Below are 56,713 nucleotides of genomic sequence, written 5' to 3'. Positions count from 1 at the left end.
CGCGGCGCGAGCCAGTGATGCCGTCACGTTGCCGGGCCCGCTGCCGACGTCGAGGGCGACGCCACCGGCCGGGATGTCCAGCCAGTCGATCGGCAGCTGCCAGGCGCTCACCAGCTTGCGCGCGAAGGCCTGTGCGTTGTCGTAGAGCATCGAACCGAGCCCGGACGCCCAGGCCGCCTGGATGACACCGGTGTTCTTCGGGGTGACGTCCGTTTCGGGGACGTCGGCGAGCAGGTCGAGGTAGCCCTTGGTGACGTCGGGGTCGGCGGGCGGGTCGGCGAGCAGGTCGATGGCCCTGCTCAGCGCGGGTGGCATGGTAGTCATTTGATCGGTCACCCCTTAACGCTACGCCGAATGTTCAGACGCCAAGCTGGCCGGCGAGGTCGATAAAATCCGTTGCCGTGAAGTCGAATTCGCCGTCTCGATACCTCTGAGGCGGCTGATTGGGCCCGTTTTCCAGCGGCCGCGCGACGTAGCCGGTCTTCAGGCCGACGTCCCGCGCGGCACGCAGATCGCCGGGATGGGCGGCGACCAGCATCAGCTCATCCGGTCGCACACCGAGCAGGTCGGCGCAGCCGAGATACGCCTCAGGGTCGGGCTTGTAGTGGCCGAACAGCTCGGCGGAGATCACGCAGTCCCACGGCAGCCCCGCGCGCTTGGCCATGTTGGTGAGCAGCGAGACGTTCCCGTTCGACAGTGTCGTGATGACGAACCGCTTCTTGAGCCGCGTGAGGCCGGCCACGCTGTCTGGCCACGGGTCGAGCCGGTGCCACGCGCGGTTGAGGCGGTCGACGTCGTCGTCGGCGATCGACGTGATGCCCGCCGCCGCGAGCAGCTCGTCCAGGATCATCCGGTGCAGGTCGTCGATGCGCGTCCACGGCAGCTCCCCGCGACGCACCCGGTCCATCGCGGGGGCGTAACCGGAGCGCCAGCCGTCGGCCATCGCCGACCAGTCCGCGTCCACGCCGTGCACGCTGCCGAACTCCTCGAGCTCGGCAATGATGCTGGAGCGCCAGTCGACGACGGTGCCGAACACGTCGAACGCGAGCGCTTTCGGACTCATTTCGGCTCCAGCACGACCTTGCCAAGCACGCCCCCGTCAGCGAGGCTCTGCAACGCCGCCCCGCCCTCGGCGAGCGGATACCTGATCGGTGGCGGCGGCCGCAGCCCCGCTTTGACCAGTTGGGCGACCCCGAACTCGAACACCGACTGCGATCCCGGCTTGCGGTTGACGTACTCGCCGTATCCGACGCCGATGACGCTGACGTTGCGCAGCAGCAGCCGGTTCACCTTGACCGTCGGAATGCCGCCTGCCGCAAAGCCGATCACCAGCAACCGGCCCTCGGTGTCGAGCGCGCGGACCGCGTCATCGAAGGCGTCGCCGCCGATGGGGTCGACGACGAGGTCGACGCCGCGGCCGTCGGTGTGATCCTTCACCGCCTGTAGCCAGCCGTCGGTCAGCGGCAGCACGACGTCGGCGCCCAACGACTCCACGAACGCGCGGGCCTTCGGCCGGTGCACCATGGCGATCACCTTGGCGCCCAAAGCCTTTGCGATCTGCACGGCCGCCGTCCCGACGCCACCGGCTGACCCGAGCACCAGCACGGTCTCGCCATGGCGAAGGGCGCCGCGTTTGGCCAGCGCGAAATACATGGTCTGGTAGTTGCCCAGCAGCGCGACGGCCTCGGCGTCGTCGAGGCCGTCCGGGGTGAGCGTCAGGTTGCCCGGCGGCACCGCCACCTGTTCGGCCCAGCCGCCGAGCATCGACAGCGCCGTGACCCGTTGTCCCGGCTTGAATTCGGACTCGTATGGCGCCGACCGAACCACCCCGGCGACTTCCATGCCGGGGACGAACGGCGGCTCGAGCCGCATCTGGTATTCGCCGCGCAGAAGCAGCAGGTCGGGGAAGCTGACCCCGGCCGCGCCGACGTCGACGACGACCGCGTCGTCACCGCCCACATCGTCGACCTCGGTGTAGTCCAGCCCTGCCGGGCCGGAAAGCTCCCGTGCGACAAGTGCTTTCATGCGACGGCGATCAGCCGAGGCTGAACGTGGCCCGCTGCGCCGCCGACAGGTCGGTGATCTCGCCCCACTTGGCGGCGATGTCGTCGACCGAAGGCACACCGTCGGAGAACGTCGCGCCCTCGTTCTGGAACAGCGCCGCGCGCTGCACCTTGCCCCCGCCGACGATGAAAACCGCTGCGCTTTCCTGGTTTTCCTCGCTCATCAGATAGGCCACCACAGGTGCGACGTACTCCGGGGTGAGCTTCTCGAACACCTCGGGCGGCAGGATGTCCTGCGTCATCCTGGTGGCCGCGATCGGCGCGACGGCGTTGGTCTTGATGTTGTACTTGGCGCCCTCTTGGGCCAGCGTGTTGATCAGGCCGACCAGACCGAGCTTTGCGGCGCCGTAGTTGGCCTGCCCGAAGTTGCCGAACAGCCCGCTGGTCGACGTCGCGACGACGACCCGCCCGTAGCTCTGCTCGCGAAAGTGCGGCCACGCGGCGCGGATCACGTTGTAGCCGCCGTACAGGTGCACCTTCAGCACCGCGTCCCACGACGCGAACTCCATCTTGTGGAACGTGCCGTCGCGCAGGATGCCCGCGTTGCTCACCACGCCGTCGACCTTGCCGAACTCGTCGACGGCGGTCTTGATGATGTTGGCGGCGCCATCGGCTTCGGCCACGGAGTCGTAGTTGGCCACGGCACGACCGCCCGCGGCCTTGATCTCGTTGACCACCTCGTCGGCCATGTTGTGACCGGCGCCCGTCCCGTCGCGCGCACCACCGAGGTCGTTCACGACGACGCTGGCACCCTCCTTGGCGAGCGTCAGCGCGTACTCGCGCCCCAGTCCGCCGCCGGCTCCGGTGACGACGATGACGCGATCCTGAACTCCTGGCACTGGTGTTCCTCTCGTTGTTTAGCGCGGGCGCGGTGTCAGATCAGCTTGCGCGCCAGCTTCTTCGCCGTCTCTGTATACGGGGGATACATGAAGCTCATCGCGTCGGGTCGGGTCGGCTTGGTCATCACCGACTTCTTGTGGCTGAACTCCTCGAAGCCGAACTTGCCGTGATAGGCACCCATGCCGGACGGGCCGACGCCGCCGAACGGCAGCTTGTTGCTCGCGAATTGGAACAGCAGATGGTTGACGACCATGCCGCCCGCCGAGACTTCCTTGATCACGCGTTCCCGGATGCTCTTGGCCTTGGTGAACAGATAGGCCGCCAGCGGCTTCGGCCGTGCGTTGACGAAATCGATTGCACCGTCGAGGTTTTCGACGGTCACGATCGGCAGGATCGGCCCGAAGATCTCGTCGGTCATCAATGGCTCGTTCGGATCGGGGTCGACGACAACCGTCGGCTGGATGGAGATGGATGCCGCGTCCGAGCCGCCGCCGATCGCGATGGTGCCCTTCGTCGCGGCGATCGCGGCGGTCAGCCGGTCGAAGTGGCGCTGATTGACGATGCGCTTACCGCCAGGGTTGTCGGCCTCGAATGCCGTGACGGCGTCTTTGATCTTGTCCACGAACTGGTCGCGGACCTTCGCGTCGACGAGGGCGTAGTCCGGCGCGATGCAGATCTGTCCCGAGTTGATCAGCTTGGTCCATACGATCCGCTTGGCTGCCACGTTGATGTCGGCGTCCTCGGCGACGATGACCGGGCTCTTACCGCCCAGCTCCAAGGTCACCGGCGTCAGATGGCTGGCCGCGCCCTCGTACACCCGGCGGCCGACCTCGGTGCCGCCGGTGAACAAAAGCCGGTCGAAGCCCTGCGCGATCAGCTCCTGGCTCACTGCGCCGTCACCCTCGATCACCGCGATCGCGTCGTTGTCCAGATACTTACCCACCAGCTCGGCCATCACCGCCGACGACGCCGGCGCGACCTCGGACGGTTTGAGCACCACGGTGTTCCCCGCTGCGATGGCGGCGACGGCGGGTCCCAGCGTCAACACGATGGGGAAATTCCACGCGCCGATGACGAGAACGGTGCCGTACGGCTCGTATTCGATCCAGCCACGGCCGGGTAGCTGCGACATCTCGAGAAGGCGGTATTTGCGTCGCATCCACTTACGGACGTTGCGCTGTGCATCCTTGGCCTCGCCGACCGTCGGGGCGATGTCGGCAAGCCACGCCTCAAACGGTTTGCGGCCGAGGTCCTGCTCCAGCGCGGCGGCGATGGCGGCCTCGTTCTCGCTGACCATCGCTCCCAGCGCCTTGAGCTGCTGCTTACGCCACTCGACGCTGCGGGTGCGGCCGCTGGCGAAGGTCGCGCGCAGCCGGGCGACGGTCTCGGGGATGTTGGGCGCCACCGGCGCGGGTACTGCCGGCGTGGCTTGGGAAATCGAATCGGTGGTCATGGTGGAGGTCCTTCCTGACCGAGGGCAAGAGATGCCTTACCCTCACTGCGCCCGATCCTAACCAACCGGTTGGGCCGTCAAGAAGGGCGTAGCTCCTCCACCGCGAGCGTGCACAGTTGCACGTCATTAGGCGGCGTGTCGTGTGCAGACACGCTCGCGGTGCGAGGGTCAGAGCCGCTCGGCGGTGGTGAAGGTGGCGAAGGCGTCGTCGTCGGCATTCTGCAGATCGACCAACCGGCCGAGCCGCCGCATTTCGTCCTGCGAGGGCACGCTATCGGCACGCCAGCCGTGCGCATTCAGCCAGTCGGCCACGTTCGCGCGGTCCGGGTCGTTGTACATCAACTCCGCCACGTCGAACTCGCGCTCGATGCCGAGTTCGTCGGCGATCTTCTCGAACCGCTCCTGCATCTCCGCGCGCCGCTCGTCGGACCGGACACCGACGGCCTCGGCGGCGACCCGGCTCCCCGGCGCACTGAGCTCGGTGATGAGCTCGAAGAGCCGGTCCTGCGCGTCGGCAGGCAGATACATCAGCAGGCCCTCGGCCAGCCACGCGGTGGGTTGGTCGGGATCAAAGCCGTTCTCGCGCAGCGCCGTCGGCCAGTCATACCGCAGATCCACCGGCACCTGGTGCAGCGTCACCCTGGGCTTCACGTCGTTGTCCGCCAGCGTCTCGGCCTTGTACTGCAGCACCTTGGGCTGGTCGATTTCGAACACCGTGGTGCCCTCGGGCCACTCGATGCGGTACGCCCGCGAATCCAGGCCGGAGGCCAGGATGACGATTTGCCGGATACCGGCCGCCGCGGCCTTGGCGAAATGCTCGTCGAAGAAATGCGTCCGCACCGCCTGGTAGTTGCGCATGTGCCGGAAGATGGCGGCGACCTCGGGGTCGATGGCCGCCGCTTTCTCGACGACCTTCTCGTCGAGCATCGTCGTCCATGGACCGGTGCCCGCCCCCTCGACGAGCACCGCGGCGTACGGATCGGTGATCAGCGCGTCGTCGCGCGCGGTCTCGGCGGCGCGCGCGGACGCCACCATCACCGCTGTGGTGCCGACGCTGCTGGCGATGTCCCAGGTGTCGTCGTGGGTGCGCAGCGAGCTCATCGGGTCTCCTCGGCCAGTTCGGCGTTCAACAGCACGCTCGAGGCGATTTCTTCGGCCTCGTAGTCCGGCGCCGGCCTGCCCAGCCGGGTCATGTCGACCTCGCTTGGCACGGCGTCGACACGCCAGCCGTGGTCGGCCAGCCAGCTGCCTGCGTCCGCCCTGTTGCCATCGGCGTAGGTCAACGTGTCGACGTCGATGTCTATCCCGGATCGTTTCCGCATCCGCGCGGTGCGCTCACGGCGGGCGATCCTGTGCTCCTCGGCTTGCTCCGACAGATCCATGCTGAACGACTCGACGGCGATCCGGCTGCCTGCGGCGCTGTGCGCGGTGACGAGGTCGAAGAGCCGATCCTGCGCGTCGGGCGGCAGATACGGCAGCAGCCCTTCGGCCAGCCATGCGGTCGGCTGCGAGGCGTCGAAGCCCGCATCGGCCAGCGCCGCGGGCCAGTCGTCGCGCAGATCGACCGCCACCGGGATCCGGTGCGCCCGCGGCTGCGCCCCGTGCGCGTCCAGCGTCGACGTCTTGTACTCCAGCACCTTGGGCTGGTCGATCTCGAACACCGTCGTGCCCGCAGGCCAGTCCAGCCGATAGGCGCGGGAGTCCAGGCCAGCGGCCAGGATCACCACCTGCCGGATGCCTGCCCGCATCGCGGCAAGGAAATAGTCATCGAAGTAGTGGGTGCGCACGGCCTGGTAGTCGCGAGACATCTCGTGCAACGCGCGGAACTCGTCGTCGTTGGCGATCCAGGCGGGGTCGCTGCTGGCCATCTGGGCCCATTGCGGACCGGCCGACGCGACGAGCAGATAGGCGTAGTCGTCGCGGATCAGGGCGTCTTCACGTGCGGTCTCGACGGCACGGGCTGCGGCGACGCCGAGTGCGGTCGCCCCAACGCTTTCGGTGATGTCCCAGCTGTCGCCGTCGGCGCGAATCGAGGGTGCTTCATGCAAATCAGTCATTTCGTAAGCCATGCTACTAAACAACTTAGCTTATCTATATGCCTAGTGGCAGATGTCACCCCAGGTCACACAGCAGATTGTCAGAAAGAGACTTACTCGGCCAGCTTCCACAGCTTGTTGGCCAGCAGCAATTCCAGCTTCTCGACGATGGATTCGAGCTGATTGTGCGAGCCGACATAACCCGCGTAGAAGCCCATTCCCCACATCACCGCGACGAGCATCTCGACGAGTTGCGGAACGTCGGTGTCCGTCGTCAGCTCGCCCTTCTCGATCGCGTCGTTGACAGCCCAGGAGACGAAGCCACGTGAGTTGCGCATCGAGTCCTGCTCGTCGCTGCGCAGTTCGGGGTGGCGCTGACCCTCCAGCACCGAGGTCACCAGAAACGCTGCCGCCGAACGGTCCTCGCTGTCGGCCTGCATCGCCGCGGAGAAGAACGCCGACAGCCGGCCGAGCAAGCTGGTCTGGCCCTGGGCCTTCGCCATGCCCGTGCTAACCACCAAAGCATTTGTCTGCTCGACTACTTCCCGGTACAGCAACCGTTTGCTCGCAAAATAATGGTTGATCGCCGGGCGCGTCAGATCCGCACGGATGGCGATCGCCTGAAAAGTGGCAGCGTCATAGCCGAGTTCGCTGAACACTTCGCGAGCGGCACGCAAAATGCGCTCACGCGTTTCGGCGGCCTTCGCTGCTGGTGGACGCCCCGGCCCCCTGCTCGCGGTATGCGGCATGGTCAATATCTTGCCATACGACATCAAGAGGCTTAACAAAACACGAGGATTGAATGCTAGTTCAGCAAACTGTGCGGAAACGGGTCTGATTTCTCGGCGTTGCTACCGATCTACGAACCAGATCGCGGACCGGGCTCCGTAATCCTCCATAGACGCTAGGGTTCCCACCCATGGCGGGCGTCGTTTCGCGCGAGGCGTACTTCGAGACCGGCCTCGAAGTGCTCTCCGACCTCGGCTACGGCGGCCTCAAGCTGGCCGAGGTGTGCAACCGCCTCGGCGTCACGACCGGGTCCTTCTATCACTACTTCTCCAGCTGGCCCGCCTATACCCGCAAGCTCGTCGAGAACTGGATGAAACAGCGAACCGTTCTGGTCATCGAATTCGCCAAAAGCGAGCCCGACCCGCGCCGCCGGATCGACAGCCTGATCCAGATCGGGCTCGAGCTTCCGCACGGCGCCGAGGCCGCCATCCGGGTGTGGAGTTCGATCGATCCCGAGGTGTATGAGCTCCAGCTACAGGTCGACCAGCTGCGGTTCGACGTCATGTACTCCTCGGCGATGGAGCTCCTGAACGATCGGCACCAGGCGCAGATGTTCGCCCGCTGGGCCATCTACCTGCTCGTCGGACACGAACAGGCAACTCTTCCGCGGGACACCACCGCGCTCGCGTGGATCGCCAAGCAGCTCACCGACGCACTCGACAGCGGCCGATTCGCTTCCGTACCCACAGATGGCTGACGCGCCGGCCGGTCTCCTACGCCGGGCGGTCAACCGGATTCGCGAGCGCGATCCCGAGTTCGACGCGCTGCGGCGCGCGCTGCGCGCGGCGATCGTCGTGCCGTTGGCGGCCGCGCTGAGCTTCGCCGTCGCAGGTAACACCCAGACGCCGCTGTACACGCTCTTCGGCTCGTTCGCATTGCTGGTGCTGGCGAATTTCCCTGGCAACCGCCAGACCCGCGCCGTGGCATACGCCGGGCTCGGCATCAACGGCGCGGTCCTCATCACGCTGGGCACCTTGGTGTCGCCGCACGCGTGGCTCGCCGTCGTGCTGATGTTCGTGATCGGCGTGGCCGTCATGTTCTCCGGTGTGCTCAGCGAGACGATCGCGGCCGGTCAGCGGCCCACGCTGCTGACCTTTGTGCTGCCGGCGTGCACCCCGCCGGGCCCGATCGACGAGCGCCTGACGGGCTGGGCGATCGCGCTCGCGTTGTGCGTGCCAGCCGCACTGTTCCTGCTGCCGCCGCGCCATCACGGCGAGCTGCGCAGACACGCTGCCAGCGCGGTGACCGCATTGGCGGACCGGCTCGAGGGCAAAGCCACCCGCACCGAAGTGGTGCACGCGATGCTGGCCCTGCGGGAGAACTTCCTCGGCGCGGACTTCCGGCCGGTCGGGTTGTCGGCAGGCAGCCGCGCACTCGTGCGGGTGGTCGAGGACCTGGAATGGCTCGCCGATCGCGTCAGCGACGAGGCGGGCCCGGCGCTGCGCGACATGCAGGCTCCCGGCATCCGGGTGCTGCGGTGTTCTGCCGCGGTCCTTCGGGAGACCAGGGCGGCCGATCGCACCACCGACCGCGCCGATCTAGAGGCCGCGCTCATCCACCTGCGGTCGGTGGCGCGAGGCCGCTACCGACAGGACGTCGAACGGATCCTCGCCGCCCCCGACGACGCCGCCGCGGTCACGATCGGCCGCGCGCTGCTGAACCGCAGGACCATCGCGGCCACCATCGGGGCGACCGGGCGGGTGATCGCCGCGGCGGCCGCCGCCGACGCGCGGCCGGTGTGGGCACGAGCGCTGGGGCTTCGGCTGCCACCGACGACCGCGACGGACCGGCTGATTCCGGCGACGACGTCGGTCACGTCGACGACGTCGGGCTTCCTCGGCACCCGGTCAGTGGCGATGCGCAACGCGCTGCGCACCGGCCTCGGGTTGGCGCTTGCGGTCGCGGTGACCCACGCGTTTCCCGTCGAGCACGGATTCTGGGTGGTGCTCGGTGCGTTGTCGGTGCTGCGCAGCAGTGCGCTCACCACCGGCACGAAGACGTTGCGCGCCGTGGTCGGCACCACCATCGGGTTCGTCCTTGGCGCGGTGTTGATCAGCGTGGTCGGCATCGACCCCGCGGTGTTGTGGATTCTGCTGCCGGTGGTGGTGTTCGGTTCGGCGTTCGTGCCGGAGATCGCATCCTTCACCGCGGGCCAGGCCGCCTTCACGATGATGGTGCTGATCTTTTTCAACCTGATCGTGCCGACCGGATGGAGCGTCGGTCTGGTCCGGGTCGAGGACGTCGTCGTCGGCGCGCTGGTCGGCATGATGGTGTCGCTGCTGCTGTGGCCGCGCGGCGCGACGGCGTCGGCGGAGGCGGCGGTCGAGTCGGCCCGCAACGTCTTCGCGAAGTATCTGGCGGCGGCGGTGCTGCGGATCACCCGCGGCTCGTCGGAGCAGATGTCCGACCAGCTCGCCATCCTGAGCCACGACGCGATCGCGGCGTCGAGGGTCGCTGATGACGCTGTACGGCAATATCTTTCCGAGGGTGGCGGCAAGACCGATTTCCGTGGGCCGATCGTGCGTGCCTTCAACCGGGCGATCCGGGTGCGCGCGACGGCGGACCTGATCATGGACATCCCAACGCCGCCACCTCTTGGCACCTACCCGAGGGTTCGTGAAGTGATCGAGTTCCACGCCAACGCTATCCGCGACCGGCTGTCGGGCAAGTTGGGCACCGGTCAGAATTGGACGCCGATCGGTGAGGAGTTCGTGATGGCGCTGCGGGCCGAGGCGAGCGGGGTGGGTGAAATGGCGATCGCGGCCGCGATGCCGTTGGTGACGGTCGCGGCCGCGATCGGAGAGCTGGAACTGGTCTATCCGCACCCGGTGGAACTCGACCCGGCCCACCGGTAGTTCATCAGCGAACCCTGTGCGGCATCAACGCATTCGGCGGGATGGTGCCGAACTTGCCTGCGTTGTAATCCTCGAGCGCCGCCACCAGTTCGGCCTTGGAGTTCATCACGAACGGACCGTAGGCGACGACGGGCTCGCGAATCGGCTTGCCGCCCAGGATGAGTACCTCCATCGTCGGCCTGCGGGACTCCTGGGTTTGCTCGGCGGCCACGGTGATCCGGTCGCCTGGACCGAACACCGCGAGCTGGCCCTCGTGAATCGGGTGCCCGACGGGGCCGACGGTGCCTCGCCCGGACAGCACGTACACCAGCGCGTTGAAGTCTCGGTTCCACGGCAGGCTCAGCCTGGCGCCTGGCTCGATCGTGCTGTGCGCCAAGGTGATCGGCGTGTGAGTGGCGCCGGGGCCGCCATGTCCGTCGACGTCACCGGCGATGACGCGCACCAGCGCGCCGCCGTCCTCGGACGACAGCAGCTTCACTTCGTTGCCCTCGATGGCCTGGTAGCGCGGCGTTGCGAACTTGTCTGCGCTTGGCAGGTTCACCCACAGCTGGATGCCGTGGAACATTCCGCCGCTCTCGACGAGCTCGGCGGGTGGGGTCTCGATGTGCAGGATCCCCGACCCGGCGGTCATCCATTGCGTGGCGCCGTCGGTGATCAGTCCACCGCCGCCGTGGCTGTCCTGATGGGCGAAGCGGCCGTCGATCATGTAGGTCACGGTTTCGAAGCCGCGGTGCGGGTGCCAGTCGGTGCCCTTCGGTTCGCCGGGCTGGTATTCGACCTCACCCATCTGGTCCATGTGCACGAACGGGTCGAGGTCGGCGGAGCTCACGCCGGCGAACGCGCGCACGACGGGAAAGCCTTCGCCTTCGTAGCCGCGCGGGCCGGTGGTGATGGAGCGGACAGGCCGCTCGGTGTCGGATGTCGCGGGTGCTTCCAGCCGCGGCAATGTCAATGTGTCAGCAGTGATAGCAGGCATGCCGGATAGAACCGGACTGCGGTCCGATTAATTCCTCAGGTTAGCGCGGCCATGGCCGCAGCACGAGCGTCGGCAGCACTAGCTGTGCCAAGTACGGCGTCCGCCGCTTCGTGGCACTGCTGCAGCGTGACCTGCGAGAGCTTGGCGCCCACACCGGTGACCGCCGCTGCCGCCGCGGACAGCGACGTCACGCCGAGGCCGGCCAGCACACACGCCAGCAGCGGGTCCGCCGCCGCTTCGCCGCACACACCGACGGGCTTGCCGACGGCCGCGCCCGCCCGCACCGTCATCGCGACCAATGCGAGGACGGCGGGCTGCCACGGGTCGGTCAGCGTGGCCAGGTCGGCCGACATGCGATCGGCGGCCATCGTGTACTGGGCCAGGTCGTTGGTGCCGATCGATAGGAAGTCGACGTGTTCGAGGATCCGGTCGGCCAGCAGCGCCGCAGACGGCACCTCGATCATCACGCCTGGGGTGAGGCCGCGGAGGCGGACCTGCGCGGCAAAGCGTTTGGCCTCGTCAGCGGTGGCGATCATCGGCGCCATCACCCACGGCGCGTTGCCCGTGTTATCGGCTGCAGCGGCGATCGCGTCGAGTTGGCGCTCGAGCAGCCCGGGGTTTCCTTCGGCGATCCGGATGCCCCGCACACCGAGCGCAGGGTTCGCCTCCTGCGGGTGTCCCGCGAACTTGAGGGGCTTGTCCGAACCCGCGTCCAGCGTTCTGATGACCACCTTGTGTCCGGAGAAGGCCTCCAGCACCTCACCGTAAATCTGCGCCTGTTCGTCGATGCTGGGTTCGGTGTCGCGGTTGAGGAAGCACAGTTCGGTGCGGAACAGCCCGATGCCCTCGGCCGGTGTCTCGCGGGCGCTGCGGGCGGCCGCGCCGTCCTGGACGTTGGCGAGCACCGCCACGGCGTGCCCGTCCGCGGTCGCGCCGGGCCCTGTCCAACCGGCCGCCAGTTCGGCCGCGTGTTTGGCGTCGGCCACCGCCTCGGAGGCGACGACCGGGTCGGGTGAGACGGTGACGGTGCCGCGGGTGCCGTCGACGAGGACCATCGTGGCCGCCCCGACCGTGTCCAGTCCCGCGACGGCCACCACGCACGGAAGCCCGAGCTGGCGGGCGATGATCGCGGTATGGCTGGTCGGGCCGCCCAACGTGGTGGCCAGCGCGATGACCAGGGACGGGTCAAGGCCCGCGGTGTCGGCGGGAGCGAGGTCCTCGGCGAGCAGCACCGACGGCACATCGGGCTGTGGAACGCCCGGCTCGGGTAGTCCGCTGAGCTCGGCGATGACGCGGTCGCGGATGTCACGCAGGTCGGTGACGCGTTCGGCCATCAAGCCGCCGAGCTGGGTGAAGAGGTCGACGAACTGGTCGACGGCCGCCACGACGGCGCGGGCGGCGGGGGTGCCCGCGTTGATGAGCTTTTCGGCCGCCTGCAGCCAGGCCCGGTCCTGCGCCAGCGTGGCCGTCGCCGCCAGAACTTCAGACGCCGCCCCTGTCGCATGTGCGGCGCGGTCGCGCAGCCGGGTGGCGACGACGTTGGCGGCCGTGGTGAAGCGCGCCGCCTCCGCGGGCCGGTCCTGCTCGTCAAGCTCCGGCGCCGCAGCCAGGTCGTCGAGCGCGGGCAGTCGCCCCGGCCGGATCACGGGTCCGTACTGAACTCCTGCGACGACGGGGACACCCTGCAGAACCGTGCCTGCCGCGGGGGCGCCGCCGCGATCCGATGGCAGTGATGTGAGTGGTGTTGAGGCGGTCATGTGAAACAGGTTACAAACGAACCATTGACAAGTCAACACGTTCAGGAGTAAAACAACACATATCAACATTCATATGGGCCAATACCCACACCAACGGAGTGCCATGTATGCCGAAGAGCGTCAGCAAGCGATCGCCTCTCTGGTGATCAGCCAGGGGCGCGCCTCCGTGGCCGAACTGGCCGAGACCTACGACGTCACCACCGAGACCGTCCGTCGCGACCTGGCGGTTCTGGACCGCGCCGGGCTGGTGCGGCGGGTACACGGCGGCGCCGTTCCCGTGCGGGCCCTCCGCCTCGTCGAGCCGGGCGTCGGCGAGCGGGAGAACACCCGCGCCGAGCACAAGGACGCCATCGCCGCGGCCGCCATCGAGTTCTTTCCGCTCAGCGGGGCCAGCGTGCTGCTCGACGCGGGGACCACGACCAGTCGGATCGCCGCCGCACTGCCGTCCGACCGTGAGCTCAACGTCGTGACGAACTCGGTGCCCATCGCGGCGCGCCTGGCCGGGATGCCGTCGGTCTCCCTGCAACTGCTCGGCGGACGCGTCCGTGGCCTCACTCAGGCCGCCGTCGGCGAGCAGGTGCTGAGGGTGCTGGACACGCTTCGCGTCGACATCGCCTTCATCGGCACCAACGGCATCAGCCTCCGGCACGGCCTTTCCACCCCCGACAGCGACGAGGCCGCCGTCAAGCGGGCCATGATCGCGAGCGCCAACTACGTTGTGGTGGCGGCGGATTCGTCGAAGGTCGGCCGTGAGGACTTCGTCAGCTTCGCGCCGCTGTCCAGCATCGACGCGTTGATCACCGACTCCGAACTCAGCAACGCCTACCGCAAACAGCTCACCGAGCAGGGCATCGAAGTGGTCGTCGCATGATCGTCACCGTCACACCGAACCCGAGCCTCGACCGCACCGTCACGCTTGACACCCCGCTCACCCGCGGTGCGGTGCACCGGGTCAGTTCTGTCACCACCGAACCCGGCGGCAAAGGCGTCAACGTCGCGCGCGCCCTATCCCTCGCGGGCCTCGACGCCGTGGCGCTGCTGCCTGCGTCGGGCACAGATCCGATGGTGACCGCGCTGCAGGTCCTCGGGGTGCCGTTCCGCTGCGTGCCGATAACCGCGCCGGTGCGGACGAACATCGCCATCACCGAAATGGACGGCACCACAACGAAGATCAACGAGCCCGGCGCCCAGTTGGACGGGGCCGCCATCGACGCGCTGACCCGCTCTGTCGTCGGCCACGCCGAACACGCCGAGTGGGTGGTGATGTCGGGATCCCTGCCGCCCGGTATGCCGGACGGCTGGTACGCCGATGTCGTCGCGATGCTCGCGCCGTATGACTGCAAGGTCGCCATCGACACCTCCGATCGTCCGCTCGCGGCACTGGTCGCCGGATTCGACCGCGCCGGACCCGACCTCATCAAGCCCAACGCCGAGGAACTCGCGGGCGTCATCGGCTACTCGCCGCAAGCTCTGGAAGCCGCGGTCGCCCAGGGTGATCCCGAACCCGTGGTCGCAGCGGCTCAGCAACTCGTGGACCGCGGCGTGGGCGCCGTGCTTGCCACCCTCGGCGCCGCGGGCGCCGTACTGGTCACCGACGCAGGAAGTTGGCTGGCCACCCCGCCGCCCATCGTCCCGCGCAGTACCGTCGGCGCGGGCGACTCCAGCCTCGCGGGCTACGTTCGCGCAGACGTCGGCGGCGCCGAGCCACCCCAACGGCTGCAGATGGCGGTCGCATATGGCAGCGCCGCGGCCGCACTGCCCGGCTCCGCACTGCCCGGTCCCACCGAGATCGATCTCAATGCCGTTCGGGTGACGCCGATTTCGTCTGTTCCGCCCGCCCGCACAAGCTTCGCCAGTTCGTAACAACAAACCGAAGGTATCGCCATGACAAGCACCGCCTCCCGACCCATCATCGACGCCGGTCTGGTTCTGCTCGACGTCGACGCGGGCGCCGACAAGCAAGCCGTGATCGGACGTCTGGTCGGCAGCCTCGCCGACGCAGGACGCACCGCCGATGCCGACGGGCTGATCGCCGCTGCGATGGCCCGCGAAGAGCAGTCCGCCACCGGGTTGCCCGGCGGCATCGCCATCCCGCACTGTCGGTCGCCGTACGTCGAGACGGCGTCGATCGGGTTCGCGCGGCTGCGGCCGCCCGTCGACTTCGGCGCACCCGACGGCCCTGCCGATCTGGCGTTCCTGATCGCGGCGCCAGAAGGTGGCGGCTCCGAGCACATGAAGCTGCTCTCCAGCCTGGCCCGTGCGCTGGTGCGCAAGGATTTCGTCGCGTCCCTGCGCGACGCGAAGACAACCGACGAGGTCGTCGCCCTCGTGGACGAGGTGCTCAATCCCGGCGAGACGGCCAAACCGGCGGCCCCGGCCGCGACGCCGGCGGCCGACAAACCCAAGACACTGGTGGCGATCACCGCCTGCCCGACCGGCATTGCCCACACCTACATGGCCGCCGACTCGCTGGTCGCCGCGGCGAAGGAGGCCGGGGTGACGCTGCATGTCGAGACGCAGGGCTCATCGGGCAGCACGCCGCTTGACCCGGCGACCATCGCAGGCGCGGCCGCCGTCATCTTCGCCACCGACGTCGGGGTGAAGGACAAGGGCCGCTTCGCGGGCAAGCCGGTCATCGCGTCCGGCGTCAAACGCGCGATCAACGAGCCCGCCAAGATGGTCGCCGAAGCGCTTGCCGCCGCGGACAATCCGAACGCCGCCAGGGTCGAGGGCTCGGGAGCAGGCGCGCCTGCGAGCAGCGCGCCCGCAGGCGGCGTCGGCTGGGGCACCCGCACCCGGCAGATCCTGCTCACCGGCGTGAGCTACATGATTCCGTTCGTCGCCGCAGGTGGTCTGCTGATCGCGCTCGGCTTCCTGTTCGGCGGCTACGAACTCGGAAATCCCCCCGACGGGGAGAAACCGTCTCTGCCCTTCGGCTTCGGCTCCATGGGCAACCTCATCGCCAGCACCAATTCGCTCACCGACCTGCCGTCCGGCGGGCTGATGCAATACCTCGGCGCGGTGTTTCTCACCCTTGGCGGGCTGGCGTTCATGTTCCTGGTGCCAGCGCTGGCCGGCTACATCTCGTTCGCGATCGCCGACCGGCCTGGCATCGCACCCGGGTTCACCGCGGGCGCCGTCGCCGTGTTCGTCGGCGGTGGCTTCATCGGCGGCATCGTCGGTGGCCTGATCGCCGGATTCACTGCGCTGTGGATCAGCCGGATCAACACCCCGAGGTGGCTGCGGGGCCTGATGCCGGTGGTGATCATTCCGCTGTTCGCATCGCTTGCCGTCGGCCTGTTGATGTTCCTGCTGCTCGGACGACCCTTGGCCGCCATCACGTCGGGCCTGACCAACTGGCTGAGCGGAATGACGGGAACCTCGGTCATCATCCTCGGTGTCATCCTCGGCCTGATGATGTGCTTCGACCTCGGCGGACCGGTGAACAAGGCGGCGTACGCCTTCGCTACCGCGGGCCTCAACGTCGCCGATCCTTCGTCGCTACGCATCATGGCCGCGGTGATGGCCGCAGGCATGGTGCCGCCGCTGGCGATGGCTCTTGCCGCGACCGTCCGCCCGGGTCTGTTCACCGAGCCGGAGCGGGAAAATGGCCGGGCGGCATGGCTTCTCGGCGCATCGTTCATCTCCGAAGGCGCCATCCCGTTCGCCGCGGCCGACCCGCTGCGGGTGATCCCGTCGATGATGTTCGGCGGCGCGATCACCGGCGCGCTGATCATGGCCTTCGATGTCACGCTCAAGGCTCCACACGGCGGCATCTTCGTGTTCTTCGCCATCGGCAACCTGCTCTGGTTCCTGGTCGCCCTCGCGGCAGGAACAGTGGCGGGCGCAGTGGCCGTCATCGCCGCCAAGCAGTTCGCGAAGCCGACCGCCAAGGTCGACGAAACGCCTGCGCTGGCCGCCGCCTGATCCGCACAATCAACCCAACGACAACAAGGAGAACCCCATGGCAGCCAAGACCGTCACTGTCGGATCGGCGATCGGCCTGCACGCCCGACCCGCGGCGATCATCGCCGAGGCAGTCGTCAACGCCGGTGTGCCGGTGACGCTTTCGATGGACGGTGGCGAACCCGTTGACGCCGGCTCGGCCCTGATGATCATGACGCTTGGCGCAGGCAACGGGGCTAAGGTGACCGTGCACTCGGACGACGAGGCGGCGCTGGCGAAAGTCGCCGAACTCGTCGAGCAGGACCTCGACGCCTGACGAAACCACGCCGAGCGCCAGTTTGCTCTCCACCTTGAAATTGCCGCAGAAAGGCCTCCGCACTGCGCGTTAGGCTGACTGGCGACGGAAGGGGCGGACGTGGACGGATGGCTGCTCGGGCAGGTCAGCACCGTGCTGACGGCCCTGTCGCACGCCCAGGAGCTGTTCGACGGCGCGGGAAGGCCGACGTTGCCTGCAGAATTCGCGCCGCGCCCCGACCTCCAGGATGACCTCGGCGGCGGATTGCTGTGACGCACCCTTCTGTCGACACTCCACAGTCCGGCGCGGCCGCAGACGCCGTCCGCACGCTGCAGGCCGGGCTTAGCAATGACTACTCCGAAATGCGGTCTGCGGAAATCCAACTCACCGAGGCGATCCTGTCCGCCCATTCGGTGACGGTGGCCGGCCGTGGTGCGCTGCAGGACATTCAGCGGCAGCTGATCGAGGCCATCAACAACCCGGTCGCGGCGCTCGATACGCCCGCCGGTGAGCGCGGTTTCCTGTTGTTCCTGCGCAGCAAGGTCGCCGAGATCGCCGACATCGTCGAAACCGGCGCACTGACCGACGAGGACCACGCGAAGCTCACCCGCGCACTCGCCAGCGGGTATCTGCTCCCCATTTCCGAGCGCGCCGGTGCGGTTGCGCCTGCCACGGCGTCCGGCGGCGCATCGACCGGAGATCCGACCGCGGGCATGTTGCCCGCCGTCGGCTCGGCGCTTGGGGCATTGCCCCAGGCGGCGCAGGGCGCGGCAGCCGCTCCCGCCCAGGGCGCAGGTGGCTTGGCTGGAGCCGCCACTCCGCTGGCCGGCTTGGCGTCGGGACTTCTGGACCGCGGTGACGAGCCCGACCTCACCGAAGAACTCGCCGAGACATCGACAACCGAGGACGAGGACGTGGACGTGGACGAGGACCACGAGACCGACGCCGATGAAGACGACCGCCCCGAGGACCGTCGCACACCGCGTCCACCCGACGATCCCGGGCCACCCGACGAGGACGGTCCCGCCCAGACCCGGCCGGCCCGACTGCTGTAGGAGCACCGCATGACAACAATCCGGATTACCCCTGCACTGCTGAACCAGGTCGCCACGCGGCATGACGGGGTGGCCGACGAGATCGCCGTTGCCCGCAGCGCGGGATCGGAGATCCTCGCGTCGGTGGCCACCCACGGGCCGATCATGCATCAATTCAAGGCGGCGGCGAACGACGTCGTGGCGCGCCGTGATGCGGCGTTCGCCGACCACGAGGCGGCGCATCGCGCGGCGGCCGACAACCTACGAGCCATCGCGGTGCGGTTCCGCGACCAGGAAGAGATCAACGCCGCGGAGCTCCGCCTTGACTGAGCAGTCGTTCACCGCCGCGACACCGGACAACACAATCTTTGTCCGGGTCGCCGTCGCCGGGCACACGCTCGGTGTGCAGATCGAGCCCGCCGCCATGAAGCGGTCGGCCATCGAAATCGCACAGGGCATCATGGCGTGCAACGATGTCGCGTATCTGAAGGGGCAGCTGGTGATCCGTTCCGAGCTGGAGGGCAGGTCGATTCCTGTGGACGATATGCCCACCGAGCAGGACCTCGCCACCGCCGAGCGGAAGCTCGCAGAGCTGTAGGTCGCTGATGAAGGTCGATGTCGCTGGGCTCGTCGCCGCCGCGCAGAAGTTGCTTGGCCTGGCAACTTCGGCGCAGGGTCTGCTCGCCGAAATGGCGCCGCTGGCAGCCGATCCCACATCGGGCGGAGCCGCGGCGCGCCTCGACATGGCCTCCATGCAACTGTGGGGAGCGGCGTGCGCGCAGGCCTACAGCCTGCACAGGGCCGCGGGGCACCTGATCCTGATCGCGCAGAAGTTCGGTACCCAGGAGGAGCTCAACGCCGCAGGCCTGAATGTACTGCTGCCTTCAGCGGTGGCCGTAGACGACACGACGCTGGCCACCCTTGAACCCGTTCCGCCGATCCCGCCCGATGTGCGGGTGCCCATCCCGCCAGGGGCGACGCTCAGCGGCGAAGGCTTTGCCCAGCTCGTCCACACCGGGTCCGCGGCCAACGGGGTCGGGTTCAGTAACACCGCGACGAACAACGCCATCGCCATCGACACCGCGGCGATCGCCGTGCGAGAGGTCGCCGCGACGGTGCCGGAACTCTGGGACAGTCCCGTCGGCACCGCCGCTCTCGCGGGCCGGCTCAACGAACACGTCACCGCGCTCAATACCATCGCCGACCGATGGTTCGAGCTCGCGGGCCAGTCGCGTAAACACGCCGACGACTACAGCGAAACGGTGTCCGCCACCCCCAAGCCGCAGGAATTCACCGACGCCACCAACAGGCTGAATCAGGCGCTGGCCGCGCGGGACCAGATCGCGGCATCGCAGGCACGTACCGACCTCGGCATGCTCGAAGCCCGCGCAACCGCCGAAGCGACACGGTATGCGGGCGTGACCGAGACGAGCACGTCGCCCAAGGGCGCCGGCGCACCCCAGGCCCCTGTCGGCGCACCAGGGGGTGGCGCCCCGGCAGCCGCCGGCGCAGGTCCAATTCCCCAGGCCACCGCTGCGCCTGGGCAGGCTCAGCTGGCCAAGGCGGGTGCCGCAGAAGCGAGCCAGGCCGGACAGGCAGGAGAGAGTGCGGGTCAGCTGGCGCAGATGCTGCCATCGGCACTCGGCGCGATCGGCGGCATGGCCGGCGGCTTGGCGGGCATGGCCGGTCAGGTCCCGCAGGCGCTCATGCAGACCGGTCAAGGTTTGGCGCAGACCGCCAGCCAAGGGATGTCCGGCTTGGCGTCGAAGAAGGCGACAGACCCGGAGCTGGCCAAATCCGTCGGCAACCTGGACCACGAAGAGCTGGCCAAGGCCAAGGGGGCCGGCGGAGCGGGCGGCGGTGGCGTCGGCGACACCCATCCGGCCGGGGCGCTTGGACCAGCCGTCACCCCGTCGACCTCGCACACCGTGCCGACCGTCCCCGCGGGTGCGGCGCCTCCCCCGACGACGCCGGCTCCCGCGGGCGGCAGCGCGATGGGTGGGATGCCGATGGGCATGCCGATGGGCGGGATGATGCCGCACGGCCAGGGCGGCGACGCCGGTGCCGACCGGGTGGCTGCGGACAAGAAGGTGGTCACGCCTCCGCAGCCGCACACCGAGCCGGTCACCGGCAAGGTCTCCGACCGCACTGCCGCCGCGGCCGAAGCGTCGCGCACCCGTGCCGACGCCGACGCCGGCGACGACGACCCACCTCGCGGGCCGGTGTTGCGGCGAATCACGTTGGCGCCGTTAGATAATGAGCGCACGTGATGAGCACTTGCGTCAAGAACCGACGACTATGACCGGGTTCGACGAACTCGACGACGCGGGCAAGGTCAAATACAGCCGGGCCGAACTGGCGGCTACCTACGACGAGCTGACGGCCATCCTGGATCGGCTGGCCGCGTTGCGCACCGACGCCATGGACCCCGACGGGGACATCCGCATCCAGCTCGGCCCGGACGGCCGCCTGCTCAGCCTGTCCATTCACGAATCGGTGCCGGGCAGGCTCACGCACCTCGGGCTCGAGGAAAAGCTCAACGATTTGCTTGCTAGAGCCAATGTCGTTGCCCAAGAATCCTGGAAGGCCAGCCGCTGAGGGCTGACGCGAAAAGTTGCCGACCTACCAGGGCCCAGATCTCGGTTAGGGTTAGAAAGTGACCACGCGCCCGTTTGTGCCGCCACCGCGCGTGCCACCTCCCGAGGCCGGTGGGGGCAAGATCGCGGTTGAGCCGCCCATCGCCGCACCGGTTCCGCCGCCACGCAGCATCTGGGGCATCGTGCTGCCGATCGGCCTCATTGTCGGCGTCCTCGGCTTCATCATCGCGATGTACGTTTCGGGCCAGCGATCGCTTGCTACCGGGTTTGCTATCTTTCCGCTGATCATGCTGATGAGCATGGGCGGAATGCTGTTCCGCGGACGTGGGGCCGCCCAGAAGATGCCGTGGAGTCAGCTCGAGCAGTACCGCAGGGAGTACTTCGCCCGCCTCGACGAGGTGCGCGACGAGGTCCAGGAAGCCGCGCGCAAGCAGTGGCAGCATCGCGAACACAGCCACTGGGCGCCGTCGGAGTTGATCAGCGTTGCCGGCTCGCCCCGCATGTGGGAGCGCCGTCCCGGCGACCCCGAGTTCGGTGTGGTGCGACTGGGCACGGGGCGGGTCGAGCTGGCGATGACCATCGACAAGCCTCAGATCGCCGCAGCATCCAAGATCGAGCCCGCGACCGGCCACGCGCTGCGCAAGTTCCTGCTCGAACAGCGGCACGTCCGCGGCATGCCAAGGGTGCTGTGGCTTGAGCGCAGCCCCGGCATCTCACTTGTCGGCGAGATGGACGCGGTCCGCGGCATCTGCAGGGCGATGCTGTGTCAGCTGGCCGCGTTCCACAGCCCGGCCGATCTGCAGATCATGATCGTGACGTCGGCGCCCGACCGCTGGGATTGGGCGAAGTGGCTTCCGCACTGCCAGCATCGCGAAGCTCGCGACGGATGCGGCGAACGCAGGCTGCTGTTCAGCTCCCCCGCCGATCTGGAAGCCTTCGCGGGCGACGACCTGCTCGACCGCAAGGAGTGGACGCCGCCCGCCAGCGGGTTGCACGGCGGCCCGGATCCGTCGGCACCGCCACTGTGGGTGATCGTCGACGACAACTGCGGCGCAGCGGAGGACTGGGCGGGCGCCACCGGCAAGCGGGGCGTCGGGCGGGTGTGCTTCCTGCGGCTGGCCCCCGAGGTCGGCGCCGGACCCGCTGGGGCGGCGACATCCCACCGGGGCGTCGGCTTCGCCCCCGACACGACCTACCGGCTGTCGGGCGGTGTGCTGCGCAAGCGGGTGGGGGTGGGTTACCGGTGACATCGCTGCCAGAAGAACTCGACGACGCCTTCTACGCCGTCGCCGACACGATGAGCATCGCCGAGGCCGAGCGGTTCGCGCGCACACTGGCCCCGTGGCGTCCGGTCGGCGCGGCCACCGCGGTCACCTCCGACGGTCCGGCGCGAGACCTGTTGGAAGTCTTGGGCATTCGCGATGCCCGGAAACTCGACGTGGATCGGCTCTGGTCTGCGCGGCGGACGCAGAACCGGCTGTGGATGCGCTTTCCGATCGGCCTCGACCCGACCGGCGAAGTGGTCGAACTCGACCTCAAGGAGACCTCCCAGTACGGAATGGGCATGCACTCCGTGTTGATCGGGTTCTCGGGTTCCGGTAAGTCCGAGACGATCATCACCGAGGTCACCTCGCTGGCGTTGACCCATTCGCCGGAGACGGTCAACGTGGCGTTTCTTGACTGGAAGATGAAATCCGCAGGCATTGTGCTGGAACGGTTTCCGCACGTGGTCGCCAGCGTCAGCAACCTCGGCGACGAGATGCATCTCGTCGAGCGCATGCTCGAGGCGCTCGAGGGCGAGCTCGACCGGCGCGGCGCGTTGTGTGCGGCGACGAACTGCAAAGACCTCAACGTCTACAACGAGAAGCGGATGGTCGACCCATCGCTGGAACCCGTTCCCGGCCTGGTGGTGATCATCGACGAGTACCAGGAGCTGTTCCGCAGCGAGCTGGGTACCGAGTTCGTCGACCTGTGTTGGCGCATTGTCCGACAAGGCCGTTCGATGCACGTCTTCCTCCAGCTGGCCGGCCAGACCGTCGACGCACACCGGCTGATGAAGATCCGCAGCCTCATCGGCTTCTTCATGGCGCTGCGCACCGGCACCGAGGAGGACTCCCGGGAGGCCATCGGCTCGTCGATCGCCGCCCACCTCCCGGAAAAGGGCAAGGAAGGCACCGGCTATCTGCGCGAAGGCATGCGTCCGCCGCGCGAGTTCCGCGCCTTCTACTCGTCGCCGCCCTACGTGGCGCCGCCCGAAGACGGCGGGCCCGCGCCGGTGGCTGCCGCAGGGACGTGGTTCACGCCGCGATCGTTCACCGCGACCGAGGTGCCCGACGAAGACGGGCTGCTGTCGCCGCCGGAGCGCAACGGCCAGGAGCCTGCGCCGGTTCAGGTGCAGGCCCCAACCCCGCTGGCGCCCGGCGAGCTGCCGCCGACCGTCGTCGACACCATCGTGGACTCGTTGCGGGCGACAGGAGCCCGTCCGCCCCGCAAGCTGTGGCTGCCGCCGCTGGAGAAGCCGGCGACCGCCGACGAATTGGTCCGGCTGGTGCGGGGCAAGCCGTGGGACGTCGATTACGGCAAGACGCCCGGCTTGGCGTTTCCCGTCGGAATCGAGGATCGGCCACGCCAGCACCGCCAGGACGTTCACTTCCTGGATCTGTTGAGCGCCAACGCATTGGTGATCGGCGGACCGCAATCCGGGGTGACCAACACCGTCGCCACCATGATCACCACGGCGTCGCTGATGTACCGGCCGGAGCGCGTGCAGTTCTACTGCATCGCCGCAGGCGGCCCGAGCCTTGCGGCCATCGGCGGGCTCCCGCACGTGGCGAGCCTGGCCCCCGCGGTGGACCGTGAGGGCGTCGGTCGCATCATCGCGTCCGTGCAGGGCATCGTCGCCGAGCGTGAGGCGGTGTTCGCCAAGACCGGCCTCGACATGGAGGAAGTCCGGCGGCGCAAGTTCAGCGACAAGCCTGAACCGGTTCCGGTGGCAGGCGGCGACGTCATCCTCGTCATCGACGGCTGGGCGACGTTCGCGAGCGAATATCCGCAGTACGTCGACCACATCGTCTCGTTGGCACGCCTCCTGAGCTACGGCGTGCACGTGGTCATCTCGCACACGAGTTATCTGCAGGGCTTCAAGCAGGCGCTCAAACCGTTGGCCACCGAGCGCATCGAGCTGCGGCTGACCGATCCGGGCGATTCCGAGATGAACCGCCAGCTCGCCAAGAAAGTGCCGCGAAACGCGCCGGGCCGCGGGCTGACCAAGGCGGGCATGCATCTGTTGATCGGTGTGCCCGAGCTCGGCGAGCAGGCCGGCTCTGACCGGGTGGCGACGCGCGACATCGGCCCGCTGATCGCCCAGGTCTCCGGCGTCCAGAAGGCGGCGACCGTCAGCAGGCTGCCCGAATCGGTGCCGTTCGAAGAGGTGCAGCGCCTTGCTCAGCCGGTGACCCGACGGAGCCTTGTCCCGTTCGGCCTTTCGGAGGCCGACCTCGGACCCGCCTACATCGACATCGCCGATCACCCGCACGCGGTCGCGGTCGGTGCGCCACGGTCGGGACGGACCAACTTCCTGCGGGTGATGTGCCGGTCGATCACCTCTCTCTACCGTCCCGAAGAGGCCCAGGTTCTGGTGCTCGACCCTCGCCGTACCCTGCTCGGCGTTGTGCGGGGCCCGCATCTGCGCGACTACGCCTACACCCAGTCCGCGATCCGCGAAGCGATCCGCGAACTCGTTGCTGAGCTCGAGAGCAGGCAACCTCCTCCCGGCACGACGCAGGAGGAGATGATGACGAAGAAGTTCTACACCGGGCCCGAGATCTTCGTCGTGATCGACGATGCCGGGGTGTGGTCCACGATGGACAACCCCTTGATGAATCTGGGCCCGCACGTCGAAGGCGCCAGAGACACCGGCCTGCACATCTTTGCGGCGACCGCCGTTGCAAACTGGAATCAGGTGGCAATCGGCAGCTCCGTGCTTGGCAAACTGCGCGCTTCGCTTGCGCCAATCCTGATCCTGGACGGCCGGCGCGACGCCGGAAAGATCGTCGCGGACATCTACGCCGAGCCGCAGCGTCCTGGCAAAGCGACCTACTTCACTCGAACAGGCACTACAGGTGCACTGATCGGGTGGAGCACTCCCCCGACTCCACCGTCCCCAGCGGGCCCGCAAACTTAAGGGTACAGTGGTGTCGCTTCTGAAATTGGTGTCGCGGAGTAGTCAGAACCAGCCTTAGACTGGATACAGCAGCTACGTAGTCGGGAGAGAACATGCTAGTTAACGTCGATCCGGCGATCTTGGCAGCAGCGGCCGCCTCGGAGAGCGGCGGCGCCGCGACCCTGGCGGGTGCGGCGGCAGCCGCCGCCGGGACCACCTCTGCCGTTATCCCCCCCGGTGCCGACGACGTGTCGGTGCGGGCGGCCGCGGCGCTCATCGCCCGCAGCGCCGCAACCACGGGCATCCTCACCGAGTACATCGCCATGCGGGAGTTGTTCGCTGGCGCAATCGGTTCGAGCGGCGCCACCTACACCGCGGTCGAGGCCATCAACACCGCCGCGACCACCATCGGAGGGGCCTAGCCGTCCATGGCGGGCCAGTGGAGCGCGTTGCCCCCCGAGGTCAACGCCGGCCAACTGATGGCCGGCGACCAGGGCGCCAGCATCGCCGCGGCGGCCGCCGCGTACGAGGCGCTCGCCGCGGCGCTCACCGCCGAGGGCGCCAAGATGGCGGCCACCGCAGGCGTCACCGCTTCGACTGGATGGGTCGGCGTCGGCGGAACCGCGATGATGGCCACCGCGATGCCCTACGTCGCCGCCCTCGAACTGCTTGCCGCATGGGTGCAGCAGTCGGCTGCCTCGGCCGCCGCGATCGAGCAGGCCTACGTGACCGCGAAGATGGGGATGATTCCGGTGCCGGCCTGCACGACCAACCGCGTCACGTGGGACGGCCTGTGCAAGACCAACTTCTTCGGCATCAACTTCCCGCCGATGGGTGCGCTCGACGTGGAGTACTTCGGCCACTTCTGGACCAACAACGCCGGGATGATGGGCGGATACGAGGGGATCGTGTCGGCGATCCTCGTCACGCTTGGCATCCCGCCGCCACCGGCGCCGTTGACCGCGAACCCCGCGGGCGCGGCAGGCCAGGCCGCCGCGATCAGCCAGGCCGCGGCGAGCGGTGCAACAAGCGCGGCGATGTCGCAGAGCCTGTCGGGAGTCAACCAGGCGGCAAGCGCTGTGCAGCCGGGCGCCCAGACAGCGGCCGCGCCGGCCCAGTCGATGGCGTCGATGGCGCCACAGATGATGAGCCAGCTGGGTCAACTCCCGCAGATGGCTGCCCAGCCGCTGCAGATGCTGGGTCAGTTCCCGCAGATGCTGGGTCAGATGCCGCAGATGGCGATGGGCATGCTCGGACCGTTGAGCAGCGGCATGGGCGGGGGCGGTATCGGCACGGCGGGCATCGACAAGGTCGGCCAGTTCGACCAGACGACGCTGGCGGCCACCACCGATGCCGCCGCACGTGGCGGCGGTGGCGGCGGCGCAGGGGGCCTTGGCGGCGGAGCCGGCGTGATGTCCAGCTTCACCAGGCCCACCGGCAGCTTCAATGCGCCAGGTCCCCCCAAGCTGCCGACCGGCTGGACGCCGGGCGCCGCCGTCCCCGAGGTCGCAGCATCGGCAGGCCCGGCAACCGGCGGCGGCACTGGCGGACTGTACGGCGCGCCGGCCGCCGCAGGCGCTGCCGGCCACATGGGACGCGACGAACGCGGCAGGGAAGGCTCCGCCGAGGGCAGGACCATGCAGCTGACGGTTGGTCCACGCTCCGGAAGGGAGGATTGACCGAGAAATTGGTGCAAAGACCTCCGCGCAAGCGGAATAGGCTCTAGACATCCAGGCAGCAAACTGAAGAAAAGGAACATCACGTGCCATCTACCGTTATCGTCGGCGCCGATAAGCTGCGCGCCGCAGCCACCCAACTCGAGCACCTGCGCAATGAGGCCGAGGGCACTCTCACGAATTACCTGTCCGCCTCGCACGACATCGCCAGCGGCGGATGGAAGGGCGACGCGTCGATGGCCAACGTGGTCACCGCCGAGGAGATCCACAACGCCCAGATGAAGCTGAACACCCAGTGGGGCGAGCTGATCCACGCCCTGCAGGCCGCGGCAACCAGGTACGAAGAGCAGGAAGCGGCCGCCAGGGCGGCCATGCAAGGCGTTGCGCAGTAGTTGCGACCTCACTGACCTGACTGACCCGAAAGGACTTATCGACCATGTTTGAGTACAACCCGGCCATGATCCCGGAATACGCCCAGGCCATCGGCGGGGCGAGCAGTCACCTCAACGACATCAGGCAATCGGCGACAAACACCCTCGTCAGCGTCCGCGAAGAGTTCGAGGGCAACGGCGGTGGGTCGTTCGAGCAAGCCCAGATGCTGATCAACAGCGGCATCGACGAAGGCGTCGATGTCTGCAACAGGCATTCCAGCACCGTCATGCACGTGCTCGACGAGATGATGAACACCGACACCGCCGCCGGCCAGTCGTTCGGGATCGGCGGCTGACAAAGCACCGCACACCCGCGTGAGCAGGGGAGGCCGATCGACGTGTTGGCCTCCCCTGCTACGTCTACGGCCGAGAGGAGGGCACCGATGCCGGAGCTGACGACGACACCGAACGGAATCTGGATCCTCCAGGCGCTGCTCGGCGTCGAGAAGATGCCCACCGCGTTGCGGTTACGTCCCTTCATCCCGTCGGTGGACGGGGACGGCACCGTGGCGACGGAACTCGGCGACGTCCCGTGGTCGCAGACCGCCGAGTATCAAGCCCACGTGGCTGCCGGAGTCATCGACGCCGACGGTCGCGTCGACGATGCGGTTCGCGACTGGATGGCCGTCGTCGGCAGGCCGCAGCGAGAAGTTCTGGTCGTCATCCGTCGTCCCGCGCCGCTGGACGCACCGATCTCCGGCGGGGAGGACCCGCCCGCCTTCATCGACGAGCGGGTGATGTCGATCTGCCAGCGTGAGCGCTGGCTGGCCATGATCGCGCGCAGCGGCGACGAGGTGGTGCTCGCTCCGCTGGGCGAGGCCGCACGCAGCGACGAACAGCTCGATTTGATCTGCGACACCGTAATGCATGCGTTCTCCCGTGGTGAGGCTGCGGCGATCTCGGGCTTCAACGTGCCAAGTGCAGCCTTCGAGAGCGCTCTGAAGGAGAACGTCCCGAAAGGTCGCGCCGTGCTGGCATCGGCACTGGCCCGCCTGGGCCTGTCGCCCGATCAGGTCGCGGCGGTGTCGGCTGGCGTGCACCTCGACGAATCGGCGATGGCGGTTGTCTCAGTGATCGAGCACGGCATCGAGAACCACTTCCACCCTTATGTGATCTCGGTGGTCGACTCTGAGTTCGGGCGCATCACGATCAGCCATACGACGGGGCCGGACGGGACCCGCTGGACGAGCGTGTGGCCCGCCTCCGCCGAGGCGCTGCGACAAGACCTCGGCAATTTACTCAACGCGGCGAAGGCGCCAGCGTAGCCGTCGCCGCGTCATCCCCAGCAAACGCCAACAGATACCCCGACGAATGCCGCCCTGCTCCGCAGAATATGCGGTTCGACGGGGCCGAACCCGCAAGTAAGGTATTGAGTCATGGCTTTGAATCTGGCCAGCGGACTCCAGGTGTCGGCGCACTTCTTCTGGAACCGGCGAAATGCCGCAGCGCTGTCGCATCACGGTGTGCGAATGGAGTTCGATCCGGTTCAGCGCCAGCGCGCATCGCTGATTCTCGGCTTCATCTTCGCGCTCCTGGCGGTCGCGTTGATGTTCGTGCTGTCCTGGTTCAAGCCCGCAGGGCAGGTCGGACAATCGGCGATCCTCGCCGACCGCGACACCGGCGCGACCTTCGTCCTTGTCGACGGCCGGCTGCACCCTGCGGTCAATCTGATCAGTGCGCGGCTCATCACCGGCCAGTCGAGTAACCCCACCTTCGTCAAAGCCAACGAGCTCGCGAAATACCCGCAGGGCCCGTCGGTGGGCATTGCCGGTGCGCCGTCGACCATGCCGCTGCGCACCGCCGACAGCTCGGAGTGGACGATCTGCGACAGCGCGCCCGACAATCCGAACGCCGCGCCCGTCGTCACGGCCATCGGCGGTCCCCTTACGGTCGGATCACGAGCCACGCCGCTGCAACCACCGAAGGCGGTGCTCGCCGAGCACGACGACAAGACTTACGTCGTCTGGGATGGGCAGCGCTCCGAGATCGACCTGTCCAACAAGGCGGTCAGCCTTGCGCTCGGCGTCGACTCCGACGCCCCGCAGCCGGTGAAGATCTCGACGCCGCTGTTCGATGCGCTGCCCGCAACCGAACCGCTGAACACCCCGGCGATCCCTGGGGCGGGCGCACCGTCGCAGTTCAACGTGGCCCGCGGTGCTGTCGTCGGATCGGTGCTTTCGGTGCGTGATCTGCAGACCGACGCCGACAACTTCTATGTGCTGCTGCGCAACGGCGTCCAGCCCATCTCGCCGTTCGTGGCGTCGCTGTTGCGGTCGGCCAACTCGTTCGGAGACGAGCTACCGGTCGTGGTCGCTCCAGACCGGCTCGCCAGCGTTCCCGTCGTCGAGACTCTCCCCGTCGACTACTACCCCGCCACCCGGCTCGAGCTCGTCGACACCGCGACCAATCCGGTCACCTGCCTGAACTGGTCGAAGGGGTCGACCGACCGAACCTCGCAGACCATGGTGCTTTCCGGCAAGGGCCTGCCCATCCCGATCGGGTCGGACGACCGGTTGTTGCAGCTGGTCAAGAATGACCGGTCGGCTACGAGTATCGAGGCCGACCAGGTATATATGTCTCCTGGGGCGACCAACCTGGTGATGACCACCGGCGCCGCGCCGGACGCCACCAGCCGCGAGTCCATGTGGTGGATCAGCGATCAGGGCGTGCGGTACGGAATCTCGCTGGAAGACGAGACGCTCCGGGCACTTGGCATTTCACCGCCGATGGCGCGACAGGCACCGTGGCCGTTGATCCGGGTATTCGCTCCCGGGCCCGCGCTCAGTCGCACCGACGCGATGACCCAGCACGACACCCTGGCGGCACCCGCCGAGGCGGCCCCGCTCACCCAGGCGCAGAGACCGCAATGAGCTCGATGAACACCCGCAGACAACGAGATTCACCGGAGGAGACCATGGACGCGCAGTCAGGATTCACGCCGTGACCGAACGCGACGACTTCTTGCGGGAACACCTCTCACCGCCATCGGATTCCGGCGATGAGCCCGCGAACCGCCCGCCCGAGCCGCCTCGGCAGGCGGGGCCGGATGACACTTCCACGCGCAACGGGATCAACGACGGACCGCGGCATAGCGGCCCCGAGGGCGACGCGCCCCGGCCGGGCGAGGACGCCGTCCGCAGGCCGGCGGAGCCGGGCCGACCCGGCGATGATCGCCGCCCGCGGTGGACCGCAGATCCCGGCCGGGCTCACACGGGACCTCAGCGCATACCGCCAGGCGGTTTCCGGCATGGGCCGCCGCCGCGTCCGACCGACCCGAGCGCGCCACCCGCGCCCGGCGGAGAGCCAGGCACCGGCGCCCGCCCCGAAGGCAGGCCACGGGAGGAGACGCCGGCCGAGTCCACCCGGGTGATACCGCCGACCGGTGCGGACGGGAGGGGCAATACCGCTTCTGGCCGTCCCGGATCGCCTGGCTGGCAGCAGGAGCCGCCGCGCGACCGCTCCCCGCGTCCGGCCGGTCAGGACTGGTCGTCGCAGTCGTCGTCGTCACCGAACTGGGCCGCCGCCCCCGCTGCAGCGCCGCCGTCGACCGGCTACTCCTACGTCGACAGCATCCGCACAAGCGAATTGGTGCCGTCCAAGAAGGTGCCGCCGCGAAAAGGCTGGCGGCGCTTCATCTATCGCGGCACATTTGGGCTGATCAATCTCGGTCCGTCACCCGACGAACAGCGTCTGGCCGACCTCGAGCTCAAGATCCGTTCGCTGCTGCGCGGGCATTACAAGATCGGCGTGTTCGGCAAGGGCGGTGTCGGAAAGACGACGGTCGCGGCCAGCGTCGGCTCGATCTTCGCCGAGCTGCGCCAGGACGACCGCGTGGTGGCCATCGACGCCGACACCGCGTTCGGCAAGCTCGGCAGCCGCATCGATCCGAACGCGGCGGGCTCGTACTGGGAACTGGCGGCCGACGAACACCTCGACACCTTCGCCGACGTTCGCAGTCGCGTGGGCAACAACTCCGCGGGACTGTTCGTGCTCGCCGGTGAATCCAGCACGGCGCGGCGCCGGGTGCTCGACCCGGCGATCTATCGCGAGGCCACCGCACGGCTGGACAGGCACTTCACCATTTCGATCGTGGACTGCGGCTCGACGATGGACTCCGCGATCGCCCAGGAGGTACTGCGCGACCTCGACGCGTTGATCGTGGTGTCCTCGCCGTGGGTGGACGGCGCCTCGGCGGCCGGCCAGACGATGGAGTGGTTGGCCAACCGCGGCTACACCGGGTTACTGCATCGCACCGTGGTGGTGCTCAACGACTCCGACGGTCACGCCGACAAGCGCACCCGCTCGATCCTCGTGCAGCAGTTCGCCAGTCGCGGTCAGGTCGTCGTCGAAGTTCCGTTCGACTCGCACCTGCGGCCCGGCGGGGTGATCGACGTGACCTCAGAGATGTCGCCGTTGACAAGGCGACGCTTCATCGAGGTCACCGCGGCGATCGCCGAGCACTTCGCATCCACCACCGACGGACCGCGGGACCGCCGGTGACGACTGTTCGCGAACCGGCACCCAGCCCGGCCACCCGCACCGCGACTGGAGTCGAGGTACCGCCGTCGTGCCGGGTGTCGATACTGGCGGGCGATTCCCACCAGATCGATCTCGTGTTGCCGTCGGCTGCTCCGCTCAACACCTTGGTCGATCCGACGGTGATCGCGATCAACAAAGTGCTGCGCGGCCGCGGCGCCACCGAATTGCCTCCAGCCGCTTATGAATTCGCGCGAGCGGCGGGGATGTCGGCGTTGGCGTCGGACGTCTCGCTCGCCGGTCACAACATCGCCGACGGCGACGTGTTGGCGCTGGTACCCGCAGGCAAGGCCGAACGCTACGGGCCGGTGGTGGAGAACGTTTCGACGGCGCTGGCACAATACGCCTCCGAGCACTTCGTCCGGGTCACCGCTGCGACCGCCTTGACGGTCGCCGTTGTGATCATCGGCGGTGCGCTCGGTGTGGCGAGCATGCTGGCGTGGCGGTTGCGCTGGGCTCACGAGAGCGCGCTGTTGGTGCCGATCCTGTTTGCGGCCGTGGCGATCGGTCTGCTGCTGACCGTCGCGATCGGTGCGCGAGTCGGCGCGGGCCGAGTCGTCACCGACGGCGCGGCGTGGGCGGCGCTCGTCACTGCGGGATTGGCCGCGGCGACCATTCCGCCAGGCGGTTCCCCCGGTGCGCCGCACGCGTTTCTGGCCGCCGCCACCACGCTGGCGGGAGTCTGGCTGCTGGTGCGGTTCTCCGGGCGCTACTGGACGGCGGCCGCGGCGATCATCACGGCAGGCTTCGGCGCCGCCGTGGTTGCCCTTGTGCGGATGTACTGGGACGTGCCGGGGCCACGGATCGCGGTTGCCATATTGGTCGCGGTCCTGGTCGCGGTGAGCGCCGCGCCGACAATCGCACTGCGGATGGCGAATGTCCCCCGGCAGACGTTCGGTTCGATCACGGGCCGCGACATCTTCGCGCGTGCTCCCGGCCAGCCCGAAGACACGGTGTCGCCGGTCGAGGAAGGCCCGCCGTCGGATGTCACGCTCTCCGGCGCGCAGGTGGCGGCCGCGGCACGCAAATCCAACACCGTGTTGACCGGGGTGCTGCTCGGCGTCGCCGCCGTCGCCGTGCCCGCGTCGTGGGTTGCGGTGACACCCCACGGCGAGCGGGAGTGGGCACAGCTGGTGGTGCTTGGAGCGGTTGCCGCCATTCTGATCTTGCGCGCCAGGGCATTTCGCGACCGAAGGCACGCGATCATCCTGGTCGCCATTGCGGTTGCCGCGCTGATCGGGGCCGCCGCCAAGTACGGACTGCAGTCCGCGGCCAACGACACGTCCGCGACGCTGCTCGCTGCCGGCGCGGCTCTTGGCATCGCGGCCCTTGGCCTGGTGGCCGCGACCGTGGTGCCGCCACGGGTGTTCTCGCCGCCGGTGCGCAAGATCGTCGAGTACACCGAATACATCCTGTTGGCCCTGGTGATTCCGTTCGCAGCGTGGGCGCTCGGAATCCTGCAATACATCCGCTATCACTGATGGATCGACCGACCCGCGCAGCGCGGAGCACATCTGCGGCGGCAGTGGCTGTCCTGCTGCTTGGCGCCAACGTGATGATGCCCGCGGCGGCGGTGGCCATCGAGCCACCCGGCGTCGATCCTGCCGCCCTGCCGCCGGACGACACACCCGGTCCCGATCAGGAGATGAAGCAGCAGAACACCTGCGCCGACCCGTTGACCGTGGCGAACCCCGACGTCACCCAGGCCGCACCGGGCAACGTCATGCTGGACGTCTCCAAGGCGTGGAAATATTCCACCGGCGCGGGTGTGACGGTCGGGCTCATCGACACCGGCGTCACCCCGAATCCGCGCCTCCCCGCGCTGTTTCCCGGCGGCGACTATGTGATGGGTGACGAGAACGGCGGGTTGTTCGACTGCGACTCGCACGGCACCGTCGTCGCGTCGATCATCGCCGCGCAACCGTCCGACCCGGCCGCAAAGCCACCTCCGATGCCCCCCGGCGTAGAGGCCGCGCCTCCGCCTCCCGACGTTCCGGCGTCGCCGTTTCCGACGACCCCGCCACCTGCCCCGCCGAAGCCGAGCACGGTCACGGTCACCGCTCCGCCCCCGCCGGCACCGCCGCCGCCCGAAGAGGCGCCTCCTCCCCCCGAAGAGCCCGTCGCTCCCGCGGCCGGGCCCGGCGGAGGTGAGGTGCCGCCGGTGCCGGGACCACCACCGGGCAGCCCCGACGGTGTCGTCGGTGTCGCCCCGGATGCCACGCTGATCTCGGTGCGTCAGTCGTCATCCGCGTTCGGGCCTGCGCGACCGCAACCCGGCGACAACGAGGAGATCCGCCGCAAGGCAGGCGACATCGCGACGCTCGCCCGTGCCGTCGTGCACCTTGCGAACCTCGGGGTCAGGGTGATGAACATCTCGGTGACGGCGTGCATCAACGCCGCGCAGCCGATCGATCAGGCCGCGCTCGGTGCCGCCATTCGTTACGCCGCGGTCGACAAGGACATCGTCATCGTGGCCGCCGCGGGCAACGAGGGCGAAGGCTCGTCGTGCGGACAGAACCCCCTGTTCAACCCACTGCGGGCCGAGGACCCCCGCGACTGGCAGGACGTATCCACCATCGTCACGCCGGCCTGGTTCTCCGACTACGTCCTCGCGGTCGGTGCGGTATCCCCTGACGGGCAGCCGCTGCCGCAGAGCATCGCGGGTCCGTGGGTCGGTGTCGCAGCGCCCGGCCTGGAGGTGATGGGCTTGTCGAGCGTCAACGGCGCACCGATAAACGCGCTGCCCGGGCGGGACCCGGGCAAGGCGGTTCCGTTGTCCGGCACCAGCTTCGCCACGGCATACACCTCTGGGGTGGCGGCGCTGGTGCGGGCCAAGTACCCGCAACTGTCCGCCCACCAGATCATCCGGCGAATCACCGAGACCGCGCACAACCCGCCGCGCGGCGTCGACAACAAGGTCGGCTACGGCGTCGTCGATCCGGTCGCCGCGCTGACATTCGACGTGCCACCCGGCGATCGGCTGCCGCCCGAGCATCTGACCAAGTTGCTGCATGTGCCGACCCCGCCGCCACCCCCCGATCTGCGACCGCGGCACACCGCGCTGATCGGTGCCGCGGTCGTGGCCGGGTTGGCCGCGGTGGTCGCCGCGGCTGCGGCGGTTCGGCGGAGGCGGTCATGAAGGCGCGCACGCTTGGCATCAACGCCACCATTCCCGTGGTGGTCGCTGTCGAAGTCGCGGTGCTCGCCGCGATCGTGGTTTTCCCGCCGGCACGGGCGTCGTGGTGGCCCACCGCTGCGACGGCGGTGGTGGCGATCGCGCTGCTGATGGTCACGGTGTACCGGCGCAACGTCGTCACGTGGTTCGTCGACCGGGTTCGCTGGTGGCGACGTCGTCGCCGCTTCGAATCCCTTGCCGCGTCGGTCGACATCCCACACGGCGCTTCGCTTTACGGCGTTCGGGTCCCGGACAGGTTGGACGGTGAAGCGATCACGATGGTCGAGGTGACCGGCCAGGCTTACTCGCCGACGCTTCTGACCGGATCGGCGACTGCGCTGACCCCCAACCGGCTGCCGCTTGAGGCGTTGACCGATCTGCTCGATCAGCCGGGCGGCATCCGGTTGTCGGGTGTCGACGTGGTGTCGAGCGGCCTGCGGGTACGCCGCGGCATCGGCTACCCGCCGCTGTATTCCACCCTGCTGGCCGACCGCCCCGCCGCGGGGCAGCGCCGAACGTACCTGGTGGTGCGACTCGACGTGGCCAACTCGGTGAGCGGACTTGCATATCGCTCGACGGTCGGCGCGGCCGCGGCAGCGGCGACCGAGCGGATTATCAATGCGCTGCTGCAGCGCGGTGTCCGGGCAAAACCGTTGACCGCCAAGGATGTCGACGCCGCGCTCGTCGAGCTGGGGGCAAGCCTTGCTGTGGTGCCCGCCGAAGCCGAGCCCGACAACACACCCGTGGGTGTACGCATCCCGACTCCGGTGGCTCCCACCGAATTGTGGAAGTCGATCGAGGCTCATCCCGGCTATCTGACGTCCTACTACTTCTCCCCCGAGGACATCACCACCAACACGCTCAACCAGATGTGGGCGCTGCGTTCGGACGGTGTCGTGCAGACGATTTCGCTGACCAAGAACCGAGGGCCGACGGAGGGCCGCGCCTGGGTGTCGGCGATCGTGCGGGTCAACGACCCGCAGGCGCCGACGAGGCCGCCCACGCTGTACCTCAACCCGCTGCCCGGTCATCAGGGCCCCGCCGCGACACGGTCTGCCCCGCTGCCGCGCCGGTTCGACGCGGTGCCTGCCCGGCCGTTGGACAGCTCACCGCTCGAGCTGCCGGTCGGCTCATCGGGTGTGCTCGTCGGCACCACTCAGCGCGGCGACCTGTTGCTGCTGTCGTTGACCGATCCGGATCAGGCCACCCGCATCGCGTTGCACACCGGCATGCAGTACGCCTGCCAGCTGCTGGTTCGGGCGGCGGCGGTCGGCGAGCGGATCGCGATCTACACCGACAAGCCCGCCAGGTGGCGCCAGCTCGAGCAGCCGTTGATCGCGGTGGTCGATCGCAGACATCCCCCGGAGTTCGTGCCATCGATCATCGTCAGTGACCGGGCCGGCGGGCCGCCGCCAGCCGGTTTGGCGTCGTCGGTGATCACGATCGGTGAGGCCGATCGCAACACACCGACGCCGGATCTGTCGTTCACCCAGGTATCGGCGTCGACGGTCCGCATCGCCACCTCGGCGTTCACCACCGATGTCCAGATCGCCACCTTCAAAGCCGAGCAGCCCTTCCTGGGCGCCGCGGGCCAGACCGCATAGGAGCACTCTGTGACTGCGGACGCGAGGAGCAATTGATGACTGCGGACGCGAGGAGCAATTTATGACTGCCCCGACCGATCAGCGCCGCTCGTTCGACACCGCGATCGAACGCTTCAAGGCCGGCGACGCTCGCGGCGCGTTGACCGGCTTCGTCGCGGTCACTGCCGCGCAGCCGACGATGTCGGACGCCTGGCTCGGCAGGATCGCCTGCGGGGATCACGCCATCGACGTGCTCGAGGCGGCGCACCGCAATTCGCGGTCGCTGTACCGGGAGACCCGGCGGATCGGGTTGGTCGACGGCGATCTGCACGCCAGGCTCGACGCGCCGCTGTACGTCACGATGCCTGTCTGGTCACGCTCGACGATCGCGCTGGCGTACGCCACCGCCCTGATTGCCGACCGGCGCTTCGCCGAGGCGGTCGACGTGCTCGAAGATCCCGTCGTCACCGGCGATGCGATGGCCGCACAGTGGGCTCAGTTCGTCGGCGCGGCCGCCAACCACTTGGCCCAACGGTGGCCGGACGTGCTGAGGATCGCCGCCAAGTCGCCGCCCGCGCACGCCACCCACGTCGTCGACGACCTCACCGCTGCGGTCGACACGCTTGCCGCGGCGGCGGCCGCCAGCATCGGGCAGTTTCAAACCGCGCTGGATCGCGCCAACACCATCGCGACGAAGAACCAGTACATCGCCGCGGACGCCGCCCTGACCAGGGGATGGTGTCTGCGCGAACTGGGTCAGGAGGACGCCGCGCGAGCGTCGTTCGAGCAGGCGACCAACAACGGCGTACTGCTCGACGCCGCCTCGCAGGCACTGTCAAACCCGGGCTACCGACTGATCGTCACCGACTCGGACACCATCGCCACCCGCACCGACCCCTGGGATCCCAGCACCGAGACGTCCAAGGCGCAACGCGCGGCCGAGGCTCTGGAGCAGCAGAAGGACGAGGTACTCGCGCAGGCGCAGCGCAAGCTGGACGAGTTGATCGGTCTGACGGGCCCGAAGGAACAGATCACGGTGTGGCGCACCGAGATCCAGATCGACCAGATCCTCGCCGACAGGGGCGAGGAGACGTCGATGACGAACGAGAACCACATGGTGCTCGAGGGTCCGCCCGGTACGGCGAAGACGTCGTTCGCCCGTATCGCCGCTGAGATCCTGTTCGGGCTCGGCAAGATCGACCACCCGACCGTCGTGGAGGTCACCGAAGAGGATCTCGTCGTCGGATACATCTCCCAGACCGCGGCCAGGATGAAAGAAGTGTGCGAATCCGCCTTGGGCGGTGTGCTTTTCATCGACGAGGCGTACCGGCTGGCGCCCGAGCACGAGGGTCACTCGTTCGGCAAGGACGCGATCAACACCCTGCTGAAGTACATGGAGGACTTCCGCGACCGGCTGGTGGTGATCGTCGCAGGCTATCCGAAGGAGATGCGGCGGTTCATGCAGGCCAATCCCGGTTTGGCGTCGCGCTTCCACCTGACCCTTTCGTTCACCAGCTACACGCCCGACGAGATCGTGGCGATCGGGCAGCTGATCGCGGGCAAGGAGAAGCTCGTGATCGCCGACACCGCGTGGCCGCTACTCCGCGCCGAAGCCGCCAGGCTGCGCGACACCCCCATCGAGCAGGGCACCGCACTTGACACCGCCGGCAACGGCCGGTTCGCGCGCAAGGTCATCGTGCACTGCAAGCACGAGCGGGCCCGTCGGCTCAGCAGTACGCCACCGCAACTTCTGGCCCAGGCCGCCGACACCGATCTGATCGTCAACGACGACGACATGCGCCGTGCCATTGCTGCGGCCCTGTCGATCAACTGAATAATCAGTCTCGGAATAGCCGGGCGGCCGACGCCGTTAGACAGTCGGACGGTGCCGGACATGCCCCGGGTACCACCTGAATAACCGTCGCCTCGAGCGACCACTTGCCGTGAGGCGCTATGGCGGCACCGTCCACCCTTCTTCACCAGGTGTCGACGAACCTGCGCGGCGCGGTGGGCTCGGCATGTGCCGTCGCTGCCGTCAGCGTCTCGGCGATGATCCTTCTGGTGTCGGCCGGGTCGATGACGTCATCGATCTCGAACATCTGGGCGGCGTTGAGCGCCTTGGCATTCTCCTGCGCGGCAGCCGTTGCCTGCCGGACGCGCTCTTCGCGTTCGTCGTCGTCGGCGATCGCCTCCAGCTCCTTGCGCAGGCCCAGCCGCACCGCACCTTCGAGCCCCATCGGGCCAAGGTGCGCTCCGGGCCACGCCACGGTGAGCACCGGCTCGTGCAGGCTGCCACCCGTCATCGCCTGTGCGCCAAGGCCGTAGCCGCGGCGCAGCACGATTGCCACCAGCGGTACCCGCATGGCCGCGCCCGCGACGAGCATTCGGGACGCACGGCGCACCAGCGCCTCGCCCTCGGCGGCCGGGCCGACCATGTAGCCCGGGCAGTCGATGAGCGACAGCACGGGAATCCCGAAGCAGTCGCACAGCTGCAGGAACCGGGCCGCCTTGTCGGCCGCGGCTGCGGTGATCGCCCCTGCCATGTACCGGGTGTCGTTGGCGATCACCCCGACCGCCCGGCCTTCGATCCGCGCGAACGCGGTGACCATCTCGCGGGCGAAACGCGGCCGCAGAAACGTCACCGAACCGTTGTCCGCCAACGTCGTAATGACCGGGCCGACGTCATATGCGCGCCGGTCACGCTCGGGAATCATTGTGCGCAAAGGGGTTTGGTCGCCACCATCGCCAGGAGATATCGATCCCTGGAAGATGCCGAGCAGCCGCTTGGTGACAGCGACCGCCTCGGCCTCGTCGGCCACGACGACGTCGACCACGCCGTTGGGCTCCTGCACCGAGATCGGGCCGACCTCGTCGGGGTGGACGTCGCCGAGGCCGCCACCTGCGATCATGGCCGGCCCGCCCATCCCGATCGACGCGTCCCTTGTCGCCACGATCAGGTCGGAGGTGCCCGCGATGACCGCGTTGCCTGCAAAGCAGCGGCCCTTGACGATCGCGATCCGCGGCACCACGCCCGACAGCAGCGCCCACAGCTTGAAGGCGCGCGTCTCGAGCGACGACACCGTCGGAAAGTCGGTGTCGCCCGGCCGGCCGCCGCCGCCCTCGGCGAAGAAGACGGTCGGCAACCGCATCCGCTCGATCAGCTCGAACAGCCGGTCCTTTTTGCGGTGCCCGAGATAGCCCTGGGTGCCCGCCAAGACGGTGTAGTCGTAGGACAACACCGCGCAGGCGCTGCGCTGCGCACCGAAGAGGTCGCCGTTGATGCGCGCAGTGCCCGCCACCAGCCCGTCGGCGGGAGTGCGCGCGATCAGGTCATCGAGCTCGCGGCGGAACCGCTGGGCGGCGATGGCGAACCGGCCGTATTCGACGAACGAGCCGGGGTCGACGAGGTCGTCGATGTTCTCGCGGGCCGTGCGGCCGTTGGAGGCGTGCCTGCGTTCAACGGCTTCGGGGCGCGCGGCGTCCTGCGTCAACGCGCGTCGACGCACCATCTCGGCATGGTCGGCGCGAATCGGGCCGCTCATGCCCGGCGGTCCAGCCCGGCGATCGTGGCCTCGACTGTCTCGAGAAACGCGTCGACCTCGGCTTCGTTGTAGCCGCGCTTACCGAACGACGGTTTGGAGAACGCCACGTTGTGGACGTCGTCGGCGGTCAGACCACCGCGGCCCTCCAGCCGCGCGACGACATGGGTGATGAAATCGTCGACCTCGTCTTCGTTGTAGCCGCGTTTACCCCACGGCGGCTTGCCGAAAGTCGTTTCGCGCACCTCGTTCGCCGTCAGCCAGTCGGTCATGGCGCTGATGCTAAACGCCGCGGTGAGCTTCGTCACCAACTAGTTAGCACCCTAACTATTAGGGTACATTGCAGTTATGCCCGTCGTGGCCCAGGAAGTCGACCCGCTGGCGCTCGAACGCCAGGTCTGCTTCGCCCTTGCCGCCACCAACAGGGCCGTGCTCGCGGTGTACCGGCCGCTGCTCGAGCCGCTGGGGCTGACCCACCCGCAATACCTCGTGATGTTGGCACTGTGGGACCACCACCGCGGCAGCAATAGTGGCACACCGTTGTCGGTCAAGGAGATCGCCGGCTCGCTGCAGCTGGATTCGGCGACCCTGTCGCCGATGCTGAAACGCCTCGAGGCGCTGGGCCTGATCACCCGCACCCGGTCGGCCTCCGACGAAAGGGCCACCGACGTGCAACTCACCAAGGCCGGCCTGAACCTGCGGCGCAAGGCCCTCAAGATTCCGCCCGCAGTGATCGAACGGCTCGGGGTGGGGCTCGACGAGCTCGAACACGTCCATTCGGTGCTGACCCGAATCAACGCCGCCGCGCTCGCGGCAGGCGCCCTCGAAGGAGAACGCGCATGAACCGTCCGAACCCGGCCCAGTACATCGGCTATGTCTTCGGCCGCAGGCTTCCCGATGGCCTGCGGGACTGGGTGCGCAACGACCTCACCGGGCCTGGGGCGATCCGAAGGCACATGCTCCGCTATGCGATCCCGCCGCTGCTGGTGCTCGCACCGTTCTGGCTGCTGCCTGCGTCGCTGTACGTACATACGGAGATGACGGCGCCGATCTACATCTGGGCGTTGTTGATGGCGCTGGCGCTGAACAAGGTGTGGCGCCGCCACCGGCTCGCCCAGCACGGCCTTGACCCCAAGATCCTGGACGACATCGCGCGCGAAAAGAACGCCAGCTACCACGACGCTTACATCGCCAAATACGGACCTCGCCCCGAGGATGCGCGGCGGCAATCCAATAGCAGCCCGTTCTAGCCGCCGTAGAGCGAGTCGATGACCTGCGCGGCCGTCCGCAGATCGACGTTCGTCTCGTCGCGGTATGCCTTCATCGCTGCCATTTTGTTGCCCGAGGCGACGAGCTGCCGCACATGATCGGACACTTCGGTGGTGGCGAGCGCCTGCGGATCGGGCATCGGCACGCCCGTCTGTTTGTAGAGATGCCGCACAAGCTGCTCGAGCGCGCGCAGCCGATCGTAGATGTCGCTGTCATTGGAGGCCATCGCGACATTCTGGCAGGGCCGAGTTATCCACAGGCCGGCTATCGAACGGCCCGGGTTGTCGGGCCCGCGACTTAGCGTGCGGTCATGACGAACTGGATCAATACGGTCAGCCGCGACCACGTCGAACGCGGTGTCCGCGGCCGTTTCACACAGGCGAACCACGGTAAGCCGAACATGTTGCGCAAGATGGTGCGGGGCGACTGGATCGTCTTCTACTCGCCGCGCACCGTCCACCCCGACGGCGACCCGTTGCAGGCCTTCACCGCCATCGGGCAGGTCGCCGACGACGAGCCCTATCAGGCGGCGGCGTCCGACGACGTCGGACCGTGGCGGCGCAACGTCGACTTCCTGTTCTGTGCCGAGACGCCGATCAAGCCCCTGATCGAGCAGCTCGACTTCATCGAGGACAAGAAGCGCTGGGGATACAAGTTTCGGTTCGGGGTCTTTCGGATCGACGACCACGACCTCGACGTGATCCGCTCGGCGATGACGGGATAGCGTTACTGTGACAAGGTGAGCAATACCGACATCGCCCCGGCCGAAGTGGCTTGCGCGGCATCGGCATTCACCGGTCTGCTGCATCCAAGAGAAGTCCCGTTGGGTGGCCCACGCGCCATCCGCGTGCGGCGCACCTTGCCGCAGCGGGAGCGGTCGCTGGTCGGGGCGTGGTGTTTCGCTGACCACTACGGGCCACATGACGTCCGCGATGGCGTCGGTATGGACGTGCCGCCACACCCGCACACCGGGCTGCAGACCGTCAGCTGGCTGTTCCAGGGTGAGGTCACCCATCGCGACAGCGCCGGCGTGCATGCCATGGTGCGGCCGGGTGAACTGAACCTGATGACGGCGGGGGCGGGCATCTGTCATTCGGAGGTCTCCACCGCCGCGACGACGGTCCTGCACGGGGTGCAGCTGTGGGTGGCGCTACCCGACGCCGATCGCGACACCGGCCGCGACTTCGCGCACTACGCGCCGCAACCCGTCGCCGTGCCGGGTGCCGTGCTGCGCGTGTTCCTCGGCGAACTGGCGGGTAGCCGGTCGCCCGTGCACACGTTCACGCCGCTGCTCGGCGCGCAGGTCGACCTCGAACCCGGCGCACGGGTTGACCTCGACATAGACCCGTCCTTCGAACACGGCGTGCTGCTCGACCAGGGCGGCCTCGAGACAGCCGGCACAACGCTCGATGTCGCCGACCTCGCGTTCCAGGGGATCGGCTGCAATGTCCTGTCGCTGCACAATCCGGGTGACGCGTCGACCCGCGCGATTCTGCTTGGTGGCCCGCCGTTCGGCGAGGAGCTGGTGATGTGGTGGAACTTCGTCGGCCGCAGGCACGACGACATCGCCGAGTACCGCCGGCTGTGGCAGGCGCGCGACGCCCGGTTCGGCGCCGTCGACGGCTACCGCGGCGCCGTCGACCGGCTACCCGCACCACCGCTTCCGAACGCCACGCTGCGCCCCCGGCCGAACCCGAACTCAGAAAGGATCACATGAGCCCGACAGACAAGACCGGCGCACCCACCGCCGTCACCGCCGAACCGGATCGCTTCACGATCGCCGTCGAGGGAAAGACGGTCGGCAGGGCCGAGTACCTCGATCGCGGCGAGAAGCGGGTCTTCACCCACACCGAGGTCGACAAGAACTACGAAGGACGCGGCCTGGCAACGATTCTCATCGGCGAGGCACTACAGAACACCCGAGACGCCGGCCTACGGATCAAGGCCACGTGCCCGATGGTCGCCGCCTACCTCCAGAAGCACGACGAATACTCCGACATCGTCGACGATTAAGGCTGACGATTAGGCCAGCTATCGTCTGTGGCGATGACGAATCATGGCCAGGCGTTCTTCAACGTCGACGGTGACGTGCTGGTGCCGACCCCGCTCGCGCGGGGGCCGTGGGGTTCGACGATCAGCGGTACCTACATCGGCGGCCTGCTCGGGCGGGCCATCGAACGCGCGGGCGGCGACCCCGAATTGCAGCCCGCGCGGCTGACCGTCGATCTGCTGCGGCCGGTCGCGCTTGCCGACCCGGTGCGGGTGGACACCAACGTCGAACGGGAGGGCAGACGAATTCGGCTGGTGGACGCGACGATGCGACAGAACGACACCGTCGTCGCCCGGGCCAGCGGGTTGTTCCTGCGCCGCGGCGAACAACCTCCCGACTCGGCGTGGACGATGCCGATCGAGATGCCGCCGCCGCCCGGTCAGCCGGTCGATCTGTCGGGTGACTTCACCATGGAACTGTGGGCCTACAGCACCAACTCGGAGTTGACCGCACCTAGCAACGATCTCAGCGAGTGGCGCCACGGCGGGCAGAAATTCGCGTGGGTGCGCGACGTCATCCCGCTGGTCAGCGGCGAGTCCATTACTCCGTTCGTCCGCGCGGCCATGGCCGGCGACGTGACAAGCTCGCTAACCCATTCCAGCGCAAGCGGTTTGAACTACATCAACGCCGACTACACGCTCACCCTGAGTCGGCTACCCGACGGTGAGTACATCGGTCTGGCGGGGCTGACGCACCACAGCCACGCAGGAGTGGCCACCGGAACGGCGACGATGTTCGATCACCTCGGCGCGATCGGCACCGGTGTGGCCACGGGTCTGGCCAACCCCGGCTTTCGACCGCCCAGCCGCCGTTAGCGCGGCTTCAGGATAAAGACCGGGATGTCGCGGTCGGTCCACGATTTGTAGGCATCGAAATCGGCGTAGGCCTCGACCAGTTTCGGCCAGAGCCGCTCCTTCTCCTGCGGGCTCGCGACCACCGCGTGCACCGCCCGCCGGTCGCGCCCGATCTCGATGTGCACATCAGGATCGGCGACCAGGTTGTGGTACCACTGCGGGTTCTCGTCGCGACCGCCCATCGACGCCACGATGATCACGTCATCGCCGTCATTGATGTAGACCAGCGGCGAGGCGAACAGCTTGCCGGACTTGCGGCCCTTGTGTTCGAGCAGCAGCGTCGGCACCGGTTTCTTGGCTCCCGCGCCGACGCGCCAGTTGCCGCCGATCTTGCCGCCGCTTTTGCGGTACACCCAGGCGTGCGCGCGACCCGCGTAGCGCATCACCGTCTTCACGAACGGCGCGTTCAGTTGCTTGGGCTTCTTGTCTGCGTCCATTGCCATCAACCTAGGTACTGGGCGGTGCTGCCGCCGATCGGCATCGGATCCATACCGAGCTTGCGGTGATCCCAGCTACGCAACCGGCCGGGCACCACCCGCACACAGATCCGGTTGTGCATCATCGCGTCGACGAACGGACGCATCTCGTCGGTGTAGGGGCCGGTGTAGCGCTCCCAGACGCTTTTCCCAACACGCAGATTGGTTTCCGGGTCGTCGATTATCTCGGCGCGCCCGTCAATGGAGACCCCGCGCAGGGTGTCGTAGCTCTGGCCGTCCTCGATCATCACCGTGATGGTCGGATCGCGGCGCAGGTTGACCGCCTTCTGCGATTTCGCCTTGGTCTCGAACCAGATCTCGCCGTCGACGACGGCGTACCACATCGCGACCAGGTGCGGCCGGCCGTCCGGCAGCACGGTGGCCATCGTCGCCGTGCGACTTCGCTCGATGAATTCGACGATTTCCCCGTCGGACATGACGATTTTCGACCGCTCGTTCTTACCCACGATCGAATACTTTCAGGTCCGCACCGGGTTGACCGTCACCGGGATGCCGTTGAGCGCCCCGTTGCCGGATGGTTCGTCGATGAACGTCGGCGGCGACAGCACATTCGTGTTGACCCCGGGCGAGCCGTTCGCGACGGCCATCCGGGTGCCTTCCTTGCCGTGGCCCCAGCCGTGCGGCATCGACACCACGCCGGGCATGATCGCGTCGGTCACCTCGACCGGCACGTCGATGTGGCCGCCCGACGACGTGACCGTGACCAGGTCGCCGGTCTGCACCTCGCGACGCTTGGCGTCGTCGTCGTGCATCAGCAGGGTGCAGCGGTCCTTGCCCTTCATCAGCGGCCCCACATTGTGCAGCCACGAGTTGTTGGACCGCAGATGGCGTCGGCTCACCAGAACCAGTTCGTCGGCCGGCCGCTCGAGGCGCGCGGCCAGCCGGGGCAGGTCGTCGAGCAGGTACTGCGGTGCCAGCCGGATCTTGCCGTCGGATGTGCCGAGCACATCGGGCACCTGCGGGATCATCGGGCCGAAGTTGATGCCGTTGGGGTTTGCCTTCAACTTCTCGAGGGTCACCCCGTCGGGGTACTTCCCGTACTGGTCACCGAACGGCCCGGTGCGCAGCGTGAAGTCGAGGATCCGCTCGGGTCCGCCGAGCTTGTAGAGGTTGCGGATCTCGGCACCATCGAGTCCCTTTGTGTAGGCCATGTAGTCGAAGAAGCCGTCGTCGATCGCGGCGACATCGACGTCTTCGGCGGGCACGCCGGTGCACAGGCCGGTCAGCCGGATCAGGATCTCCCACTCCTGCGGTGCGTCGCGATCCGGTCGGGCGAAGACCGGCGCCGAGTAGTTGGCGATGCTGTTGATCGCGAAGTTGAGGATCAGGTCGTCGTGATGTGGCTGCTCCAGCGGCGACGATCCCGGCAGGATCACATCGGCGTGCCGGGTGGTTTCGTTGAGCCACAGGTCGACGGCGATCATCGCATCCAGTGTCGGCAGCACCTCGTCGAGCTTGTGGCCTGCCGGGGTGGACAGCACCGGGTTTCCCGCGACGGTGATCAGCGCCCGGATCTGACCTTCGCCCGGGGTGGCGATCTCCTCGGCGAGACACGACACCGGCACCTGGCCCAGCACTTCCTTGGCGCCGCGGACACGGGTGCGGAAGCGCCCGAACTCCGGGGCGCCGTCCTCGAGCCCGGGTATCGGCTGCACCGTGACCGACCACGCGGCTGCCCGGGGGAACATGGCACCGCCCTCGACGTCGAAGTGGCCGGACAGGATGTTGACGACGTCGACGAGCCAGCTGGCCAGGCTGCCGAATTCCTGGTTGCAGGTGCCGATCCGGCCGTAGACGACCGCGCGCGGCGTGGCGGCGAGTTCACGCGCCAGTTCGCGGATGCGCTCGGAGTCGATGCTGGTGGCGGCCGCGACCCGTTCAGGTGGCCAGTCGGCGGCCACTTCGCGCAGCCGGTCCAGGCCGTCGACGTGCAGCGCGAGATTCCCGAGGTCGACGAGGTTCTCGGCGAACAGCGTGTGGGCGACGGCCAACAGCAGAGCGGCATCGGTGCCTGGCGTGATCGGCAGCCACTCGTCGGCCCGCGCCGCGGTCGCGGTGCGCACCGGGTCGATCACAATCACCTTGCCGCGCTTGCGGATTCCATCGATGATGCCCATCACGTCGGGCGCGGCGAGCAACGACCCCTGCGATGCGGCCGGGTTGGCGCCCATCACGACGAGCAGGTCGGTGCGTTCGATGTCGGGCACGGGGAAGCTCCACCAGCCGCCGTACATCAGATGCGACGACAGGTTCTTGGGCCACTGGTCGACGGTGCCGGGCGAGTAGCTGAGCGGGATGCCCGACATCCCGAGCAGCACACCGGTGTAGCGGCCGAGCGAGAACGAGTGCGCCAGCGGGTTGCCGGTGTAGCACGTCACCGCGCCGATGCCGTGCTCGGAGATGACAGGGGCGAGCAGTTCGGTGCAGCGCCGGAAGGCGACGTCCCAGCTGACCTCCTGCCATTGGCCGTCGACCTTGATCATCGGCCGCCGGATCCGGTCGGGATCCTCGTGCAGGGCGCCAAGCGTCGCACCCCTGGGACAGATATGCCCACGGCTCCAGGTGTCGTCGCGGTTGCCGCGGATCGCGGCGACCTTGCCGCCCTTGACCTGAATCTCCAAGCCGCACATGGCTTCACACAGCGGGCAGGTATATAGGTGCCGGCCGTCTTCACCGGTCGCGGCCACCGGCTTGGTCATTCCCGCGGTCATCGCCACCTCCATTGGACCTTTGTTGTGACACACTGTATCGACAACCTGCCGACGGGAGAAGCGGAATCGTGAACGGGGGCACGGCGCCTTCGCGGCACCGGCGACAGGGATCGCGCCGCGATCCGGCGATCGACGAGGCGGTGCTTGCCGCGACTCGGGCGCTGCTGGTCGAGCGCGGCTACTCGGCGACGACCATCGACCTGATCGCTGCCACCGCGGGCGTGAGCAGGCCCGCCGTCTACCGCCGGTGGAAATCGAAGGCCCAGCTGGTGCACGAAGCCGTCTTCCCCGACCTCGGCCAGGAACCGCCCCAGGACGACTTCGTCGCCGAGATCTCCCGCCTCTGCGCAGGCGCCGTCCAGATGTACCGCGATCCGGCTGTGCGCGAGGCGATTCCGGGTCTGATGGTCGACCTTCGGTCGGACCGAGGGCTGCGCCGGATGATCAGCGATCGCCTGGAGGCGGCCGCCCGCAGTCAGCTCGCGGGCAGGGTTGACGATGCGGCCGCTGCGGGGGTGGCGCGACGCGGGATCAGCGCCGACATCCTGATGGACATGATCGCCGGCGGCGCCTGGTATGCGGTGTGCGTGCGGCACGTGACCAACACCGATCGCGCGGCCAGGGAGTTGACCGATCTCGTTTTGCACGGTGTGCTGAGCGGGTCGCCCGCGGACGAGAGGAGCACCCAAAGTTCTTAAAGACATTCGCGAACTGACCAACGACCCGGAGGCGTACGCGGCCGAACTCCGCAGGCGCTGGGGTGGGCTGCTGAGCTACCGCTACATCGGCCGCTTTCACGCATCGATGGACAACGGGGTCGCCGACGAAACCGTCACGATGCGCCGCGACATGCGCAATCCGAGCGGCGGCCTGCTGCTCGCCGTACTCGGCATCGCATCGCCGGACAGCGGCGGTGTCTCCGATCTGGAGGCGGTTCCCAACCCCGTCATCTGGTCCTGTCAGGTGCTCGACCCCGGACGCGATATCAAGCGCTTCGAGGTCAGAACCGAGGTGCTCAAGCAGGGACGGCAGATGGCCTACAGCCGATCGACGATCGTCGACGCCGACAAACCGAGCCGGGTCCTAGCGCTCACCGAAGGTCAGGGCGTCAGCATCGGCGTTCCCCCCGAAGGGTTAACGAAGATGGAGCACGTCCCCCTCGAGGTGGTCGACTCCCCCGACCTGCCGCCGCTGTGGCAGGCCTTCGGCGGAGCCTGCAGACCCGACGGCCACTGGGTGCTGCCGGAGCTGTCGGCGGAGGTGGCCTCGCCCGACGCAGCGCTTCACATCGGGCCGCAGTTCGTCATCCTCGAAACCGCCGCATTCGATGTGGCCTGCGGCGCGGCGGGAACCGATCAACTGCAGGGCATGTCGGCGCACGTGATGTTCCTCGCCCGCGGGAAGGTCGGACCGTTCCGTGTCGAGGCACAGCCGCTTGTCGGCGCCGACGGCGCCATCGCCGTACGCGCCCTGCTGCACGACGAGGGCAACGGTGACAAGGCGATCACCGCGGGGTCTTACGTCTTTCAACACGCATAGAGCACTACAGCTGCTCGGCGAACTCGTTGCGTCAGGCGGTGATTCGCATCTCGGTGACGCGGTCGTCGGCGATGCGGAAGGTGAAGGTGCTCGGTCCGTTGAACCCGTCGCCGCCGACCTGAGCGATCACGATGACTTCGGCATCGTCGGTGTAATAGAAGTGAACGACCTTGAGCGTGACGCGCTTTCCGATGAACTCGCTATCGCTCCACCGTTGGATTTCCCGAGGGCCGTTGAACCTGCGTCCCCAGTCGTCCACGATCCCGACGTAGGGGGTGAACGCGTCCAGGAAGGCCTCGGTGTCACCCAGGTTGGCGGCGTCGATCAGCGTGCGTACCGCTGGGTGCAGCACAGGGGGCATGGTCATCTTTCGTTTCAGGGACAGCCGGGTCGCGACGACGACAGGACGTGTATCGAGTCGGTCCCGGTTGGGTCGACGACCGTGCTGGCGCTGCGGCCCCACCATGAGGCGATCAGCTCGCCGCGCTCAACGCAGCGATGTGTCCCGCCTGCGTGCCGCCGTCAACAGAGGCGTTGTCACTATCGGGTGGTGTAGCCGCCGTTGGCGAGGATGGTCTGGCCCGTGATCCACCAGCCGTCACTGACCAGGAACCGCACCAGCGGAACGATATCCTTCGGATCGGTCAGCCCGGTCGCGGTGAACTTCGATAGATCGGCTGCGTTCTGATTGTATTCGGCCGAATCTTTCGTTTCCTGCCCGTAGAAGAACGGCGTTTCCATCGGCCCCGGCGCTACCGCGGTGACGGAAATACCCCGTTCGCCAAACTCTTTGGACGCCGCACGGGTGAAGTGCTCGACCGGTGCCTTGGAGCCGGCGTAGATCGAGTACAAGCCGGTGAACGCCGACAGCAGCGATGTCACCAAAGTGACGATCTTGCCCCGATCCGACAGCTTTTCGCCGGCTTGCTGAATAAAGAACAGCGCGGTCTTGGCGTTGACCGCGAAGATCTTGTCGTAGTCCTCTTCGGTGATCTCCCGAAGGGGTTTCTTGATCACCATCCCCGTGGTGTTGATAGCGATGTCGATCGGTCCGATCGCTTCCTTGGCGTCGTCGAACAACTTGCTCACCGCCGCTGCACTGGTCAAATCGGCCTGAAGCAGATGTACGGCCGCCCCCGCCGCCGAGACGGCGGACGCGGTTTCTTCGGCAGCCGAGCGGGTGGCCTCGCTGTTGTAATGCACCGCGACTGCTCGCGCACCTTGCGCCGCGAGGTCGCGAGAGATCAGTCCGCCCAGGTTCTTCGCCCCACCGGCGATGAGAACGTTCTTGCCTGTGATGGTGTTGTCAGCCACCATTCCTCCTCCGTGAGTTTGCGGCGGGAACAGTATCGTGAGCTACTTCTGTACACCTTCGAAAAAGTCGCCACTTGCGAAAAGCACGTACGGAGGGCAAGCGACATGCAGGTATGGGACGGCCGGCGCCCGCGCAGTGACCGCGCCGTTGTGTCTGAGCGAGGAATGAGCCTGCAAGGTCTGGACTTCCGCTTCGTTGCGGAGACGGTTACTGCTCCGACCGACTGGTGCTTCCAGGAACCACATCATGTATTCGTCGTGCACCGCCGTGGCGACCTCAAGTCGATGGAGATCGACTTCGAGAGCGGCCCGTCGGGCCGATGTCTCCCGCGAATCGGCGACGTATGGGTGATTCCCGCCGAGCACCGTTACGCGGCGCTGGCGCAGGGTGCCATGGTCGGATTCTGCGAGATCATCGTGCCCACAACCAAACTCGGCGAACAAGACTTGCTGCCACGGGTGGGCTACCAGGACACACTGCTGCATCGTCTCGTCGAGCGTCTTGCAGGCCAGGCAAACCAGGACGGTGCGGCAGCGACGTTATTTCGACAATCACTTGCAGAGACCCTGCAATTTCACATCGCCGACCAGTACGGGGCGCAGCCCAAGCCACAACACCTTGGCGGCAGTGGGCGCCAACTCGATCGACTCAACCAACAGGTAGTGATCGATTACCTGGAGACCGAGTTGGACAGCCGAATCGACCTCGACGTGCTGGCGCAGGCCGTCGGGATGAGCACCAGCAGTTTCCTGTCCGCCTTCTCGGCGGCCTTCGGGACGACTCCCCACCAATACTTGATCGAACAGCGCATCCGACGGGCCAAGACCCTGCTTACCGGTACGACGGCCAGCGTGACCGAGATCAGCGCGGCTGTCGGATTCTCCACCCCAAGCCATTTCGCCACCACCTTCAAGCAGCGAGTCGGCGTCAGCCCGACCACCTATCGCAACTCCGTGTGACAGAGCTGAGTTGTCCCGGTTTCGCCGGTCAGTCGTCGCTCTTCTGCACTTCTGCTGCCGATCGCCTCTTGACCTCGCCGAGCAATGCGTTCATCTCGCTGAGCAATGCATCGAGCGACCTCTCGGTGAAGTCCCTGGTGAGAGGGCTTGGTTCCACCCCGACCAGCTCGCTGCTGGACAGGTAACCGGCCGCCACCAGCGCTTCGACGGGCGAATGTCGGTAGGCGCGCGCCAGGGCGACCGCGGCTTCGGCGCCGGGGGAATGGGAACCGCGTTGCCAACGGGAGATACTGGACTGATCGATACCGGTGGCGGCGGCGATGTCTTTCTGTGACGCATTGCCGGTCACCGCCGCGACATACCGCCACCATGTCGAGTCTCCGGCCACCAGACCACGGTATTACACGCCGACCTCGGCGGCATATCAGTGAGATGGGCGGTCTGACAACCGCAAAAAGGCGATCTCGAGTGGGGCAAGCCGGCTCAACTGACCCCGCCGGCGACACAAAGGGCGCAAAGTGAGGCGATGACGGCGCCTCTTGCCCATTGTGGGCCCGCCTCCACCCGGGGCCGGCGGGTTGCACGGCTAACGTGACCGCGCTCGAGGAGCTACTCGCGGTCGTGGGCGATGCACGAGGCGCGCAGGCCGGTGATCGGCTGTGTGAGGCGTGCGTCGCACTGTTCGACGTCGACGCCGCCGCGATTTCACTCATCTTCGACGGCGTCGACATCGGCATCCTTGGCGCCAGCGGGACCACCGCGCGGGAACTGGACGAACTGCAATTCACCGTCGGCGAAGGGCCCTGCCTTGATGCCGTCGCCCACCGCATCCCCATCTTCGTCCTGGATCTGGCCGACCCCCGTGAGGTGTCGTGGCCCGCTTACCGCCCTGCGCTGCTTGCCCGTGAGATCCGCGGTGTTTACGCGCTGCCGATCGTGATCGCCGGGCAGTTTGTCGGCGCACTGGACCTGTTCCGGAATCTTCCCGGGCTGTTAGCGGCCGATGACCTGACCGGCGTGCTCGCCGCCGCCGACCTCGCCCAGCTGCCGTTCCTGGACTTTGTCGGTACCGACCTGGAGACCGCGCTCACCGATCCCGACAGCGACGCCTGGGCCGAACTGGACACCCTGTCCCGCACCGAGGTCAGCCAGGCCACCGGCGCCCTGGTTGCACAGCTCGAGGTGGCGCCTGCGGCCGCTCTGCTGCGGCTCCGCGCGCACGCCTACGTCACCGGTCGTAGCGCCACCGACATCGCCCTCGACATCCTTGCCCACCGACTCGAACTGGAGGCCGACTAATGGCTGAGCTCCCGCGTGAAACCCATGTCCTGGACGCGGTGGTTTCCCTGGTCGACACCCTCCTCGACGACTTCGACGTCGTTGACCTGCTCATCCAACTGACCGAGCAATGTGCTGCCCTCCTCGACATCGCATCGGCGGGGCTGCTGCTCGCCGACCCCCGCAGCCGGCTCCACCTGATGGCCGCAACCACCCGAAAGACCCGCGACCTGGAGTTGTTCCAGCTGCAGTCCCACGAAGGACCGTGCCTGGACAGCTACGCCAGCGGGCAACCGATCTCGGTGGTCGACCTGCAGTCCGAACACCAACGATGGCCACGGTTCGCGGCGGCCGCGACCGAAGCCGGCTTTGCCTCGATTCACGCGGTGCCCATTCGCGCGGCCAGCACGGTGCTGGGTGCCCTGGGCCTATTCGGGACAAACGTCGGAAAACTCAACAGCGCTGACCTGCTCGTCGGCCGAACCCTGGCCCACGTCGCCTGTGTCGCGATCCTGCAGGAACGGGCACCCACTGCTCAGACCGTCCTGTCCCCGCTACGGAACGCCTTGGTCAGCCGGATTGTCGTCGACCAGGCCACGGGATTTCTGCATGAGCATTTCGATCTGCCCCTCGACGAAGCATTCACGCTGCTCCGCCGTTACGCCCGAGATCACAACAAGCACCTGACCGACGTGTCCCGACAGCTGGTCACCGAACCCGACGCACGGCGCTTGCTTCTCCCTGAAATCGCAAGGGTGGCATCAGACCCCTCCCTGACGGATTCGCCGACTGCATCGGCGTCAAACCGAAAGGACACGGCCGAAGGGCTTTGACGAATCGGGGCAACCTGTCGCCGATCACGCGGGTCATGGGTAACCCATGACCCGACTCATCACATTGTGGGCGAAGGGGGACTTGAACCCCCACGTCCCGAAGGACACTGGCACCTGAAGCCAGCGCGTCTGCCATTCCGCCACTCGCCCCAACAACCGGGGGAGCCTATCAAATAAGCATCCCCGATCCCCAACCGTACCGATTCGGCCCAGAGGCCCGCCACCAGCACCTGGACGATTCTCAGAGTTCTGTTGGTCCCGCATCGGTGTGCGGTGCCGATACCATGCAATGTGACAGGTGTGGTTACACGACACGCGGGTGACCGGGCATCTGATCGGAAGTGACCGACGACGGCGAGTGAGGCAGGCGATTGGATGGGTCTTGTCGACCGCATCGAGCGCAAGCTTGAGTCGACCGTGGGCGACGCCTTCGCGCGGGTGTTCGGCGGATCGATTGTGCCGCAAGAGGTCGAGTCCATGCTGCACAAAGAAGCCGGCTCCGGTGTGCGGGAATTGGCGGGTGGCAGGATTTTGGCGCCGAACGAGTACGTCATTACCCTCAGCGTGGCCGACTTTCAGAAGGTGAGCGCTGACCCGGACCTGACATCGGCCACTTTTGCCCGGCACTTGGAGGGTTACATCCATGAGCAGGGGTGGCAAACGTATGGTGATGTGGTCGTTAGGTTCGAGCAGTCAGCGAACCTGCACACCGGACAATTTCGCGCTCGTGGTGCCGTCAACCCCGACTCCACCACCGGCGAACCCGCCCCAGTACAACCAGACCGCGCGTACACCGCAGAACCAGGAGTACAACCGATGACCGACAACCCGAATTACCGCGGAGGCCAGGGACAGGGGCGGCCCGACGACTATTACGACGACCGGTACGGGCGCCCCGAGGAGCGGGAAGGCGGCCAGGAGCCCCGCGGCCAGTACCCGCCGCCGGACCCGCGGGGCTATCCGCCCCAGCAGGGCGACCCCGGCTACGGCCAGCGGCCCGGCTACCCCGAACAGGGCGGCTACCCCGAGCAAGGTGGCTACCCCGACCAGGGCGGCTACCCACCGCAGCAGTACGAGCAGCGCCCGCCTGCCGGTTACGGCCCGCCGCCTGGTGGCGGCTACCCCGACCAGGGCGGCTACCGGCCTGCGCCAGGTGGCTACCCGCCGCCAGGTGCGCCCGCCGGCGATTACGGCGGCGACTACGGCCGTCCACCGTCAGCTCCGCCTGCGTCCCCACCGCGACCGGACGACTACGGCCGCCCGCCTGCCGGCTATCCCGACCAGGGCGGCTACCCCGAGCAGGGCGGCGGCTACCCTGACCAGGGTGGCGCCTATCAGGATCCGGGCTACGGCGGTCAGCAGTACGGCCGCCAGGAGTACGCCCAGCCCGACTACGGCCGCTACGGTGAGCCGCCTGCTGCCGGCGGCTACGCCGACCCGGGCTACGGCGAGCCCGCTCCCGGTGGGTACGACTACGGTCAACCCCCCGCTGCGCCTGCCGGAGGCTACGGCGGCTACGGGCAGGGTGACTATCCCGCCGGCGGTGCCAACATCACCCTTCAGCTCGACGACGGCAGCGGCCGGACCTATCAGCTGCGCGAGGGTGCCAACGTGATCGGACGCGGCCAGGACGCTCAGTTCCGGCTGCCAGACACCGGCGTCTCCCGTCGACATCTCGAGATCCGGTGGGACGGCCAGGTCGCGCTGTTGGCCGATCTCAACTCCACCAACGGCACCACCGTGAACAACGCGCCGGTGCAGGAGTGGCAGTTGGCCGACGGCGACGTGATACGACTCGGGCACTCCGAGATCATCGTCCGCGTCCACTGACGGGCACGGCCGGTCGCAGCACGGGGACAAGCTCTCTGCTTCCCCTTCACTCCGCTGGCTGTCCAAGTATCGTGACGTTGCCGAGGGGCGGGCACGGAGAGGACGTCAGATGCAGGGATTAGTGCTGCAGCTGACGCGCGTCGGATTCCTGTTGTTGCTCTGGCTCTTCATCTGGTCGGTGTTGCGGATCCTGCGCACCGACATCTACGCGCCGACCGGCGCGGTGATGGTCCGGCGCGGACTCGCGTTGCGCGGTTCGCTGCTGCCGTCGCGGCAGAAACGTCACACCGCCCGCACCCTCGTAGTGACCGACGGCGCGCTGTCGGGCACCCGCATCACACTCGGCGGGCAACCGGTGCTGATCGGCCGCGCCGACGACTCCACTCTGGTGCTGACCGACGATTATGCGTCGACGCGGCACGCCCGGCTGTCGCAACGGGGTTCGGAATGGTACGTCGAAGACCTAGGATCGACCAACGGCACATACCTTGACAGGGCGAAGGTGACTACGGCGGTACGTGTTCCATTAGGCACGCCGGTTCGAATCGGCAAAACGGTGATCGAGCTGCGCCCATGACCCCGCGCACGCGAGGAGCAATGTGACCCTCGTTCTTCGTTACGCGGCGCGCAGCGACCGCGGCCTGGTCCGGGCCAACAACGAGGACTCGGTATACGCGGGCGCGCGCCTGCTGGCGCTGGCCGACGGCATGGGCGGTCATGCGGCAGGCGAGGTGGCCTCCCAACTGGTGATCGCCGCGCTGGCGCATCTCGACGACGACGAGCCAGGTGGCGACCTGCTCTCCAAGCTCGACGGCGCGGTCAGGGAAGGTAACTCGGCGATCGCTGCACATGTCGAGGCCGATCCCGAACTCGAGGGCATGGGCACCACGCTCACCGCAATCCTGTTCGACGGCAACAGACTTGGACTGGTGCACATCGGTGACTCTCGCGGCTACATGCTGCGCGACGGTGAGCTGGCCCAGATCACCAAGGACGACACCTTCGTCCAGACGCTGGTCGACGAGGGCCGGATCACCGCGGAGGAGGCGCACAGCCACCCGCAACGGTCGCTGATCATGAGGGCGCTCACCGGGCACGAAGTCGAACCCACGCTGATCGTGCGCGAGGCCCGTGCCGGGGACCGTTACCTGCTGTGCTCTGACGGGCTGTCCGACCCGGTCAGCCATGACACGATCCTCGACGCCCTGCAGATACCGGATGTTGCCGAAAGCGCCGACCGGCTCATCGAACTCGCGCTGCGCGGCGGCGGACCCGACAACGTCACGGTGGTCGTCGCCGACGTCATCGACTACGACTACGGGCAGACCCAGCCGATCCTGGCGGGCGCGGTGTCAGGGGACGACGACCAGGTTGCCCCGCCAGATACCGCTGCGGGACGCGCTTCTGCCTTCAACCCCCGGCGTACCGAAGCCAAACGTGTTGTCGCGCAACCGGAAGAGATTCCTCGCCGCCCGCGCTCACGCCGCAAAATGCTGATCGCCGCGGCGTTGCTGATCCTCGTGGTGCTGGCCGGGCTGGCCGTCGGCAGGGAGATCGTCCGCAACAACTACTACGTCACCCAACACGACGGCACGGTGTCGATCATGCGCGGTGTTCAGGGTTCCTTTCTCGGATACCAGCTCCAGGAGCCTTACCTCCTTGGTTGTCTGAACGAACGAAATGACCTGTCGCTCATCAGCGCCGGGCAATCCAACGGCAACCTCAACTGCCGCATGCTCAATGTCAACGACATGCGCCCTTCGGAGCGGGCACAGATCATCGCCGGCCTGCCGTCGGGCAGCCTGGACAACGCCATCGGTCAGATCGAGGAGCTGGCGCGCAGCTCGGTACTCCCCTGTCTCTTATCCCCATCTT

At 67.7% G+C, this 56,713-nt stretch carries 58 protein-coding genes and 1 tRNA gene (1 of these 59 cut by a window edge); 39 read left to right on the top strand and 20 right to left on the bottom strand.

The features are described from left to right. From D6M19_RS30955 to D6M19_RS30920, 8 genes are all read right to left on the bottom strand, one after another. Positions 1–336, bottom strand: the 5' end (the start) of a protein-coding gene (locus D6M19_RS30955) for a class I SAM-dependent methyltransferase (protein ID WP_206428682.1). 408 nt of this gene lie to the left of the window's left edge; only the first 336 of its 744 coding nucleotides appear in the window; the start codon lies at positions 334–336; the stop codon falls past the left edge of the window. Positions 337–358: 22 nt separating this feature from the next. Then, on the bottom strand, positions 359–1,063 hold the full coding sequence (locus D6M19_RS30950) for a haloacid dehalogenase type II (protein WP_123029115.1): 705 nt from the start codon (positions 1,061–1,063) through the stop codon (positions 359–361). After that, positions 1,060–2,025 carry an NADPH:quinone oxidoreductase family protein gene (locus tag D6M19_RS30945; protein WP_123029114.1) on the bottom strand — a complete coding sequence of 322 codons (966 nt, stop codon included), beginning with the start codon at positions 2,023–2,025 and terminating at the stop codon, positions 1,060–1,062. The genes D6M19_RS30950 and D6M19_RS30945 overlap by 4 nt, the downstream gene beginning before the upstream one ends. Positions 2,026–2,035: 10 nt before the next feature. Beyond that, positions 2,036–2,902, bottom strand: coding sequence for an SDR family oxidoreductase (locus D6M19_RS30940; RefSeq protein ID WP_123029113.1), 867 nt, complete (start codon positions 2,900–2,902; stop codon positions 2,036–2,038). Between the two features lie 35 nt (positions 2,903–2,937). Further along, positions 2,938–4,356, bottom strand: a complete 1,419-nt coding sequence (locus tag D6M19_RS30935) for an aldehyde dehydrogenase family protein (protein WP_123029112.1) — start codon at positions 4,354–4,356, stop codon at positions 2,938–2,940. Between the two features lie 168 nt (positions 4,357–4,524). Next, positions 4,525–5,457 (bottom strand): class I SAM-dependent methyltransferase, encoded by a 933-nt coding sequence (locus tag D6M19_RS30930; RefSeq protein WP_123029111.1) that lies wholly within the window; start codon positions 5,455–5,457, stop codon positions 4,525–4,527. Further along, a complete protein-coding gene (locus D6M19_RS30925) occupies positions 5,454–6,413 on the bottom strand; it encodes a class I SAM-dependent methyltransferase (RefSeq protein WP_123029110.1) in 960 nt (319 codons plus the stop codon). The genes D6M19_RS30930 and D6M19_RS30925 overlap by 4 nt, the downstream gene beginning before the upstream one ends. A gap of 92 nt (positions 6,414–6,505) precedes the next feature. After that, positions 6,506–7,141 carry a TetR/AcrR family transcriptional regulator gene (locus tag D6M19_RS30920; protein WP_123029126.1) on the bottom strand — a complete coding sequence of 212 codons (636 nt, stop codon included), beginning with the start codon at positions 7,139–7,141 and terminating at the stop codon, positions 6,506–6,508. Positions 7,142–7,311: 170 nt separating this feature from the next. Here D6M19_RS30920 and D6M19_RS30915 point away from each other — a divergent pair, with 170 nt between their 5' ends. Then, the gene (locus D6M19_RS30915; RefSeq protein ID WP_123029109.1) at positions 7,312–7,878 is read left to right on the top strand and encodes a TetR/AcrR family transcriptional regulator; all 567 of its coding nucleotides are present in this window, start codon (positions 7,312–7,314) and stop codon (positions 7,876–7,878) included. Then, complete coding sequence (locus D6M19_RS30910; protein ID WP_123029108.1) at positions 7,871–10,036, top strand: FUSC family protein; 2,166 nt, start codon at positions 7,871–7,873, stop codon at positions 10,034–10,036. Before D6M19_RS30915 ends, D6M19_RS30910 begins: the two co-directional genes overlap by 8 nt. A gap of 4 nt (positions 10,037–10,040) precedes the next feature. On the opposite strand, the gene D6M19_RS30905 is transcribed toward D6M19_RS30910, so the two are convergent. Continuing rightward, positions 10,041–11,012, bottom strand: coding sequence for a pirin family protein (locus D6M19_RS30905; protein ID WP_123029107.1), 972 nt, complete (start codon positions 11,010–11,012; stop codon positions 10,041–10,043). Between the two features lie 35 nt (positions 11,013–11,047). Next, positions 11,048–12,769, bottom strand: a complete 1,722-nt coding sequence (ptsP, locus tag D6M19_RS30900) for a phosphoenolpyruvate--protein phosphotransferase (RefSeq protein WP_123029106.1) — start codon at positions 12,767–12,769, stop codon at positions 11,048–11,050. Between the two features lie 103 nt (positions 12,770–12,872). Between ptsP and D6M19_RS30895 the strand changes: the two genes are divergently transcribed. The 23 genes from D6M19_RS30895 to D6M19_RS30795 all read left to right on the top strand — a co-directional run bounded on the left by D6M19_RS30895 (position 12,873) and on the right by D6M19_RS30795 (position 37,998). Continuing rightward, positions 12,873–13,640, top strand: a complete 768-nt coding sequence (locus D6M19_RS30895; protein ID WP_123029105.1) for a DeoR/GlpR family DNA-binding transcription regulator — start codon at positions 12,873–12,875, stop codon at positions 13,638–13,640. Then, the gene (locus tag D6M19_RS30890; protein WP_123029104.1) at positions 13,637–14,632 is read left to right on the top strand and encodes a 1-phosphofructokinase family hexose kinase; all 996 of its coding nucleotides are present in this window, start codon (positions 13,637–13,639) and stop codon (positions 14,630–14,632) included. The genes D6M19_RS30895 and D6M19_RS30890 overlap by 4 nt, the downstream gene beginning before the upstream one ends. 21 nt (positions 14,633–14,653) lie before the next feature. Next, entirely contained in the window at positions 14,654–16,696 is a 2,043-nt protein-coding gene (locus tag D6M19_RS30885; RefSeq protein WP_123029103.1) for a PTS fructose transporter subunit IIABC, read from the top strand. A gap of 37 nt (positions 16,697–16,733) precedes the next feature. Continuing rightward, positions 16,734–16,991, top strand: coding sequence for an HPr family phosphocarrier protein (locus D6M19_RS30880; protein ID WP_123029102.1), 258 nt, complete (start codon positions 16,734–16,736; stop codon positions 16,989–16,991). A 99-nt stretch (positions 16,992–17,090) separates the two neighbouring features. Continuing rightward, positions 17,091–17,243 (top strand): hypothetical protein, encoded by a 153-nt coding sequence (locus D6M19_RS34445; RefSeq protein WP_164478778.1) that lies wholly within the window; start codon positions 17,091–17,093, stop codon positions 17,241–17,243. Then, entirely contained in the window at positions 17,240–18,025 is a 786-nt protein-coding gene (locus tag D6M19_RS30875) for a DUF4226 domain-containing protein (protein ID WP_123029101.1), read from the top strand. The genes D6M19_RS34445 and D6M19_RS30875 overlap by 4 nt, the downstream gene beginning before the upstream one ends. 9 nt (positions 18,026–18,034) lie before the next feature. Beyond that, positions 18,035–18,334 (top strand): type VII secretion target, encoded by a 300-nt coding sequence (locus D6M19_RS30870; protein ID WP_123029100.1) that lies wholly within the window; start codon positions 18,035–18,037, stop codon positions 18,332–18,334. Then, complete coding sequence (locus D6M19_RS30865) at positions 18,327–18,602, top strand: DUF2694 family protein (protein WP_234835132.1); 276 nt, start codon at positions 18,327–18,329, stop codon at positions 18,600–18,602. The genes D6M19_RS30870 and D6M19_RS30865 overlap by 8 nt, the downstream gene beginning before the upstream one ends. Before the next feature lie 7 nt (positions 18,603–18,609). Then, positions 18,610–20,274 (top strand): hypothetical protein, encoded by a 1,665-nt coding sequence (locus D6M19_RS30860; RefSeq protein ID WP_123029098.1) that lies wholly within the window; start codon positions 18,610–18,612, stop codon positions 20,272–20,274. A 28-nt stretch (positions 20,275–20,302) separates the two neighbouring features. Beyond that, positions 20,303–20,602 carry a hypothetical protein gene (locus D6M19_RS30855; protein WP_123029097.1) on the top strand — a complete coding sequence of 100 codons (300 nt, stop codon included), beginning with the start codon at positions 20,303–20,305 and terminating at the stop codon, positions 20,600–20,602. 58 nt (positions 20,603–20,660) lie between these two features. Further along, on the top strand, positions 20,661–21,848 hold the full coding sequence (locus D6M19_RS35030) for a hypothetical protein (protein ID WP_234835131.1): 1,188 nt from the start codon (positions 20,661–20,663) through the stop codon (positions 21,846–21,848). Continuing rightward, on the top strand, positions 21,845–24,784 hold the full coding sequence (eccCb, locus tag D6M19_RS30850; protein ID WP_234835130.1) for a type VII secretion protein EccCb: 2,940 nt from the start codon (positions 21,845–21,847) through the stop codon (positions 24,782–24,784). Before D6M19_RS35030 ends, eccCb begins: the two co-directional genes overlap by 4 nt. Positions 24,785–24,876: 92 nt before the next feature. Next, positions 24,877–25,185 (top strand): PE domain-containing protein, encoded by a 309-nt coding sequence (locus tag D6M19_RS30845; RefSeq protein ID WP_123029096.1) that lies wholly within the window; start codon positions 24,877–24,879, stop codon positions 25,183–25,185. 6 nt (positions 25,186–25,191) lie between these two features. Then, positions 25,192–26,442 (top strand): PPE domain-containing protein, encoded by a 1,251-nt coding sequence (locus D6M19_RS30840; RefSeq protein WP_123029095.1) that lies wholly within the window; start codon positions 25,192–25,194, stop codon positions 26,440–26,442. An 83-nt stretch (positions 26,443–26,525) separates the two neighbouring features. Next, positions 26,526–26,831: a WXG100 family type VII secretion target gene (locus D6M19_RS30835; RefSeq protein WP_123029094.1), complete on the top strand. Its 306-nt coding sequence runs from the start codon at positions 26,526–26,528 to the stop codon at positions 26,829–26,831. 44 nt (positions 26,832–26,875) lie between these two features. Beyond that, entirely contained in the window at positions 26,876–27,166 is a 291-nt protein-coding gene (locus tag D6M19_RS30830; protein WP_123029093.1) for a WXG100 family type VII secretion target, read from the top strand. An 87-nt stretch (positions 27,167–27,253) separates the two neighbouring features. Further along, positions 27,254–28,135 (top strand): ESX secretion-associated protein EspG, encoded by an 882-nt coding sequence (locus D6M19_RS30825; protein WP_234835129.1) that lies wholly within the window; start codon positions 27,254–27,256, stop codon positions 28,133–28,135. Positions 28,136–28,246: 111 nt separating this feature from the next. Then, entirely contained in the window at positions 28,247–29,740 is a 1,494-nt protein-coding gene (eccB, locus tag D6M19_RS30820; RefSeq protein ID WP_123029092.1) for a type VII secretion protein EccB, read from the top strand. Positions 29,741–29,810: 70 nt separating this feature from the next. Further along, entirely contained in the window at positions 29,811–31,370 is a 1,560-nt protein-coding gene (locus D6M19_RS30815) for a MinD/ParA family ATP-binding protein (RefSeq protein ID WP_234835128.1), read from the top strand. Further along, a complete protein-coding gene (gene eccD, locus D6M19_RS30810) occupies positions 31,367–32,887 on the top strand; it encodes a type VII secretion integral membrane protein EccD (protein WP_123029091.1) in 1,521 nt (506 codons plus the stop codon). Before D6M19_RS30815 ends, eccD begins: the two co-directional genes overlap by 4 nt. Next, positions 32,887–34,545 (top strand): type VII secretion-associated serine protease mycosin, encoded by a 1,659-nt coding sequence (gene mycP / locus D6M19_RS30805; RefSeq protein WP_123029090.1) that lies wholly within the window; start codon positions 32,887–32,889, stop codon positions 34,543–34,545. Before eccD ends, mycP begins: the two co-directional genes overlap by 1 nt. Beyond that, positions 34,542–36,185, top strand: coding sequence for a type VII secretion protein EccE (eccE, locus tag D6M19_RS30800; protein ID WP_123029089.1), 1,644 nt, complete (start codon positions 34,542–34,544; stop codon positions 36,183–36,185). Before mycP ends, eccE begins: the two co-directional genes overlap by 4 nt. 61 nt (positions 36,186–36,246) lie before the next feature. Then, positions 36,247–37,998, top strand: coding sequence for an AAA family ATPase (locus D6M19_RS30795; RefSeq protein WP_123029088.1), 1,752 nt, complete (start codon positions 36,247–36,249; stop codon positions 37,996–37,998). Positions 37,999–38,140: 142 nt separating this feature from the next. Here D6M19_RS30795 and D6M19_RS30790 read toward each other — a convergent pair whose 3' ends face one another. Then, entirely contained in the window at positions 38,141–39,706 is a 1,566-nt protein-coding gene (locus D6M19_RS30790) for an acyl-CoA carboxylase subunit beta (protein ID WP_123029087.1), read from the bottom strand. Continuing rightward, positions 39,703–39,975 carry a DivIVA domain-containing protein gene (locus tag D6M19_RS35195; RefSeq protein WP_123029123.1) on the bottom strand — a complete coding sequence of 91 codons (273 nt, stop codon included), beginning with the start codon at positions 39,973–39,975 and terminating at the stop codon, positions 39,703–39,705. Before D6M19_RS35195 ends, D6M19_RS30790 begins: the two co-directional genes overlap by 4 nt. A gap of 76 nt (positions 39,976–40,051) precedes the next feature. Between D6M19_RS35195 and D6M19_RS30780 the strand changes: the two genes are divergently transcribed. Both D6M19_RS30780 and D6M19_RS30775 read left to right on the top strand, forming a co-directional pair. Then, complete coding sequence (locus tag D6M19_RS30780) at positions 40,052–40,546, top strand: MarR family winged helix-turn-helix transcriptional regulator (RefSeq protein ID WP_123029086.1); 495 nt, start codon at positions 40,052–40,054, stop codon at positions 40,544–40,546. After that, positions 40,543–40,953, top strand: a complete 411-nt coding sequence (locus D6M19_RS30775) for a DUF5313 domain-containing protein (RefSeq protein ID WP_123029085.1) — start codon at positions 40,543–40,545, stop codon at positions 40,951–40,953. The genes D6M19_RS30780 and D6M19_RS30775 overlap by 4 nt, the downstream gene beginning before the upstream one ends. Here D6M19_RS30775 and D6M19_RS30770 read toward each other — a convergent pair. After that, complete coding sequence (locus D6M19_RS30770) at positions 40,950–41,198, bottom strand: hypothetical protein (protein ID WP_123029084.1); 249 nt, start codon at positions 41,196–41,198, stop codon at positions 40,950–40,952. The two genes, D6M19_RS30775 and D6M19_RS30770, sit on opposite strands and share 4 nt — an antisense overlap. Positions 41,199–41,282: 84 nt before the next feature. On the opposite strand from D6M19_RS30770, the gene D6M19_RS30765 reads away from it, so the two are divergent. Genes D6M19_RS30765 through D6M19_RS30750 form a run of 4 tightly spaced genes read left to right on the top strand, consistent with a single transcriptional unit; the run spans position 41,283 to position 43,837 of the window. Then, a complete protein-coding gene (locus tag D6M19_RS30765; protein ID WP_123029083.1) occupies positions 41,283–41,696 on the top strand; it encodes an EVE domain-containing protein in 414 nt (137 codons plus the stop codon). A gap of 15 nt (positions 41,697–41,711) precedes the next feature. Further along, the gene (locus D6M19_RS30760) at positions 41,712–42,689 is read left to right on the top strand and encodes a pirin family protein (protein ID WP_123029082.1); all 978 of its coding nucleotides are present in this window, start codon (positions 41,712–41,714) and stop codon (positions 42,687–42,689) included. After that, positions 42,686–42,985 (top strand): GNAT family N-acetyltransferase, encoded by a 300-nt coding sequence (locus D6M19_RS30755; protein WP_123029081.1) that lies wholly within the window; start codon positions 42,686–42,688, stop codon positions 42,983–42,985. The genes D6M19_RS30760 and D6M19_RS30755 overlap by 4 nt, the downstream gene beginning before the upstream one ends. A gap of 33 nt (positions 42,986–43,018) precedes the next feature. Continuing rightward, a complete protein-coding gene (locus D6M19_RS30750; RefSeq protein WP_123029122.1) occupies positions 43,019–43,837 on the top strand; it encodes a thioesterase family protein in 819 nt (272 codons plus the stop codon). Here the strand turns inward: D6M19_RS30750 and D6M19_RS30745 are convergent. The 3 genes from D6M19_RS30745 to D6M19_RS30735 are packed head-to-tail and all read right to left on the bottom strand — an operon-like array spanning position 43,834 to position 47,084. Then, positions 43,834–44,313 (bottom strand): nitroreductase family deazaflavin-dependent oxidoreductase, encoded by a 480-nt coding sequence (locus D6M19_RS30745; protein WP_123029121.1) that lies wholly within the window; start codon positions 44,311–44,313, stop codon positions 43,834–43,836. The two genes, D6M19_RS30750 and D6M19_RS30745, sit on opposite strands and share 4 nt — an antisense overlap. Positions 44,314–44,318: 5 nt before the next feature. Continuing rightward, a complete protein-coding gene (locus tag D6M19_RS30740; protein ID WP_123029080.1) occupies positions 44,319–44,819 on the bottom strand; it encodes a pyridoxamine 5'-phosphate oxidase family protein in 501 nt (166 codons plus the stop codon). A 12-nt stretch (positions 44,820–44,831) separates the two neighbouring features. Further along, a complete protein-coding gene (locus tag D6M19_RS30735; RefSeq protein ID WP_268812347.1) occupies positions 44,832–47,084 on the bottom strand; it encodes a molybdopterin-dependent oxidoreductase in 2,253 nt (750 codons plus the stop codon). Positions 47,085–47,152: 68 nt separating this feature from the next. Between D6M19_RS30735 and D6M19_RS30730 the strand changes: the two genes are divergently transcribed. Together D6M19_RS30730 and D6M19_RS30725 are read left to right on the top strand one after the other, a co-directional pair. Next, the gene (locus D6M19_RS30730) at positions 47,153–47,782 is read left to right on the top strand and encodes a TetR/AcrR family transcriptional regulator (protein ID WP_123029079.1); all 630 of its coding nucleotides are present in this window, start codon (positions 47,153–47,155) and stop codon (positions 47,780–47,782) included. Positions 47,783–47,888: 106 nt separating this feature from the next. After that, positions 47,889–48,623, top strand: coding sequence for a hypothetical protein (locus tag D6M19_RS30725; RefSeq protein WP_234835127.1), 735 nt, complete (start codon positions 47,889–47,891; stop codon positions 48,621–48,623). A 31-nt stretch (positions 48,624–48,654) separates the two neighbouring features. Here the strand turns inward: D6M19_RS30725 and D6M19_RS30720 are convergent, their stop codons facing one another. Both D6M19_RS30720 and D6M19_RS30715 read right to left on the bottom strand, forming a co-directional pair. After that, the gene (locus D6M19_RS30720; RefSeq protein WP_123029119.1) at positions 48,655–48,990 is read right to left on the bottom strand and encodes a nuclear transport factor 2 family protein; all 336 of its coding nucleotides are present in this window, start codon (positions 48,988–48,990) and stop codon (positions 48,655–48,657) included. Between the two features lie 173 nt (positions 48,991–49,163). After that, complete coding sequence (locus D6M19_RS30715) at positions 49,164–49,937, bottom strand: SDR family oxidoreductase (protein ID WP_123029118.1); 774 nt, start codon at positions 49,935–49,937, stop codon at positions 49,164–49,166. 165 nt (positions 49,938–50,102) lie between these two features. Here D6M19_RS30715 and D6M19_RS30710 point away from each other — a divergent pair, with 165 nt between their 5' ends. Beyond that, positions 50,103–50,897 carry a helix-turn-helix domain-containing protein gene (locus D6M19_RS30710; protein ID WP_234835126.1) on the top strand — a complete coding sequence of 265 codons (795 nt, stop codon included), beginning with the start codon at positions 50,103–50,105 and terminating at the stop codon, positions 50,895–50,897. Between the two features lie 28 nt (positions 50,898–50,925). On the opposite strand, the gene D6M19_RS30705 is transcribed toward D6M19_RS30710, so the two are convergent. Beyond that, on the bottom strand, positions 50,926–51,285 hold the full coding sequence (locus D6M19_RS30705; RefSeq protein ID WP_164478777.1) for a helix-turn-helix domain-containing protein: 360 nt from the start codon (positions 51,283–51,285) through the stop codon (positions 50,926–50,928). Positions 51,286–51,488: 203 nt separating this feature from the next. Here D6M19_RS30705 and D6M19_RS30700 point away from each other — a divergent pair, with 203 nt between their 5' ends. Further along, positions 51,489–52,196 carry a GAF and ANTAR domain-containing protein gene (locus D6M19_RS30700; protein WP_123029075.1) on the top strand — a complete coding sequence of 236 codons (708 nt, stop codon included), beginning with the start codon at positions 51,489–51,491 and terminating at the stop codon, positions 52,194–52,196. Beyond that, positions 52,196–53,008 carry a GAF and ANTAR domain-containing protein gene (locus D6M19_RS30695; protein WP_123029074.1) on the top strand — a complete coding sequence of 271 codons (813 nt, stop codon included), beginning with the start codon at positions 52,196–52,198 and terminating at the stop codon, positions 53,006–53,008. The genes D6M19_RS30700 and D6M19_RS30695 overlap by 1 nt, the downstream gene beginning before the upstream one ends. Before the next feature lie 67 nt (positions 53,009–53,075). On the opposite strand, the gene D6M19_RS30690 is transcribed toward D6M19_RS30695, so the two are convergent. Next, positions 53,076–53,158 (bottom strand) — tRNA-Leu (locus D6M19_RS30690). Positions 53,159–53,383: 225 nt separating this feature from the next. Here D6M19_RS30690 and D6M19_RS30685 point away from each other — a divergent pair. From D6M19_RS30685 to D6M19_RS30675, 3 genes are all read left to right on the top strand, one after another. After that, on the top strand, positions 53,384–54,838 hold the full coding sequence (locus D6M19_RS30685) for an FHA domain-containing protein (protein ID WP_123029073.1): 1,455 nt from the start codon (positions 53,384–53,386) through the stop codon (positions 54,836–54,838). Positions 54,839–54,947: 109 nt separating this feature from the next. Then, positions 54,948–55,415 carry an FHA domain-containing protein FhaB/FipA gene (locus D6M19_RS30680; protein ID WP_123029072.1) on the top strand — a complete coding sequence of 156 codons (468 nt, stop codon included), beginning with the start codon at positions 54,948–54,950 and terminating at the stop codon, positions 55,413–55,415. A gap of 22 nt (positions 55,416–55,437) precedes the next feature. Next, positions 55,438–56,713: PP2C family protein-serine/threonine phosphatase (locus D6M19_RS30675; RefSeq protein WP_164478776.1), on the top strand; the 1,276-nt coding region annotated here is incomplete at its 3' end.

Source organism: Mycolicibacterium stellerae, assembly GCF_003719305.1.
GTDB classification, from domain to species: Bacteria; Actinomycetota; Actinomycetes; order Mycobacteriales; family Mycobacteriaceae; genus Mycobacterium; species Mycobacterium stellerae.
The sequence above is the reverse complement of the archived record's forward strand: the minus strand, read 5'-3'. Positions and strand labels throughout refer to the sequence as shown.

Bases quoted from the DNA above. Each gene is read 5' to 3' on its own strand.
- D6M19_RS30950 (WP_123029115.1), bottom strand. From the start codon at position 1,063: ATGAGTCCGAAAGCGCTCGCGTTCGACGTGTTCGGCACCGTCGTCGAC.
- D6M19_RS30945 (WP_123029114.1), bottom strand. From the start codon at position 2,025: ATGAAAGCACTTGTCGCACGGGAGCTTTCCGGCCCGGCAGGGCTGGAC.
- D6M19_RS30935 (WP_123029112.1), bottom strand. From the start codon at position 4,356: ATGACCACCGATTCGATTTCCCAAGCCACGCCGGCAGTACCCGCGCCG.
- D6M19_RS30930 (WP_123029111.1), bottom strand. From the start codon at position 5,457: ATGAGCTCGCTGCGCACCCACGACGACACCTGGGACATCGCCAGCAGC.
- D6M19_RS30925 (WP_123029110.1), bottom strand. From the start codon at position 6,413: ATGACTGATTTGCATGAAGCACCCTCGATTCGCGCCGACGGCGACAGC.
- D6M19_RS30920 (WP_123029126.1), bottom strand. From the start codon at position 7,141: ATGCCGCATACCGCGAGCAGGGGGCCGGGGCGTCCACCAGCAGCGAAG.
- D6M19_RS30915 (WP_123029109.1), top strand. From the start codon at position 7,312: ATGGCGGGCGTCGTTTCGCGCGAGGCGTACTTCGAGACCGGCCTCGAA.
- D6M19_RS30910 (WP_123029108.1), top strand. From the start codon at position 7,871: ATGGCTGACGCGCCGGCCGGTCTCCTACGCCGGGCGGTCAACCGGATT.
- D6M19_RS30905 (WP_123029107.1), bottom strand. From the start codon at position 11,012: ATGCCTGCTATCACTGCTGACACATTGACATTGCCGCGGCTGGAAGCA.
- ptsP (WP_123029106.1), bottom strand. From the start codon at position 12,769: ATGACCGCCTCAACACCACTCACATCACTGCCATCGGATCGCGGCGGC.
- D6M19_RS30895 (WP_123029105.1), top strand. From the start codon at position 12,873: ATGTATGCCGAAGAGCGTCAGCAAGCGATCGCCTCTCTGGTGATCAGC.
- D6M19_RS30890 (WP_123029104.1), top strand. From the start codon at position 13,637: ATGATCGTCACCGTCACACCGAACCCGAGCCTCGACCGCACCGTCACG.
- D6M19_RS30885 (WP_123029103.1), top strand. From the start codon at position 14,654: ATGACAAGCACCGCCTCCCGACCCATCATCGACGCCGGTCTGGTTCTG.
- D6M19_RS30880 (WP_123029102.1), top strand. From the start codon at position 16,734: ATGGCAGCCAAGACCGTCACTGTCGGATCGGCGATCGGCCTGCACGCC.
- D6M19_RS30870 (WP_123029100.1), top strand. From the start codon at position 18,035: ATGACAACAATCCGGATTACCCCTGCACTGCTGAACCAGGTCGCCACG.
- D6M19_RS30860 (WP_123029098.1), top strand. From the start codon at position 18,610: ATGAAGGTCGATGTCGCTGGGCTCGTCGCCGCCGCGCAGAAGTTGCTT.
- D6M19_RS30855 (WP_123029097.1), top strand. From the start codon at position 20,303: ATGACCGGGTTCGACGAACTCGACGACGCGGGCAAGGTCAAATACAGC.
- D6M19_RS30845 (WP_123029096.1), top strand. From the start codon at position 24,877: ATGCTAGTTAACGTCGATCCGGCGATCTTGGCAGCAGCGGCCGCCTCG.
- D6M19_RS30840 (WP_123029095.1), top strand. From the start codon at position 25,192: ATGGCGGGCCAGTGGAGCGCGTTGCCCCCCGAGGTCAACGCCGGCCAA.
- D6M19_RS30830 (WP_123029093.1), top strand. From the start codon at position 26,876: ATGTTTGAGTACAACCCGGCCATGATCCCGGAATACGCCCAGGCCATC.
- D6M19_RS30825 (WP_234835129.1), top strand. From the start codon at position 27,254: ATGCCGGAGCTGACGACGACACCGAACGGAATCTGGATCCTCCAGGCG.
- eccB (WP_123029092.1), top strand. From the start codon at position 28,247: ATGGCTTTGAATCTGGCCAGCGGACTCCAGGTGTCGGCGCACTTCTTC.
- mycP (WP_123029090.1), top strand. From the start codon at position 32,887: ATGGATCGACCGACCCGCGCAGCGCGGAGCACATCTGCGGCGGCAGTG.
- eccE (WP_123029089.1), top strand. From the start codon at position 34,542: ATGAAGGCGCGCACGCTTGGCATCAACGCCACCATTCCCGTGGTGGTC.
- D6M19_RS30795 (WP_123029088.1), top strand. From the start codon at position 36,247: ATGACTGCCCCGACCGATCAGCGCCGCTCGTTCGACACCGCGATCGAA.
- D6M19_RS30790 (WP_123029087.1), bottom strand. From the start codon at position 39,706: ATGAGCGGCCCGATTCGCGCCGACCATGCCGAGATGGTGCGTCGACGC.
- D6M19_RS35195 (WP_123029123.1), bottom strand. From the start codon at position 39,975: ATGACCGACTGGCTGACGGCGAACGAGGTGCGCGAAACGACTTTCGGC.
- D6M19_RS30780 (WP_123029086.1), top strand. From the start codon at position 40,052: ATGCCCGTCGTGGCCCAGGAAGTCGACCCGCTGGCGCTCGAACGCCAG.
- D6M19_RS30775 (WP_123029085.1), top strand. From the start codon at position 40,543: ATGAACCGTCCGAACCCGGCCCAGTACATCGGCTATGTCTTCGGCCGC.
- D6M19_RS30770 (WP_123029084.1), bottom strand. From the start codon at position 41,198: ATGGCCTCCAATGACAGCGACATCTACGATCGGCTGCGCGCGCTCGAG.
- D6M19_RS30765 (WP_123029083.1), top strand. From the start codon at position 41,283: ATGACGAACTGGATCAATACGGTCAGCCGCGACCACGTCGAACGCGGT.
- D6M19_RS30755 (WP_123029081.1), top strand. From the start codon at position 42,686: ATGAGCCCGACAGACAAGACCGGCGCACCCACCGCCGTCACCGCCGAA.
- D6M19_RS30750 (WP_123029122.1), top strand. From the start codon at position 43,019: ATGACGAATCATGGCCAGGCGTTCTTCAACGTCGACGGTGACGTGCTG.
- D6M19_RS30745 (WP_123029121.1), bottom strand. From the start codon at position 44,313: ATGGACGCAGACAAGAAGCCCAAGCAACTGAACGCGCCGTTCGTGAAG.
- D6M19_RS30735 (WP_268812347.1), bottom strand. From the start codon at position 47,084: ATGACCGCGGGAATGACCAAGCCGGTGGCCGCGACCGGTGAAGACGGC.
- D6M19_RS30725 (WP_234835127.1), top strand. From the start codon at position 47,889: ATGGACAACGGGGTCGCCGACGAAACCGTCACGATGCGCCGCGACATG.
- D6M19_RS30720 (WP_123029119.1), bottom strand. From the start codon at position 48,990: ATGACCATGCCCCCTGTGCTGCACCCAGCGGTACGCACGCTGATCGAC.
- D6M19_RS30710 (WP_234835126.1), top strand. From the start codon at position 50,103: ATGAGCCTGCAAGGTCTGGACTTCCGCTTCGTTGCGGAGACGGTTACT.
- D6M19_RS30695 (WP_123029074.1), top strand. From the start codon at position 52,196: ATGGCTGAGCTCCCGCGTGAAACCCATGTCCTGGACGCGGTGGTTTCC.
- D6M19_RS30685 (WP_123029073.1), top strand. From the start codon at position 53,384: ATGGGTCTTGTCGACCGCATCGAGCGCAAGCTTGAGTCGACCGTGGGC.
- D6M19_RS30680 (WP_123029072.1), top strand. From the start codon at position 54,948: ATGCAGGGATTAGTGCTGCAGCTGACGCGCGTCGGATTCCTGTTGTTG.